The organism is Clostridium porci (genome assembly GCF_009696375.1).
Classification (GTDB): domain Bacteria; phylum Bacillota; class Clostridia; order Lachnospirales; family Lachnospiraceae; genus Enterocloster; species Enterocloster porci.
In genome coordinates this window covers 346,028-403,150 of record NZ_VUMD01000001.1, presented here as the reverse complement: position 1 = coordinate 403,150, position 57,123 = coordinate 346,028, and the positions used below count along the sequence as shown (strand labels likewise).

The window sequence follows — 57,123 nt, the reverse complement described above, 5'->3', positions numbered from 1 at the left end:
TTATCTCCCACTGCCTGCCGGATGGCCTGACCCAGCACAATGCCCGTATCCTCGATGGTATGATGGGTATCCACCTCCAGATCCCCGTTAACAGTGACAGACAGATCAAAAAAGCCATGGCGGGCGAAGCTGTTTAGCATATGATCAAAAAAGCCTATGCCTGTATGAATATCAGCCCTGCCGCTTCCATCCAGTTCCAGAGTCAGTTGGATGTTCGTTTCATTTGTGCTGCGGGTTATGGCTGCTGTCCGGTTCATTGTTTCTCCTCCTGACCCTCAAAACGTACTCTTATGGAATTGGCATGGGCCGTCAGATACTCCGACTCCGCAAACCGTTCAATATCCTGGTGGGCCTTCCCTAATGCCTCTCTGGAATAATAGATAATGCTGGATTTCTTAATAAAATCATCTACTCCCAGAGGGGAGAAAAATTTAGCCGTACCGTTGGTTGGAAGAATATGGTTAGGGCCTGCAAAGTAGTCTCCCAAAGGCTCGGAGCTGTACTCACCCATGAAAATGGCCCCTGCGTTTTGGATCTTTGTCATTACTTCGAAGGGATTTTCTGTGAGTATCTCCAAATGCTCAGGAGCAATGCTGTTGGCAGCCTCTATCGCCTTTTCCATGGAATCTACCACCAGAATATAGCCGTAACGCTCCAGTGACTTTTTCATAATCTCGCTTCTCGGAAGAACCTTTAAAAATTCCTCCACCTCCCTGGCCACTGTTTCAGCCAGCCGGCTGCTGGTTGTTACCAGAATTGCGCAAGCCAGCTCGTCATGCTCCGCCTGGCTTAACAAATCGGCCGCAGCATACCTTGGATTAGCTGTTTCATCTGCAATCACCAGAATTTCACTTGGTCCTGCGATGCTGTCAATACTCACATGACCGTACACAGCCTTCTTAGCCAGAGCTACAAAGATATTGCCCGGGCCTACGATTTTATTCACCTTCGGTATGGACTCTGTGCCAAAGGCCAGAGCAGCCACCGCCTGGGCTCCGCCTGCCTTGTAAACCTTCGTTGCACCTGCCAGGCATGCGGCGGCAAGGGTGACGGGGTTCACCCTGCCCTCCCTGTCAGGGGGCGTTACCATAACAATCTGGCGCACTCCCGCCACTTCCGCCGGAATAATGTTCATAAGCACAGAGGAAGGATAAGCGGCCTTTCCTCCAGGCACGTACACACCCACACGCTCCAGCGCCGTCACCTTCTGTCCTAAGATGGTTCCATCAGGCTTGGAATCAAACCAGCTGTTGCACCTTTGCTTCTCATGATACCGGCGGATATTATCCATGGACCTTTTCATAACCTCTAACAGCCCTGGCTCCACACCTTTGATTGCTTCGTGGATCTCATCCTGAGTTACCTGAATGCAGGAAGCATCCAGCTCTGCTCCGTCAAACCTTCTGGTGTATTCCAAAAGAGCCTCATCTCCGCGTTGTTTCACATCTGCTACAATTTTCTGCACTGTCTCCGAATATTCATCATAATGATTCGGATCCCGCTTCAGCATATCCGTCAGTATATGTTTCATGGACCTATCATCTAGTTTTATAATCCGCATTTTTCATCCTCCGTTCTCATATTTATGAACGCAGCTTCCTATCACCGCCTGCTAAAAAAGGCGCGTTTGTATGGCCCAAAAGGCGATTCAGCTGCGTGCCATCACCCGCCCGTTTCCTTTAAAAGCCCCTGAAAATCCTTGATAATCCTGGTAATTCGCTGATTCTCCGTTTTCATACTTACCTGGTTGACTACCATTCTGGCAGACAGGCCGCATACCTCTTCCAGAACCGTAAGTCCGTTTTCACGCAGGGTAGAACCCGTTTCCACAATATCCACGATTACCTCTGAAAGTCCAACAATAGGAGCCAGCTCGATCGATCCGTTCAGCTTGATGATCTCAACCGTCTGGTATTTTTGGTTATAAAAATAATCCTTTGCAATATTGGGATACTTGGTAGCCACCCGTATCAGCTCATGATGCTTCAGACGCTCTCTGGCTGTTTCCGGACCGCAGACGCACATCCTGCATTTTCCTATGGCCAGATCCATAACCTCATAGAGCTTGCGCCCTTCCTCCAGGATAGTATCTCTTCCCACAATTCCAATATCCGCTGCTCCGTACTCTACATAGGTAGGCACATCCGAGGCCTTTGCCAGAAAGAAGCGCATCCCCAGCTTTTCATTTACAAAAATCAGCTTTCTGGAATCCTCGTCCTTCATCTCATCGCAGAAAATGCCTATGGCCTCAAACATTTTCATTGCCTTTTTTGCCAGTCTTCCCTTAGCCAGGGCAACTGTTAAATATCTCATCGCTCCTGCCTCCTTGCTTATTCATAGGCAGAGATGGGAATTTCATCTGCACTGCCATTTACCATATCCATTGCCGTAACTATAAGGCCGTCTTCCTTAAGGTAAAGCAGATTCCTCATATTCCGTTCCACAGCCATATTCCGGTAAGAGTCCAGGGAAATCCCATCCTGCCGCCTCATGGACTGAACCGCTATTTTTCTCTCCCTGAAATACCTGCCAAGAAGAATGGCTCTGTCTCTTGCGGAAGTCTCGTAGAGAATCACTGTATTCACCAGAGACACCGGCGTGTCAATCTGCTGCCTTAACAGGGCCGCCATCAGCTGATCCACTACAATGACAAAGCCCACCGCCGGAGTATCCTTGCCAAACTGCACCAACAGCTTGTCATACCGTCCTCCTGTAACAATATAATCACCAGTACCATATGTATATGCCTTAAAAATGATCCCCGTATAATATTGGTACTTGCTCAGCATTCCCAAATCGTAGGAAACATAATCCGCCAGGCCATAGCTCTCTAAAATCCTGTGCACCTGCTTTAGACGCTCGATAGCAGCCAGGGCTTGGGGATTGCCAGTCAGCTTTCCGGCCTCTGTAATCCGATCCAGAGGCCCGAAGAATTCAGGAAGCTTTAAGAATACGTTCTTAAGCGCCTCATCCATTGATTGGCTTTTGAGAAGCTCCTCTACTCCAAAGTAGTTCTTATTCTCAATAAGCCGCTTTAGTTCTTCCTCCACAGACTCATCCAGCCCCGCCTCTGATAAAAGACTTCTGTAAAATGCCACCTGCCCCAGCTCCACCTGAAATTCTTTCAGCCCGGCAGCCCTTAAGCTGTCGATGACCATGGCGATCATCTCTGCATCTGCGTCCGCCGAGTCGTCCCCGATCAGCTCCGCCCCGGTTTCCGCCCGCTCCTTCAGCCTCCCCTGATAGCTGGTGTTGTTTTTGAAGGTACGCTCCAGATAGCAAAGTCTAAGAGGCATGACGTCATCTGCGAAATACTTTGCCACGCACCTGGCCACTGCAGGCGTCATATCTGGACGAAGCACCAATGTGCTGTTATCTCTGTCAAAAAATTTGAACATCTCCCGATCAGAAACGCTTCCCCTATCCTTACTGAAAATATCAAAATACTCAAAGCTGGGAGTCTGTATGTGCTCATAGCCATAAAGATACAGGGTATTCAAAATTTTATCCTGTACTGCCAGCTTCTTTCTGCATTCTCCATTGTAGCTGTCTTTCACTCCCTCCGGAGTATGAATCAAACGATTATTTCCCGTCATACGCAGTTCCATCCTAATCCTTTTTGCTTTCCTAAAGTAAAGTGATAATTCGTTAACGTAATGGTTTTATTATAGGGGAAAGAACAGGAATTGTCAATCAATTTTCCTTGCAGCATACGTTTATTTGCGAGTCCGGTCAACGGCAAGTTGCCAGAAGCAAAGCAATACTGTCAAAGCTTTGTCCAATCGGTTTCCATACAAAATGCCTGGACAGGAGCACCTACCCCGTCGGTCAGCCTCTCCTGTCCAGGTCTTTTTGTATGGCTTCCAGATAATGAACCAGCATATCCCTGTGAGCCCGGATTTTCCAGCCCTTATCCACCTCATCATAGGTGAAGCTTTTCCTTCCGCCCTCCTCCATCCGCTTCCAAAATCCTGCCAGCTGATCAAAGGGAAGATAATACATCTCATCCATCCCTGTAAAATACAGGATAATAAAGGCAATCCCTCCCTGCTCTTCAAATTCCCTCATAAACTGGATCTGATGAGGATGGATATTCTGGAGAGGAAAGGTTTTCATAGAACATTCCTTAGCGTCAAAGCACACTGGAATCCCCTGTACCGTTCCGATATAATCTACCGTACTTTTCTGGTCAAAATAGGCTAAAGTAATATGCCGGCTGCTCTTGTCAATCTCAATAGGAGTAATAGGAGTAGGAATCTTTTGAATCAGTCCCAGCTTTCTTTCCCGGTAGCTGTCATTGGTATGATTAATCAAATCCTCAAGGGTAGAGCCCCTCAGTCCTCTCGTATTCCAGGTTCCCATGCAATGCGTATTCCTTTCCTCTCTTTGTCTTGCCCCGTCTGCCAGGACACGTTTGAAGGAAGCCTTTCAAAATAGGTTTATGCAGATTCCGCATAATGAAACACGGCTCCAATCGCTAGAAAGGCCACTTGGAACCGTGTTTTTCTGTTTCAGGCAGCTGCTTTTTCTTCAACCTGCTATCCCATTTCTATTTGAGAACATTCCCCATACGTGATTTTCCGAAGGTCATACAGTACTCTGGCTAGGCTGCTCTTTAACCGGGAAATATATCTGTGTCACCCATTCCTCTGGAGGCAGCTTGTCAAATTGGGTTTTCAAATAGATTTCATAGGGCGCCCCGTCCAGTTTAAAGCCTCCTGCATTCATCCAGGCCATGACAGCGCCGTAGGCATCCGGAAGTCCAGAATAAGGGCCCTTGTGGATGGTGGTTGCGCATAGGCGCTCCGGCATTATGAAATCCGCCTTCTCCCTTTCTTCGATTCCAACTGCCAGTTCAATATCACTGCAGGCCGGGTCAAACTCCTGATCATGGTAGATAGCCATGGTTATACCGTTTGCCGTCAGATGCTCCCTTGAAATCCTCTCATATACCTTTCCATAATAGGTTCCGAACTCCTCCACGGACATCCTTGCCCTGACGGTGAGAAGAACCTGCTCTTCTCCTTTCTTAAGCGCTACCTCATAGTTTTTCTGATAACTTATAATATCACCTGTCCTTTCAAACTCCTCCAGATGGCGATCCATCTCACGGAGCGTTATGGATATATGTTCCATCTGCCGCTCCATGCGGAATTTCTGTTTGTAAAGCTGCCGCAGCAGCTCCTGGTTATCCTGTATACTCAGGAGCTTGTGAATCTCAGACAGGGAAAATCCATACCGTTTCAGTCTTCCAATGAGCAGCATCATACCGATCTGAGCGTCCTCATAGTACCGGTAGCCTGTGGCGCCGTCCGTTTTCCAGGGCTTAAAGAGACCGATTTTATCGTAATGATGCAGCGTTTTCACGCTAACCCCGCACACCTTTGACATTTGTCCTATCGTCAGCATGTCCCTTCCTCCATCTGTTTTTATTGTTCCGGAACTGCAGTCAGTATAATGCCTTACCTTAGGGCAGAGTCAAGGCTTTTTTATAGCTTTAGTTAAATAGCGCCTATTAATTTATCTGACCGGCTCTGAACCGTTCAGACTGCTCCGCAATTAATTCCTTATCCTCAAAATAGTTAATCTTCATTGCCCTCTTTATCTCTGTCAATGTCCGGGCCGCCTTTGCGCGAGCCTTTCTGCTTCCATCTTCCAGAATCTTATAAACAGAGGGGATATCCTCTGTAATCGCTTTGCGGCGCTCACGGATCGGGCGCAGCTCATCCTGAATGACAGAATTGAGGAAGCGTTTCACCTTCACATCTCCCAGGCCTCCTCTTGTATAATGCGCCTTCAGCTCATCCAGATTCTTATATTCCGGCAGGTATTGTTCAAAATGCTCATCCCTGCAAAATGCATCCAGATAAATAAACACAGGATTTCCCTCCACCTGTCCCGGCTCCTCCACTCGCAGGTGATTGGGGTCAGTAAACATTGACATAATTTTCTTCCTGATGTCCTCCTCGGAATCGGACAGGTAGATACAGTTACCCAGAGACTTGCTCATCTTAGCCTTTCCATCAATACCCGGAAGACGCAGACACGCCTTGTTGTCAGGAAGCAGGATGTCCGGCTCCACCAGAGTCTCCCCATATACAGAGTTAAACTTATGGACAATCTCTCTGGTCTGCTCAATCATAGGAGCCTGATCCTCTCCTACCGGAACAGTGGTTGCCATAAAAGCAGTAATATCCGCAGCCTGACTGATGGGGTAGGTAAAGAAGCCTACCGGAATGCTTGTCTCAAACTTTCTCATCTGGATTTCCGACTTAACCGTAGGATTCCTTTGAAGTCTGGACACTGTTACCAAATCCATATAATAGAAGGTCATCTCACATAGCTCAGGAATCTGAGACTGAATGAACAGGACTGATTTTTCAGGGTCCAGTCCGCAGGCCAGATAATCAAGGGCCACCTCGATAATGTTCTGGCGCACCTTCTCTGGGTTGTCCGCATTATCCGTCAGAGCCTGGGCGTCTGCTATCATAATATAAATCTCATCATATTCTCCCGAATTTTGAAGCTCCACTCTCCGTTTTAATGAGCCTACGTAATGTCCCACATGAAGCCGGCCCGTAGGACGGTCGCCGGTCAGTATAATTTTTCCCATTTGATTGTTCCCTCTCGTTTTTCAAGACTGGGCTGTCTAAACCCGAACGCATTTTTTGCTTTTAATAGCATAACCCAAAGATGAACTCCTGTCAAGAAGCCCCTGGACAGCGCCATAACAAGGCTGTCCTGGATTTATAAATTCTCACCCTGCATCACCCTGCGAAACAGTTCAGGCAGCGGGGCGGTAAACTCCCTTCCGCTAAGATGGGCAAGGGGAAGGGAAAGTCCCTCTGGCATTACCAGTTTCCAGGAGTGCAGCAGTTGGGAGCGAAGCCCGTATTTAACCTTCATCGCTTCATTCAGGCTTCTGCTTCCATACTTGCAATCCCCTAATATAGGATGGCCTATGGAAGCCAGATGGGCCCGAATCTGGTGGCTCCGTCCTGTAATCAGCGTCACCTGGAGCAGCGTACAGGTACCGTTCCCTGACAGAGGAAGATACTCAGTCATGATAGGCACGCTGTTTTCAGTCTCCAGGGGATAGACAGTTACTGTGTTGGCTGTTCCATCTTTTTTCAGGAACCCAGCTATAAGCTGCTTTTTCTCCACCTTGCCCGACACGATGCACTGATAATATTTGTGTATGCTTCTGTCCTTAAACACCTGGTTCATAACCTGCAATCCTGCCAGAGATTTTCCTGCCACCACCAGGCCGCTGGTGTTCCGATCCAGCCGGTTGCAGATGGAGGGCCGGAAGGTCCGAAGCTGGCTAACAGGAAGCCGGCCTGATTCAATGAGATAGTTCAATATGTGCTCATTGAGAGCTACATCCCTTTCTTTGGCCTTCTGGGACAGCATGCCGGAAGGCTTATTCACTACCAGAATATGAGAATCCTCATAAATAATATCAAACCTTTTTCTATCTGCACAATGGGAGATGCCAGTTACTGGCCTGCACTTAGCCGGAGCCCTGGTTTCAAAGGCAGGAGACGTTGGAACAGGACTGGAAAATATTTCTATGGTTTCATCTGAAAGAAAAAGCTGTATGGCATCGCCTATCACAAGCCGTTCGGAACCGTCGCACTTCCTTCCGTTCAGCGTAATATTCTTTTTCCTCATCATCTTGTAAAGAAAGCCCTTGCCTGCCTGATTTAAATATTTCGCAAGCAGCTTATCCATCCGTTGTCCGGCTTCATTAGGCGTTACGATTAATGTCTGCATATAAGGATTCTCCTTGTAATTGCCTGGATGTATAATGGTATGACGTTTGGCAAATCATTTGCCGCCGGCTGAGGACAACGCTTCAAACCGGCGGTCCCGAATTAAGCGTAGTGGAGCCGCGTCAAGGCTTGCCAGACTGTGCTGTAAAAACTTCAGATCCGCATATGGGCGGTGTGATTTGCGAATGGCGCCCTAGCTACACCTTTCCATCATTAACAAAAGCCACCTGTGGGGCAGCGCCTTGCACAGCAGCCGAAAGGCCTTCATCGTCACTCCATACACAGAAATATCCCTGCCTGCCACGCTGTCCCGAATAGCCTTTGCAACTACCCGCCTGGGATTTGCCATCACCAGCCGTTTGTAAAGAGGTATTTCCCCTGTGGTTTCCGCTATATCGAAAAACTCTGTTCTCACAGGACCAGGGCAGACTGCCGTTACATAGATATTCCTTCCCCTTAGCTCCTGGTTTAAGGCACGGCTGTAGTTCAGCACAAATGCTTTCGTTGCCGAATAAACGGCAAAGCCAGGCTGAGGAAGAAACGCCGCAGAGGAAGCAAACTGAATGATGCGGCTGTTACCGGTCATATAGGGAAGAACCATGCGGGTGACAGCGCAGAGTGCTTCACAGTTAAGCCTTACCATATCTGTTTCATCATACAGGCTTAGAGCCTCCACCTTTCCGATTTTTCCAAAGCCTGCTGCATTTACCAGAAACTTCACCTCCGGCTTTTCAAGCTCCAAGGCCCTCTCCAGAATCTGGCGGTCTCTGTCCAGGGTTAAATCCAGAGGAAATTTTCGCAAAACCACTCCCAGCTGGCAATCCAGCTGATCCATGCGCTCCCTTCTTCTGGCAATAATCCACATCTCATCAAATCCATCAAAATGCTCCCACAGCTGGATAATCATTTCCCTGCCCATTCCAGAGGAAGCTCCTGTTACTACGGCAATCTTCATATTAAAATTCACCCCTTCTTTTTGTGAACATTACGGATGGTGTTTTTGGGACGGGTGGATGTGGCTGCCGGGGATGGGGAGCCACTTTTTCCAATTCGGCTCCTGGCTGCCGTCCCGCCTCCTCCGGCCCTTTTCCCTGTATCGATCTCCGGTTTTGAGATCTTAAAGCCATGAGTGCCTCCTGGCCTCTTTGTGCCGCGCCTATCGGCCGGAGCCTTCATGCCATGCCCCAATGCTTCATTTTGTTTAGCTCCTCCCTGACGGTTTCCCCTGGGACGTATCAGGCACTTTCTATCATATCCAATCAAATCCATCCGTCCTGCAAGTTTCAGAGCCTCTGCCACCAGATCATAATTCTTCGGGCTGCGGTACTGGATCAGAGCTCTCTGCATCGCCTTCTCATGAGGGCTAACAGGAACGTAAACCTGTTCCATCGTGCGGCAGTCGTATCCTGTATAATACATGCAGGTGGAAATCGTAGAAGGCGTAGGATAGAAATCTTGAACCTGCTCCGGCATATAGCCCAGATCCCTGAGATATTCGGCCAGCTCCACCGCCTCCTTCATAGAGGAACCAGGATGGGAGGACATCAGATAGGGTACAAGGTACTGCTCCTTCCCCAGACGGTTATTCATCTCCTTATAGGCACGTACAAACTGTTGGTAAACCTGGTTCTTTGGCTTGCCCATCCGGGTCAGAACCTTGTTCGCCACATGCTCCGGCGCTACCTTCAGCTGTCCGCTGATATGGTGCTGGCATAGCTCCTTAAGAAATGTCCTGCTTGCGTCAGCCAGCACATAATCAAACCGGATACCGGAACGGATAAATACCTTTTTCACCCTGGGAATTGCTCTCAGTTTCCTTAACAGAGCAATATAATCGGAATGATCCGCCTTCAGGTTTTTACAGGGCTCAGGAAACAGGCACTGCTTATTGGGACAGGCGCCCTTTGTCATCTGCTTTTCACAGGCCGGAAACCGGAAATCTGCCGTTGGCCCTCCCACGTCATGAATATAGCCTTTGAAATCTGGGTCCTTTGTCAAGCCTGTTGCTTCTTCTATCAAGGATTCATGGCTTCTTGTCTGAATAATTCTTCCCTGATGAAAGGTCAGAGCACAAAAGCTGCAGGCTCCAAAACACCCCCGATTGCTGATTAAGCTGAACTTAATCTCCCGTATGGCCGGCACCCCTCCCAGATCTTCATAAGAAGGATGGTAGTTTCTCATATAGGGCAGATTGTAAACCCGATCCATCTCCTCCTGACTCAGAGGCTTTGCGGGCGGATTCTGCACCACATAAATCCGCTCCCCATATGGCTCTACCAGACGCTTTCCGGTAAATGGATCTGTATTGCTGTACTGGACGTAAAAGCTCGCTGCATAGCTCCTTTTGTCTGCCTGAAGCTCCCGAAAATCCGGCAGAAGCTTATAATCATGGACAGCCTCCAGGCTTTTTGTTTTATAAACGGTTCCGTCGATAAATGTAATGTCCTTTACATTAATTCCCCTTTTAAGGGCGTCAGCAATTTCCACAATGGATCGCTCTCCCATTCCATAGGAGATCAAATCCGCCTGAGCGTCCAGAAGAATGGAACGCTTCAGCCGATCAGACCAATAATCGTAATGAGCCAAACGCCGCAGGCTGGCCTCTATCCCTCCTGCAATCACAGGAACATCCTTATAAACGGATCGAATCAGGTTGCAGTAAACCACAACCGCGTAATCGGGACGTTTTCCCATTACGCCTCCCGGCGTATAGGAATCCTCCTTTCTGCGCTTTTTAGAAACAGAATAATGGTTCACCATAGAATCCATATTCCCCGCTGAAACCAGAAATCCCAGCCTGGGACGGCCCAGTACCTGAATGCTTTTCGGGTCTTTCCAGTCCGGCTGGGCGATAATACCCACCCTATAGCCATGAGCCTCCAGCATCCGGGAGATAATGGCAGTACCAAAGGATGGATGATCCACATAGGCGTCCCCGGAGATATAAACAAAATCACATTGCTTCCACCCCCGGATGCTCATATCACTCCGGTTCATAGGTAAATAATCATGCTTCATCCTGCTGCTCCATTTAGTAATTCAAAATAATCTCTGATATAGTAATCTGCCAGCTGCTTCTTTTCCTCCTTCATGTCCAGTGAAAAGGCATCCTCCACAGCAAACACAGTCATTCCCGCCCTTTTTCCTGCCTGAATACCTGCCGGGACATCCTCAAATACCACGCAGTCCTGCGGATCTACCTGAAGCCTGCCTGCCACATTCAGATAAATATCAGGCGCAGGCTTTCCGGCAGCTACCTCACAGGCTGTAGCTACCACCTGGAAGTACCGGCGTATGTCCAGAGAATCCAGAACCGCGTCTACCATCGCCCTGCCGTTGCTGGTCGCGATCCCCGCCGCCATTCCATGATCTTCAATATAATCTAAAAATGCTCTGGCGCCAGGCTTTAGGGGTACTTCCTTTTGATACTTTCCAAGGGCCATCTGGACCCAGTCTTCCTTGATCTCATCCAGAGAAGCCTCCAGCTTAAACCGAATCTTAAAATAAGCCGCTGTTTCCGTAAAGCTCATCCCTTCGATTTCCTTCTGTAAATTCTCCGGGCATTCCACGCCAAATCTGGCCAGATACTCCACATCAATGGCTCTCCACATCCACATGGAATCCACCAGCGTTCCATCCAGGTCAAATATTACCGCTTTTTTATGATTTAATCTCATTTTCTCCAAATCCCTCTTTTTTATAGAACTCCCTTTACTTAAGACGATTGATTGTTATGTGTTTTTTCAGGAGATTCGTTTATTTTCCTGACTCACCCTTCTGTAACGCCTGAAGCTCTGTCTCGCTTAAAGGCCGGTACTGTCCAGGAGCCAAATTCTCATCCAACGTAAGCGGCCCCATAGACAGACGCTTAAGATAAACTACCTGGCAGCCCAGAGCCTGAAACATCCGCTTTACCTGATGAAATTTCCCCTCATGGAGCGTCACCTCCGCCTCATACCGGCCAAGAATCCTTAAATGGGCCGGCAGCGTCCTTGTGCCGTCCTCCAGGAACATGCCCTCCTCAAACTTCTGCTGTGCATCAGACGGCATTTCTCCCTGAAACCGGACTCTGTAAACTTTATCTACATGCTTTTTCGGTGATAGAAGACGATGCGTTAAAGCTCCGTCATTCGTAATCAGAAGAAGGCCCTCTGTATCAATATCCAACCGCCCCACAGGAAACAGATCCTTGCGGAGCGCCGTATCAATCAACTGAACTACGGTAGTGTATCTTTCATCCTCTGTCGCGGACACAACACCCTGAGGCTTATTCAGCATATAATACTCCATTCCGGCATAGGCAACCGCCTCTCCGTCCAAACAGATCCTGTCAAACTCCGGATTCACCTTCCCCTCTGGAGATTTTACCACCCGGCCATTTACCTGGACATGCCCCTTTTGAATCAGCTCCTTCACCTGGCTGCGGCTGCCCTGTCCCATTTCCGCCAGAAATTTGTCAAGGCGCATTGCAAAAGCCTTGCTCCTTCCCTTTTCTGCCATTTTTCACTCTCCTGTCTCTTATTGCCATCTCCAGCCTGAATAATATTTATTCTTAAGGCTCATACCCATTCCCTTACACCATCCCAGAGGAAATTCATCCATCATAACCAGGCTCCAGCCCGTGAGAGGCCTCTCCTCCTTTGCAAGCGAAAGAGTCTCCCCCTTTAAATACCGCAGAATCCGTTGGTCTCCTTCCTTCAAACGCAGAACATTTGAATACTGATCTGCCTTTAAGGCCATAGCAAGAGCCTGGGAGGGTTCAAACCGCCCTTTCTTAAGCGCTCCCATCAAAAGTCCTGTGCGCAGAAACCGAAGGGGAAGATTCCGTTCCAATCCCTGAGGCAGATAATAGATCTGCTCCTGATGAATCACCACCCGGCTCATATCCAGCTCCATTCGTATATCAGATAGGAAATTCTGCAAATTCTTCTGCCCTTCACCTGTTTTGGAATACATGTCTTTGCCCGGAATTCCTGCTGAGAGTTTTCTTTGTGACACCTCTTTTTTACTACCATCGGCAGGAGAGCTTCCCCCTTTTCCCTTTCGTAAAAGAGCCAGAAAATGTCCCTCTCCCTTTAGGCGGTGGGGAAACAGTCTCATACACCCGGAAAGCCCCGCTCCGTCACAGGAGCCCGGAGCCTTAGACAAGTCCAGCTTTACCAGCTCAATCTCAGGATGCTTCTCCAGAACAGACAGAACCGTCTCTTCATTCTCATACCGTGAAAAGGTACAGGTAGAGTAAAGCAGAAGCCCCCCTGGTTTAAGCATCCCTACCGCTGCTTCCATAATCTTCCGCTGCAAAGGACCATAATAGGCTGGCCCCCTCTCTTCCCAGTCCCTTACCATAGAATCCTCCCGCCGGAACATTCCTTCTCCTGAGCAGGGTGCATCCACCAATATTTTATCAAAAAACTCCGGCCACACCTGGGCCAGCTGCTCCGGGCTCTCACTGGTGACGCAGATATTGGCAGCGCCTGCCAGCTCCAGATTCTTAAGCAAGGCTCTTGCTCTGGAATAGCTGATGTCATTCGCTACCAGCAGTCCCTCCCCCTGAAGCTTTGAGGCCAGCTCTGTACTCTTTCCCCCCGGCGCCCCACACAAATCCAGCACCTTATCTCCCGGAGTTACTGGCAGCATTGCCGCCGGAGCCATAGCGCTTGGCTCCTGAAGATAATAAAGCCCCCCATAATAAAAGGGATGCTTAGACGGCTTAGGCTCTGCCCCCTCATCATAATAAAATCCCTTCTCAGTCCAGGCTACCGGCTCCAGCTTCCAGGGAACCATTTCTTTAAGCCTCTCCGGCTGGAGTTTCAGCGTATTCACCCGAAGCCCCGGTTTCCACTCCTCCCGAAAGCTATCGATATATCTATCATACTCCACTCCCAGAAGCGTTTTCATCTCTGCCAGAAACGCTGCCGGAAGCTGGTTTATATCCATCATACAAATTACCTCGTCCGTTCGTATCATTACACCCTTAGCGGCCTGACTCCAGAGTCCCTGCCTCTATCCTAAGCGTACATTTTGATGCCAGCAACTCAATGGCCATGACAAATGGATACCTGTCCATAAAACTACTGCCGGGTTTAGCATCATAGGATCCCACTGTCCTTACCTGACTCTAAGGCTTCGCCAGGTGTTCCAAGTATATCATAATTCCCCATGCAGTGGAAGCAGGAAATCACATGATAATTTTAAGATCTCCTTCTCCTTCCCCGCAGCCTCTAATACGAAAACACCAGCTTCCTCTTTTCCAGATATCGGAGTATCCAATAAGGGTTTACGCTCATTTCCTCAAAATGATCCGTCCTTATGTAAATTCCAAGGTGTAAATGGACATCAAAATTACCTGTAGTACCTTCTGTCTTTCCATACCCTGTATCTCCCATATAGCCCAGAAGCTCCCCCGCCTTTACCCTGTCCCCCTCCTTCCATTCTCTGGCATAATTATACAAATGAGCATAATACACATAAGCGCCTCTCCTTGTCCGTATTCCAATGCGCCATCCCCCCATCTCCAGCCAACCAACCCGCTCCACCGTCCCATCGCTAATACTGACCACCGGATACGAGCCTCTCGGCAGCTTATCTCCCATAATATCGCACCCCTCATGCTTTCGTTCGCCCTGACCTTTTTCCTCTGTTTTCTGACTGTCCTTCACGTAGCTTCTCCCCTCCATCCATCCATTCTCAAACACCACCTTGGGAGTATCCCTGTTAGAAGAAGCGGGAACCGGAAAATAAACCAAATCCCCCATTACTGTCTCATAAGCATTTTTCAGCTTCCTGTAATCTGCCGGTCTTGCAGCAAGCAGGAGACGGTTGCTGTACCTTATATCCTCCGCCTTGGTCAGGTCATAATCATGCTCAATCATCAGGGTAGTAAGCTTGTCAAAATCCAGACTTTCCCATTTGCCAATCCCATCACCCAGCTTCATTGCCCGGAATTCGCCGCTCTCCCAGGTATAAGGCCCAAGCTGGTAATAATCAGGATTCATAACCAGATAATTGGTGATAGAATACTGGAACACAGCTAAAATCAGGATAAGAACCAAAGGCATAGCACATCATCCTCTGCAATATATTGTATATAAATGATTGTATTCAGGTGTCTATGAAAAAATCCATTCTTGGAACCCTGTCTGTCCTCTGTCTGCTTATGCTTCTGTTTAATCCCCAGTTAGCCCTTGAGGGAGCTAGACAAGGTCTGATTCTTTGGGGAAATATCGTCCTGCCAACCCTTCTGCCCTTTATGATATGCTCCGGCGTTATCGTAGCTATGGATGCCATCTGCATTCTCACAGGCCCCTTTAAGCCGATTCTGTCAGGACTTCTCAAACTGTCGGATCAGGGCAGCTATGTGCTTATGAGCGGACTTCTCTGCGGCTATCCAATGGGAGCTAAAAATGCCAGTGATTTTCTGGACAGCAGACGTATTTCCCCGGAGGAAGGCCGCTACCTCCTTGCCATCGCAAATCACCCAAGCCCCATGTTTGTTCTGGGCTATATAATGAGCCAGATATCCTTGATTCCAGATGTGGGAAAAGCCTGCTCTCTGTGGATCACAGCCGCCTCACTTTATCTTCCAATTCTTCCAATTTCTATTTTAGCCAGAGCCTGCTATCACTATAAAAGATTGGATGATCCAGAAGCCGGGAATCAGCTATATTCCAGTTCATCCTTTTCCTTCGATGAGCATATGATGAGCTCCTTTGAAACCATGACAAAAATAGGAGGCTATATCATGCTTTTTTCTATTCTGGCTCTTTACCTAACGGTTTTTCCCCTTCCCCTGCCGCCATTGATACGTCCCGCCCTTTTGGGAGCAGTTGAGATTACTACAGGAATACAGGCCATTGTCCAAAGTTCTTCCGGTCAGACAGGCGCACTTCTTGTGATCGGTTCTGCTGCCTTTGGAGGCTTCTCCGGCATCTTCCAGACAAAAAGCGTATTAAAAAATGCCGGACTGTCCATCCGGCACTATATATTTTGGAAGCTGCTTCATAGCGCGCTGTCCTGTATCTTGTTCTATGTATTCATGTGCCTGAAAGCCTGATATGCTGTCTTACGCAGTGTTAAGGCTTTGCTACATAAGCTCCGCCCCGCTATCCGTTCCCTTCGATGGCTCCTGCTCGCCACTTCTGACAATTCCGCCTGACAGCTCATTTCTGTTGGAGGAGACAATATCATAGCTGGATTGCATAGACGCCATAAACGAGTCAAAGCGTCCCCTGGCCCCTTCCATAGAGTGGGTGATAATCGTCTGAAGGCTGTTCAGCATATCATCCGTATACTGAATGGCGCTTTGGCGAATATCGTTGGCGTCGTTAACCGCGCTGTCAATCATAGCCTGCGCCTGCATATTGGCCTGTTCCATTACCTCATTGGCATGAGCATAGGCATGCTGCATAATCTCGTGCTCATTAATCATCTCCGTAGTCTGCTCGCTAGCCTGGGCTACCATGGAATCTGCCTGCTTTTTAGCATCCTCCAGCATGGCGTCTGCCTGGGCCTGGGCCTCGCTGAGGATCGTGTCCTGCTGGCTGATAATTTTCTGATATTTTTTAATCTCGTCAGGAATTCTAAGGCGCAGCTCCACAAGCAACTCTTCGATCTCTTCTTTATTTACAATAATTTTGCTGTTAGACAATGCCTGAAACTTACAACTATCTATATATTCTTCGATCTCACTGATTAACTGCTCGATTCTACTCATCATATGGCATCTTCTCCTTATCCTGATTTACCCCGGTTATTTAAGCCTGGCCTCTAAATTTAGCCTGAACCATTTCTGCAACGGATGGATGCAGGAATTCACTGATATTTCCCTTATTCTCCGCAATTTCTTTCACGATACTGGAGCTTAAATAGGAATATTTCAAATTCGTAGTCAAAAATATGGTATCAACCTCAGGGGCCATGACCCGGTTGGTCTGTGCCATCTGAAGCTCGTATTCAAAATCTGTAATAGCCCGCAGGCCTCTGACAATAATTCCGCCGCTGTTCTGGCGCACAAAATCGATTAATAACCCGTCAAAGGACTGAACCTCCACATTTGGAAGGTTAGCAGTCACCTCTTTTAACATATTAACACGTTCTTGAGCAGAAAACAATGGTGATTTCATCTTATTATTCAATACACCGATAATTACCCGGCCGAACATTTTCGCTGTCCGTTCAATAATATCGTAATGCCCTAAGGTAACGGGGTCAAAGCTCCCCGGATATATGGCTGTCTTCATTTATTCTCCCCTGCCTACAAATACATGCTTGTTGTTTTTATATTCCTTGCTTTTGATCAAATGGTAGCCGGAGTCTTCCAGCCACTGAAAATCTGTTTCCTTTGAAGCCTCTATCACAATCATCGTATCCTCTGTAATCAGGGTTGAGCATGCCAGATAGTCCAGTGCCATACGTTCATCCCCATGATTGTAGGGAGGGTCCATAAAAACGAGATCAAACTGGTATTTTTTCCCTTCCAGCTTTCTGAGCCCTGCAATTACGTCGCAATTCATAACCATCGCCCGATTCTCCAGCCTTGTCCGCTCCAGATTCTCCCTGATGCAGGCAACGGCCTTAGGCGCGTCCTCTATCATCACAGCCAGGCTGGCGCCACGGCTTAAAGCCTCTATTCCAATAGCCCCGCTTCCGGAATAGAGGTCTAAAAACTTGCAGTCCCCAATCCGGGGCTGAAGCATATTAAACAGTGTTTCCTTCGTTCTATCGGTGGTAGGTCTTGTATCCATTCCCTCCACAGTCTTTAAAAGCAGCCTTCTGGCGCTGCCCGCAATTACTCTCATTTATAGCTCCTGTATTATGGCTGTGTGGTTACAGCAATTCTCATTCCAGACAAGTATAATATGAAAGGCACAGATATACAAGGACTTTTTCAGGTTTTTCCTCTCTTTTCCCCTCCCCCGCTATTTGGAGGAAGGAATTCCCTGAGCGATTCTTCCTGTAAACTCTGCAATATTCATGGTCTGCATATAAATTTTACCAGGACCTGTAAGTTTCGTGAGAAACAATCCCTCTCCACCAAACAGCATATTTTTAATTCCCTTAATCGTTTCTATCTCATAGGAGACACTTGGCTCAAAAGCAAAAATATTTCCCGTATCTACCTTTATAACCTCACCCGGAGCAAGATTTTTTTCTATCACATCCCCGTCCACCTCCAGAAAGGCCAAGCCGCTTCCGCCAATTTTCTGAAGAATAAAACCTTCTCCACCGAAAAAGCCGGCAGAAAGCTTTTTTGTAAAAAGCGTGGTTAGCTCTACGGTAGACTGGGCGCAAAGGAATGCCCCCTTCTGGCATATTAACTGCATTTTCGACACATCCACCGGAAGGATCTTCCCAGGAACAGTAGAAGCAAAGGCAATCACGCAGTTAGGCTTAGAAGCTGTGTAGGTTGCCATAAACAGCGACTCACCTGTAAACATTCTTCCAAAGCCCTTCATCAGGCCTCCCTTTACATTAGAATCCAGGGTAAGTCCCTCGCTCATCCATGCCATACCCCCGGACTGTGTGTACATAGCCTCTCCCGGCTGAAGCCTTACCTCCACTGCCGGAAGCGTATCGCCTAACATTCTGTAATCCATAAATTTACCTCCTGCGTATAATCATATCTATGTAAAATTCACTTCAATCCTTACAATACGATAGCTGTTTTTTAATCCGCCTTCACGTGTCATCAAGCCAGCGCGGTATCATATCTGACCGCATAATACTATATATCCGGCTAGGGCTTCCTTCCGGGAGCTTCCTATCCATTGGTATACCACAAAGCATCAGGCCCAGTGAAGTTTTTTGTTTATGGAACTGTGGATAATATAGGCATACTTCGGTTAGTATACCATATGTTTACACAAATTGTTTTAATTATTTCTTAAATCAACTTCCTTCTTTTTCTCAAAAACCTACCTGCCAGGATGTTTCTTCTTTGATAAAAATGAAATAATTTCACATCCTAATATTTGACAAAAAACACAAAACCTTCTAGTGTATTATTTTTTTAATTCTCACATAATAGGATTGTAGCAAAAAACAAGCCGCGGATTTCTAATTGCTTCGCGGCAAATATATCACAAGGAGGCGTTTTATTATGTCTAACAATTCTAACAAAACAAATGTACCAGAAGCAAGAGAAGCAATGGACAGATTTAAAATGGAAGTTGCAAATGAGCTTGGAGTACCCTTAACCAACGGATACAACGGTAATCTGACTTCTGCTCAGAACGGTTCTGTAGGCGGATATATGGTTAAGAAGATGATCGAGGCTCAGGAGCGTCAGATGGCAGGTAAATAAAGGTCAGACTCTGAAGTAATTTCAGAAGTACGCTGATTTTATTGCCAAACCAGCAGAAAATCCCCGGTCTATGTATTAACACAGCCTGGGGATTTTCATTTGTTCTATAAACAAGATATGCCTCTATTATTCTACAATTACTACCTTCCCAATTCTTTCTTTCTCCTCTTTTTGGTCATCTGCATAGCCCAATGCGGCCATGCCGTAAACCACATGGTTTTCAGGTATGCCAAAGGATGTCAGCAGATCCCGGACGGCAGGGTCATCGCAGATGCCCTGAAGCTGGTTGATCCATACCGAGCCAATCCCCATGGAATGAGCGGCCAAAAGGATATTTTCCATAGCGCAGGCATCATCCTCCCTGCCGTAAGGACTCTCCCTGTCATTAGAAGGTATCAGAACCGCTTCCGGCTGGTACATATCATAGCCGGTTCTTCTCAGCGTTTTTTCAATGACTGCAGCCAAAGCTTGAATCTTCTCCCGGTTCTTAACCAGAGTAAACTGCCAGGTCTGCCTGCCCATTCCGCTGGGCGCGTGAAGGGCCGCCTGGATTATCTGGCGCAGCTCCTCCTCTGGGATAGGCTTGTTTAAAAATTTTCTTGTGCTTCTTCTTGTAAGGATGGTTTTTAATGTTTCATTCATAGTTTGTTCTCCCTTCATAAACAAATAGTTTCGCTTCCATGCATATTTGCAGCGATTACAGATATACCTCTGATACCAAATACTCCTCAATCCTGCGTTTCAGCTCCCTGTGCTCCTCTTTTTCTAATTCCGGGTCCTCCTCCAGCAAACGGTTTACTTCCTCCGAAACCGTTTTAAGGATATTTGCGTCTGTAAAAATATCCGCCAGCTTAAATTCCATATCCCCGCTCTGCCTCATTCCGAAAATATCCCCCGGTCCTCTCAGCTTCAGATCCTCAGAAGCAATATAAAAACCGTCGTTGGATCGGTTCAGAATATCCAGACGTTCTTCTGTGCCCTGATCCTGAGAGCAGTTTACCATGATGCAATAGGACTGTGCCCTGCCCCTGCCTACCCGCCCCCGGAGCTGATGGAGCTGGGCAAGTCCGAAACGCTCGGCATTCTCAATCATCATTACGGTAGCATTGGGTACATTTACCCCCACCTCAATTACCGTAGTGGATACAAGAACCTGAATGTCTCCTGCCGCGAAACGTTCCATGATTGCGTTCTTTTCCTTTCCCCTCATCTTGCCGTGAAGGTATTCCACTGTGATGGAGGAAGGCAGCTCCTTTTTCAGCATTCTTGTGTAATCTAGGACATTTTCCGCCTCGATCATCTCATTTTTCTCTACCATAGGACAGATAATATAGGCCTGATGGCCCTCCTCCACCTGCTTTTGAATAAATGCGTAGGCTTTGGGCCGGTAGCTTGTGTCCACCACGCAGTTTCGAATCACCTGGCGTCCTGCGGGAAGTTCGTCTATGACTGAGATGTCCAGATCGCCATACAGGATAATGGCCAGCGTTCTTGGAATAGGAGTAGCGCTCATAACCATTACATGGGGAGTGTGTCCCTTGCTGCTTAGAAGTTCCCTCTGGCCTACTCCAAACCGGTGCTGTTCATCGGTGATCACCAGAGCCAGCTTATCATAGACAACCTTTTCTTGTATCAAGGCATGGGTTCCGATGATAATATCGGCCTCATGGCTGGCAATGGCTTCATAGGCAAGCCGTTTCTCTCTTGCTGTCATGGAACCAGTTACCAGCACAGCTTTTTTTTCAATTCTCTGCTCCTCAAACAATGCAGTGATAGACTCATAATGCTGTCTTGCCAGCACCTCTGTGGGCGCCATCAATGCCCCCTGATACCCATTATACGCAGCCTGAAGCAGGGCCAGAATGGCAATTATAGTCTTTCCTGAACCAACATCTCCCTGTATCAGCCGGTTCATAACCAGTCCCTTTTCCATATCCTGGTATATCTCCTCCAGCGCTCGCTCCTGAGCGGCTGTAAGGCTGTAGGGAAGCGCTGCTTTTATGGCGTCTGTCTCCATTCTGCGCTTTATAAAATAGGGAGAGCTTCTGTCCGCTCTCTGCTCCCTGAGCCTGCGCACTCCCACAAGAAACATAAAAAACTCGTCAAATACCAGTCTTTTTCTCGCAAAAAGCAGCTCTGCCTTATCTGCCGGAAAATGGATATGCCGGATTGCATAATTAATTTCCGCCAGCTCATATCTGCGCCTCAGCTCAGCCGGCATGTATTCCCGCTCCATCTGACGAACCTCCAGGGCCTGAATTTGGGCCTTTACGATCGTCTTGTTAGCAAGGCCCCTAGTCTGCCCATAAATAGGCTGCATGGAATTTACCAATGCCTTGTAGTCCTCAGGCGTAAATACCTGTGGCTGTTCCATAATCAGACGCCCCCGCTTTCTCACCACCCGCCCCCGGAAGATATATAGTTCTCCTGACTTCAGGTTCGTCCGCATGTAAGGCATGTTATACCAGGAGATCTGCAATGAGCCTGTCAGATCCTTATGGCGGACTGAGACAATCTGCTTATGGTTCAGACGAAGAAGCTCCGGTGGGCTTTTAAGCGCTGCCTCCACCGCCATAACGGTCTGTTCCTTTAGCTGTCCGATAGCCACCGGAGCTTCATAAGTATCATAGGCTCTGGGATAATAGGCCAGAAGCTCTCCCACTGTTAGAATTCCCAATCTTTCAAACAGCTTGCCCGTCTTTTCGCCAATTCCTTTTAATGTATTCAAGGGCTGTCCGTTTAACATGCTTTCAAACTCCTTTTGGAACCAGAATGCCCTCCATTCTCCCTTTCAGGCATCCGGTTACAGTTTCATACATACAAATTCTCTGAGCATCTTTTAAGCGCTCAGAAGCATCCGATTCCTATGTGCCGTTTATCTTCCACTGATAGCCGTATCTCATTATCCAATTATAGACAATATTGCGATTGCTAGCAAGCTTGATTTTCTTTCTATATCACTTTATCAGCTTCCTTTCATGTGATATAATACAGTAATGCAGCAGGGCTTCAAGATTGCTCTGGAGTTTTTGTACTGCCGGATTCCTGAATATAAGGAAATTATTCGTATCAAAACCTTTGGTAAACTGCTTTTTCTGGCTGAATTGGGTTCTTTACCACAGGCAGCCAAGTGAATCAGCAGTCTGCCGGCACTGAAAAGGAGGATGAAAACATGGTTTTAAAGCAGACTTATATACTGCCGGAGAGAGCGCAGGAAATCTATTTTGCAGGCGGCTGCTTCTGGGGAATGGAAAAGCTTTATCAGTCGATAAGCGGAGTCTTGTATGTGGAAAGCGGCTATGCCAACGGCAAGAAGGATATTGTTCCAGATTATAACTCTGTGGTTTTCGGCGATACCGGCTACCGTGAGACGGTCCGTGTGGTTTACGAGCCTTGGCAGGTTTCGCTGGAGCAGCTGCTGACGGCTTTCTTCTACGTCATTGACCCAACAGTCGAAAAGCAGCAGGGAAACGATACCGGCGATCAGTATCAAACAGGAATATATTATCCAGACGAAGGCTCAGGAAGGATTGTAAAAGCTTTTGCAGAGAAGGAAAAGAAAAAGCACCATAAATTCGCAGTGGAAATAGAACCGCTTACGAGCTATTTTACGGCAGAGGAATACCACCAGGACTATCTGATTAAAAATCCTGGCGGGTACTGCCATATCGCCCAGTCTGCATTTGAGAAAATAAACGAGGTAATTGGCACAAAACCCATTGGGTACGCAAAGCCCGGTGCCCAAACGCTTCGGGATAAGCTTACGGATTTGCAGTATAACGTCACACAAAAGGGAGATACAGAGCGAGCCTTTACCGGAGAATACTGGGATTTTTATGAAAAGGGCATCTATGTAGATATTGTCACCGGAGAGCCTCTGTTTTCTTCCTTAGATAAATACAAAAGCAGCTGTGGATGGCCCAGCTTTTTTGCCCCAATCAGTTATAAGAGTGTTATTTTTAAAGAGGACAGCTCCCACGGCATGAATCGAACCGAGGTAAAAAGCAGGTCGGGGGACTCTCATTTAGGACATATTTTCTATGGTGAACCAGAAAGCCCTAATGGAGTCAGATACTGCATCAACAGCGCCTCTCTGGAATTTATCCCCTACGATCATATGGAGGAACGGGGATATGGAGAGTGGATAAAGCTATTTAATTAACTCTCTTTGAGCGCCTGCGGACGGATTCCATAGAGGAAGCAGGATGACTTTTATTCCCCGCTCCTGCCTGTGCCAACTAACAGTAACTATGATTTCTTCTTACCCAAAATTCTTAAAATATACAGAAACAGGTTAATGAAGTCCAGATACAGCTGCAAAGCGGAAAAGATGGATGCCCTGGCTGCCATCTCTGGCATCTGGCCGTAATACATGTGATATGCCTGAATCTTCTTAACATCATAGGCAGTAAGAAGCAGAAATACGAAAATTCCAACTGCGCACACGGCGGTTTCAAAGGCGCTCAGGTCAATAAACATTGAAAAAATCCAAAAGAAGAACAGGAATACCAGACCTCCCATCAGAAAGGGACGCAGCCTGGCAAAATTAATATTCCCAAACCAGCCCACTGCCGCCATAATTCCGAAAAATACGGAGGTAACACCGAATACCATCCAAAGAATGGTCATATCAAAAATATACAGATAGGCAGAGAAAAAAATTCCATTTAACACTGCATACAGAAAGAACATGATCCTAGCCATGCCTACAGACATCTTTTCTATTCTTGCAGACAGGAACACCACGACTCCAAGCTCTGCAATTACCAGAGCATAATACCAATAGGGAATATAATTCAGATAAAATATAGCTCCTGTAACATACCCTCCCACTGCAACTGCAAAGGTCACCAAGAGCCCCATAAACATCCAGCCAAAGGTCTTAGCTGTGTAACGCTCCAGAGAATCCCCCTCTACTTGAACTTCATAAGAACGGTTCATCATTTCTTGATCCATATTTGTTTCTCTCCTTTCATTCATTTATCCAGCCAACTTTGTAATCGTTGAAATAGCAAAAAATATATTTAATAATCAAACCTCAATGAGTTTCTCAATTACCTGATGTTATTCATTCCGCGGAAATGAGATAGTAATATATAGGCTGGCCGCCGTACTGAAGCTCAATCTCCTTATCAGGGAACAACTGCTTTGCCTTACTTGCCAAAGCCTGGGCTTCATCATCCGTTACGCCGCTGCCATAATAAACCGTTATCAACTCTGAGCCGCCATCCAGCATAGACTTCAAAGCCTCAAGAGCCGTGTCCTCCGTCTCCTTTCCAACCGCCAGAATCCCCTGATCTCCGATAGCCATGATATCCCCCTCTTCTATATCAATGCCATCTATATTCGTGGTTCTCACAGCATATGTGACCTGAACCGTTTTTACATTCCCCATCTCAGACTTCATGTTTTCCAAATTATCCTCCGGCGACAAATCAGGCATGAAATTTATCAGAGCCGTAATTCCCTGGGGAATGGTTCTGGAAGGAATCACGATAATATGTTTGTCCTCTGTCAAATCCCCGGCCTGCTGTGCGGCCATGATAATATTCTTATTGTTGGGAAGGATAAAAATATTGTCTGCGTTCACCTTGTCAATGGCTTTTAGCATATCCTCTGTGCTGGGATTCATCGTCTGACCTCCCTCGATCAGATAGTCAGCGCCGATTCCTGTAAATATGTCGCTTAATCCCTCTCCGCTGGAAACCGCAATAAACCCGTAATCCTTGCGCTTAGGAGACTGTTCTGAAGTCTCTAAAAGAGCTTTCTTATCAGCCTGCTCCCTGGCAATCCGCTGGGCATCCTGAATCACACGTTCCTGATGCTCCTCTCTCATGTTGTCAACCTTCATACGGGATAAGGAGCCAAATGTCAAAGCCTTCTCGAAGGCCAGGCCCGGATGGTTCGTATGGACATGCACCTTTACCAGCTCATCATCCGATACCACTACCAGAGAATCACCGATAGATTCCAGATACGCCTTAAATTCCCGCTCCTTTTCCTCTGAAAATTTCTGGTCTAAATTGATAATAAACTCCGTACAATACCCGAACTTTATATCTGCTGTATCAATATCCGTCCTCGACGCCCCTGCGATGCTCCTAGAACCCCCTCCCGATTCAGATAGCCCTTCCACAGAAACAACTCCGACTTTGCCTGTAAGGCTATCAAAAGCTCCTTTTATCACCTGCATCAGTCCCTGGCCGCCAGAATCCACAACCCCTGCCTGCTTTAATACAGGAAGCATCTCCGGCGTTTGGTTCAGCACATAATCTCCATGCCGGACGACCTCTGCCGCAAACACCTCAATATCATCGGTACGTGAGGCCATCTCCAATGCTTTATCCGCCATCCCCTTGGCTACAGTCAGGATCGTACCCTCCTTTGGCTTCATAACAGCCTTGTAGGCCGTCTCCGTGCCTCTGACCATCGCATTGGCAAGTATGGTAGTGGTTAGCACGTCATTCCCCTTAATCTCCTTTGTAAAGCCTCTAAGAAGCTGTGACAGGATGACTCCGGAATTTCCCCTTGCCCCCCTCAGGGACCCGGATGAAATAGCTCTTGCCAGCTCTGCCATAGTAGGCGCCTCAAGCTCTGCCACTTCCCTAGCCGCAGCCATGATTGTCAATGTCATATTCGTTCCTGTATCTCCATCCGGTACAGGGAATACGTTGAGTTCATTAATCCAGTCCTTCTTGGCCTCCAGGGCCTTAGCTCCTGCCAGAAATGCATTTTTTACCATCCCGGCGTTAATTGTATTCATACCCACAGGTAAGCTCCTCCTAATCAATCACTCTTACACCTTCCACATAGATGTTGATCTTCTCAACCTCTATTCCGGTGAATTCTTCCACCTTGTATTTCACGCTTTCGATTAGGTTATCAGATACTGCGGATATACTGACACCATAGGATACGATTACATGAAAATCAATGGATATTTTGTTGTCAATAATATCCACATTAATGCCATGAGTCAGACTTTCTCTCTTCAAAAGCTTAACCAGCCCGTCTTTCATGCTCACTGCCGCCATGCCGACAATACCAAAGCACTCCACCGCGATGGTTCCTGCATATAAAGCAATCACATCCGGGTTAATCTGGATTTCACCCATCTTATTGCTGATTCGTCCCTTCATGCATATGCCTCCAATCTTCATACATGAAAACAGTATACACTATTTTCTGAAAAAAAGAAATAAAATTTTGCTTTTTTGCTTGCAAATTTTATCGCTTTCTGGTATCATACATTTGTTGTGGATTTTGTTAGCATAAAAATCCAAGTAACGTGTTAAGGAGGTGCAATAGTATGGCTAAGTGTGCAATCTGTGAAAAGGCAGCTCATTTTGGCAATAAAGTGAGCCATTCCCATAGAAGATCCAACAAGATGTGGAAAGCGAATGTAAAGTCCGTTAAGGTTAAAGTAAACGGAGGAAGCCGGAAGATGTACGTATGTACTTCCTGCTTACGTTCCGGCCTTGTAGAAAGAGCGTAGCGAAACAGCACATTGGTTCCTTAAGAAGGCATTGCCCTGATTATCAGTTGGCAATGCCTTCTCTTTGTGATTTTTCAATTTAATAATCCGGCTTCTTGAGCCCTGATGAAACTCCTTCCCAATCCGTTATATCAACAACAGAACAAATTATACCCAAATACTAAGCAGCCGATAATGAACAGGAAGGTAAAGATTGTTTCAGGAATAAACAAAAGCACCGCCATGCCGAAGCCAAAGCAAAACAGCATAAGCCCGCATATTCTTCTCATATCCTAATTATCTCCCCCATTCTGCAACAAGCTATACTCTATCATATGCAGAAATGCGGCTTTCATTACCATTCATTCGCCGAAGCTGCCTGCGGCGCCGCTCTTTAAAGGCTATTTAACATCCATGTGCTCCGTCTTTCCCCTGTCATAAGCGGCTGCCGTATCCTTGGCTGCCTGCACTGCCTCCTCTGATACCGCCGGCTTTCCTCCCAGAAATTTGTTGATAAAATCAGGCGCCATATCGATAGCTTTAGTAATCGCGTCCTGATTCTTTACATTAACCAGCTTAGTGACTCCGTTCTGTATCACCAAAACTGCGCTTGGGCTCATCTTAGCGCTCATGCCTCCCCCACCCTTCTGCTTTTGCTTGCCGCCCTCCGCAAATGCTCCGGCTGCCATTCCGCAGGTTACGTCAATAAGAGGAACAATAATAGTTTCTCCTACATGCACCGGCTCTCCTACTACTGTTTTAGTTGTGACAAAGTGATCCATCCCCTTAAATAACGTATCTATTGTAGATGTAAATTGGTTCTCTGCCATAGTATGTGCCTCTTTTCTTTTATTTTATAAAGCTTTGTATCAGCTTCCTCGTATGTCTGTCAAAATAAATCTGAACTGCCAGCCACAAAAGAAAGCCCAGCCTGACTCTCCCCGTGAAGCTTCCCTCCCCCTCCAATATCTTCTCATCAAATACGGGCTGAATGGACAGCTGCCTGTGGCAGAAGGGGTAAATCAAACTGACTCCCTGAAGAACACGGCCTGTAGTATAGGGGTCCTCAAATCCGAAGCTGATGGTTCCCTGGCCCTTAATGGGCCTCAAATGAGCCAGAGCACGGCCTGCCTGCTTCCACAGGAAGCGCAGAGAAGCCTGATTCTTTTCATTTTCCAGCCACTCTCTTTGTTCCTGGATAAACTGACAGCCTCCCTTTAGCTTATCATAGATTCGACGAAAAGAAAATAAAAGATTTTTCAAAGCTTTCCTAGCGCCTCTTTTGCATCCATCTGAAGACTTCTTTTCAAAAGCCTCATCCATCTCCTGCACTTTCTTGGCTGATTTCCGGTATCTCTGCTCCTCCCGCTCCAAATTCTGTGTCAGAGAATCCCCCCCGTCATCCATCAGGTGTTCTATGCTGTCCCCTGCTTCCTTTACCGGTTCCTCCTTATCAGAGCTCCACACAGGGATGCCAAATACGCGAAGTTTCATCAAAAGTCCGCTCTTCTGGTCATAAACCGCACGAAAGGACAGAAGGCGGAGAAACCAGTGAACCCTGGCCTGAGCCTTTGCCTCCCCCATCCATTCTCCACTTACATGATAGCGAAGAGGTACCAGCAGCAGGGTCAGCCCCAGAAGCAGCAGGAGCCCCAGAAGCGCCAGCAGGATAATGCCGGTTATTTTCAATATCAGAAGTACAATATGCATCATTCAAGATACCTCATGTAGCCATTCCAGTCAAATTCACCTGTCTTTTTGTACATATCATCCACCATGATACGCACCAGCTCCCTGGCTTCCTCCATCCCTGAGGCCACGCCCAGAATCAGGGGCCCCTGTCCTTCCCGCTCCTCCTTAGTGAAAAGAAGGACAGGACGGATATCAAGTATATGATTCCCACTCTCAGGGAGTGTAATCACATAGGTATCGGGCATCATCCGTTTTTCACGGATTCCCCGAAGAACCTCCGCTCGTTTTTCCCCGGCATGCTCGCCCATGTATAGATGCTTCCACCAGCGCATACGTTCTCTCCCTGTCCTTAAAGCTATACTTCCAGCCGCCCTTTAAGATCCGGATGCAGTCCAGGCTATTTGCAGTACAGGCCTAGCCTCCGCCTTCTTCCTGCGTCCTACAAAACTGCTAAAGGTCAGCTGTGCTCCAACACACACAGACGAACCAGATCCAGGGCTTTCATCATAGACTGCTCTCGTATCTTATCTCTGTTTCCTTTAAAATGATACTCTCGTATCTCCGTCCTTCCTTTAAGGCAGCACGCCATAAACACCAATCCCACAGGCTTCTTATCCGTTCCGCCTCCCGGCCCGGCAAGTCCCGTAATGGCCACGCAAATATCGGAGCCGCTCATTTTTACGCCTCCCTCGGCCATCTCCTGAGCTGTTTCACGACTCACCGCTCCAAAGGTCTCTAAGGTTTCCTGCCTAACCCCAAGAAGGCGCATCTTAGCCTCGTTTGAGTAAGTGACCACACCCTCCATAAATACATTGGAGGCGCCAGGGACATTAACCAGCTTCGCCGCCGTCATACCGCCGGTGCAGGACTCAGCCGTAGAAATAGTGAGTCCTTTCTTCTTCAGAAGCTCTACCACTGCCATCTCCAGCGTCACATACTCGTCGGTTGTAAAGACGGCATTTCCCAAACGCTTCATGATCTCATGGAGCACCGGGGCAATCAGAGCCTCCGCCTCCTTCTCGTCCTCCCCCCTTGCCGTAAGGCGGAGATCCACCTGAGCTGTTTTCGCATAGGTTGCAATGGTGGGATTTGTCTGTTTGTCAATTAAATCCAGAAGCATATCCTCCACCTGGCTCTCCCCATAACCACATATCTTCACCATTCTGGACACCAGCGCCTGCTGCTGGCGTTTCTGAAGATAAGGCAGCACCTGTTGGCGAAACATAGGGTAAAGCTCTCCCGGAGGTCCCGGAAGCAGAATGGCAGTCTTACCTTCCTTCTCCAAAATCAGTCCTGGCGCCATGCCGTTTCCATTGTCCAGCACAAAAGCCCCCTCTGGCACCACCGCCATCTTCCAATTGTTCTCCGGTATTTCCTTATAAATGTTATTCTCAAAAAAGCTTTTCAGATGTTCTCTGGTATGAGTATCCTCCACCAGCTTCATACCCATGGCTTCCGCGCATACCTCTTTCGTCAAATCATCCTCCGTAGGCCCCAGCCCCCCTGTAAGAATCACAATATCGGAACGTTCCAAAGCCGTCTCAATCACCGCTTTCATACGACCGTAATTATCCCCTACTGTCACCTGATAATACATGCCAAAGCCCAGGGCCGCACATTGCTCTGCCAAAAACTGCGCGTTTCCGTTTACAATATTCCCCATTAAAAGCTCCGTGCCTACAGAAATCAGTTCTGCCGTCATTCTACATGCCTCCCTCAGTTAGTATCCTATAATTTTTTGCGATGTAATCTGCCAATGAAATGAGAGTCAGCGCCAGGGCTGCCCAAAGGGTAATATCTGCCGCCAGGCTCAATGCTGGAAAATTCGCAATCAAAAGCGCCACCGCAATCATCTGAAAGGTGGTTTTGAATTTTCCCCAGTAGCTGGCTGCTATCACCACGCCGTTGTCTGCGGCAACCAGGCGAAAGCCGCTGATTATAAACTCACGGCTGATAATCACAATCACCATCCAGGCAGGCGCCTGTCCCAGCTCAACCAGACAGATCAGCGCAGAACAAACCAACAGCTTATCGGCCAGAGGATCCATAAATTTGCCGAAATTCGTGACAAGATTATATCTGCGGGCAAGCTTACCATCAAGCAAATCCGTAAGGCTGGCTAATATAAAAAGTATATCCGCCACAATCCGCATGGTCTTGCTTCCGCCTCCGTCATATAAAAGAGCAGCGACAAAAAACGGAATTAATACCACTCTTGCAATGGTCAGTTTATTAGGCAGATTCATCGTACACCTCTCCTATCAAATCATACTCAGCAGCTCCTGTCACCTTAACCCGTACAAAGTCGCCGGACATCAGCTCCACATCCCCATTTACAAATATAAGGCCGTCCACATTGGGCGCGTCCATATAGGTCCTTCCCACATAGGCGGGTTCATCCGCTACCTTTCCCTCAATCATTACAGTCAGGATACGCCCAACCATATTTTCACAATGCTCAAAGGCAATATCCTGCTGAAGCTCCATAAGCTCATCCCTGCGCTCCTCCTTTATCATCTGAGGAACCTGATCCGGATAAGAAAAAGCCGGTGTATCCTCCTCAGCTGAATAGGCAAACACTCCCAGGCGCTCAAATTCCATCTCATTAACAAACTCCATCAGCTCCTCGTGATCTGTCTTTGTTTCGCCAGGGAAGCCGGATATGAGGGTCGTCCTGAGAGCAATATCAGGGATCGCCTCCCGTAGCTTTCTTATGCGTTCCTTAAGCTCCTCCTTGTGGGTCTTTCTTCCCATGCGTCTAAGAATCCTGTCGCTGGCATGCTGAATGGGGATATCCAGATAATTGCAAACCTTATCCTCTGTTCGGATGGTTTCTATAAGCTCATCTGTAATTTCCTCAGGATAGCAGTACTGAATCCGTATCCAATAAATCCCCGGAACCTTTGCCAGCTCCCTCAGCAGCTTTGGAAGGGATTTTTCTCCATAGAGATCCGTACCGTAAAGAGTCGTCTCCTGGGCCACAAGAATAAGCTCCTTTGCACCAGACTCCGCCAGCTCCTTTGCCTCCTTTATGAGCCGCTCCATTGGAACGCTCCGGTATGGCCCCCGTAAGGAAGGAATAATGCAGTAGGTGCACCGCTTATTACAGCCCTCTGCAATCTTTAAAAACGCATAGTGGCCTCCGGTAGTCACCACCCGCCTCTCATCCCCCTCAGGCAGACGGCTCAGATCGCTGAAGCAGGAAATACGGCTGTCTCCGGTTCCTTTGAGAGCCTTATCCAGTACCTGGGCTATCTCCTGGTAGGAGGTTGTGCCGATAATAGCGTCCACCTCTCCGATCTCATCCAAAATCTCCTGCTTATAACGCTGAGCCAGACACCCCGCTACAATCAGAACCTTGCAGACTCCCTCCGTCTTATAACGGGCCATCTCAAGTATGGTATTGATGCTTTCTTCCTTTGCGTCCCCGATAAAGCAGCAGGTATTAACCAGGATTACATCCGCCTCTGACTCATCATCTGTATACATAAGTCCCCTGCTGTTAAGCAGTCCCAGCATTTTTTCCGTATCCACCAAATTTTTATCACATCCTAAGGAAACGCAAAATAATTTGAGCTTTTCCATAATATCTTATCAACTCCTGAATCTATTACTGTATGTTTCAAAGGGCTCCAAAGAACATAAGCCATCTCTGCCTTTGCAGGAGACGGCTTACGATGGCTTTAAGCGTTCTCTTCTTCCTCTTCCGTCATTTCTTCCTCCGGAAGGATTTTCACCTTCTGATGATACAGCTCGTCAATGGCAATGGATAAAGGCTTTTTGCCTGCAAGCTGTGATACCATAGGGCCCTCTCCGCTGATAATCTGCCGTGCACGTCTGGAGGCTGCAATTACAATGGAATAACGGCTCTGTACCACCGGCTGCTCTCCCGGCTCAATATCGCTGTTAACTGCCTCAATTAAATCTGTGTATGATGGATGCAACATTTTATATTCCCCTTTCAAAATGATTATTTATTTGAATTCATCCTATACCTTCCGCCTTCTATCTGTCATCCAGATGGCAAAGCTCCTCCCGCATCCGGCTTAAAAACTCCAGATGATAGCCAGTCTTATTATGCTGAAGCTGAATTAACTGATGCATCTGCTCTACACAGGTGTCAATTTCATCATTGATCAGCAGATAATCATATGCCTCCATGCCGGAAGCCTCCTCTGCCGCCCGGCGGAGTCTGGCGTTAATGACCTCAATGGTTTCCGTCCCCCGGCCCACCAGACGGCGGCGCAGCTCCTGAGCGTCAGGAGGCGTGACAAAAATAAGAAGGGCATCAGGAAATCGCTTCTTTACCTTCAACGCACCCTGAACCTCAATCTCCAGAATCACGTCTTTTCCTTCTTTCATTCTCTGCTCCACATACGCTCTGGGCGTACCGTAATAGTGATTTACATATTGGGCATACTCTACCAGCCTCTTTTCTTCTATCATCTGCTGAAATTGTTCCCTTGTAACGAAGAAATAATCCTTCCCTCCTATTTCCCCTTCTCGTGGCTGCCGTGTGGTAGCAGACACCGACAATGCGTAATTATCATACCGCCGAAGCAGCTCCTTCATAAGCGTCCCCTTGCCTGCCCCGGAAAATCCCGATACAACCACTAAAATTCCCTGCTGGTTCATATTTCTCTCCCTGATTTTTCAATACTCCGGTATTTGTGATCTACTCGATATTTTGTATTTGCTCTCTGACCTTTTCGATCTCCGTCTTAAGGGCAATGGCCTTATGGGAGACAGACAAATCTGATGCCTTGGAAAGGATAGTATTCGCCTCCCGGTTCATCTCCTGAGCGATAAAATCCAGCTTGCGTCCTACGCACTCGCCGCTCATAAGCTCCCTTCTGGTATTTTCAATATGGCTTTTTAAGCGGACCGTTTCCTCGTCCACGCAGACCTTATCTGCATACAAAGTGACCTCTGCGGCAATCCGGCTCTCGTCGATGGCAGTGCCTTCCAGCAGCTCCTTCACCTTATCCTCCAGCCTGGCGCGGTACTCTGCAAGGATCTGTGGGGAACGCGCTTCTACAAAATCCACTAGCTCCGTCATATAATCCAGTTTTCCAAGAAGATCCTTCTTCAAGTTCTCTCCTTCCAGCTCCCTGGATTCCACCAGCTTCACAGCAGCCTCCTCCAAAGCGCAGGAAAGTATCTCCCATAAATGCTCCTCGTCGTCCGGCGTCTGCTCCATGGTCAAAACTTCAGGAAACTTGGCCAGAGCCGACACCTTCACATCATTCTGTATGTTAAATTCCTCCGCCATCCTTTCAAAGTATCCCATATATTCGGCAGCCAGAGCCTGATTATATTTCAGGCACAGGTTGCTCTCCGTATAATCCTCGTAGTTTATAAACAGATCGACCTTTCCTCTCTGGATGTATTTCTTAAGAAGCGTTCTGATGGATGTTTCAAAATAATTAAACCTTTTAGGCATCTTAATATTTAAATCCAGGTATCTGTGATTTACGGCCTTCATCTCGACAGAAAGCTTATACTCGTCCGTAACGTTCTCGCACCTGCCGAAACCAGTCATGCTTTTTAACATAAGGAATGCCTCTCTTTCGTATCCATAGTTAGATAGTATTATAATTCATCTGAAAGGCCAAGTCAACCATTTGCCCTTTCCTATTTCCGAAACTTATGGTATTCTAATACTGCTGCGGCTCTGCTGCAAAATCCACCTGATGGGAGTGAAAAAAATGGCATTTGACGGAATTACCATAGCAAACCTGGTACATGAGTTTCGAGAAACCTTAGAAGGCGGGCGCATTTCTAAAATTGCGCAGCCGGAAAAAGACGAGCTGCTCATTACCATTAAAAATAAAAAGGAAACTTACAGGCTTCAGATGTCAGCCAGCGCAAGCCTGCCTCTGATCTATCTCACAGAGAAGCAAAAACCCAGCCCTATGACAGCCCCAAACTTTTGTATGCTGCTGAGAAAGCACATTGGCAGCGCGAGGCTCCTTTCAGTGAGCCAGCCAGGTTTGGAACGCATCATTGAATTTGAGCTGGAGCATCTGGACGAGCTGGGGGATCTGTGCCGCAAAAAGCTGATTGTGGAAATTATGGGCAAACACAGCAATATTATATTCTGCAAATCAAACGGCGTCATCATTGACAGCATTAAGCACGTTCCTTCCCATGTGAGTTCCGTCCGGGAAGTGCTTCCGGGAAGAGATTATTTCATCCCCCGAACAGCTGCCAAGGAAAATCCTCTTACTGTCTCGGAAGAGGTCTTCCGGCAAATGATAGCAGTGTCCCCTATGCCCGTACAGAAAGCCCTGTACAATCATCTTACAGGCATCAGTCCCATCATTGCTGAGGAGCTCTGCCACCTGGCTTCCATTGATTCCCAGCTTCCAGCCAGCCAGCTCACCGAGCCTGAAATAACCCACCTCTATCATACCCTGTCCAGAATGATGGAGGACGTGGCGCTAGGTCATTTCTCTCCTGTGATCATTTACGATCATGCTGGGCCTGTGGAATACGCGTCTGTACCTCTCACCTGCTACGAAGGAGGCGGCTGCCACGCCCAGCCTCAGTCCTCCATCAGCGCACTTTTGGAGCAGTACTATTTCATGCGGGATACAGTAACAAGAATCCGTCAGAAATCCTCTGATCTCAGAAGGATTGTCCAGACAGCTCTGGAGAGAAACTATAAAAAATATGACCTTCAGCAAAAACAGCTTAAAGATACGGATAAAAGGGAAAAATACCGCATATACGGCGAGCTTTTAAACACCTACGGTTATGAGCTAAAAGGAGGCGAGACATCCTTCCAATGCCTCAACTACTATACCGGAAAGGAAATTACCATCCCTCTGGATCCGCAGCTCTCTGCCACAGACAATGCCAAAAAGCATTTTAATAAATACAATAAGCTGAAACGGACCTATGAGGCTCTGGTTGATCTGATCCAGGAAACCAAATCAGAGATAGAGCATTTGGAGTCCATCAGCTCTGCTCTGGATATTGCGCTGGCAGAAAACGACCTGATACAGATAAAAGAGGAAATGATGGAGTACGGCTATATCAAAAAACGGCGCGCTGGGGATAAGAAGCCAAATATAACCAGCCGCCCCTTCCACTATCTGTCCTCTGATGGTTATCACATCTATGTAGGAAAAAATAATTACCAAAACGATGAACTCACCTTTAAGATAGCCTCTGGAAATGACTGGTGGTTCCACGCTAAGGGAATCCCCGGCTCCCATGTGATCGTTAAAACGCAGGACCAAAAGAGCCTTCCGGATCGGCTTTTTGAGGAGGCGGGAGCCCTGGCAGCTTACTATTCCAAGGGCCGGGATAATGACAAGGTGGAGATCGACTATATTCAGAGAAAAAACATCAAACGGGTTGCAGGAGGAGCTCCTGGATTCGTGATCTACCATACCAATTACTCCTTAATCGCAGCTCCCTCCTGTAATTTAAAGAAGCTGGATTAAAATTCCCCTGCACGATCCATTCCCTCTGCAGGGATAGATTCCTCAGATTCATACATCTCCTGTGCCTGTTTGAGAATGATCTGCGTCTTCCAGAAAAGCGCGGCAAAGCCATGAATGAACAAACCGTAAATGAAAGCTCCACAAAAAATCCACTCATGCCTTTGCCGTGTATGGAAAGGAGCCGGAGCTATGCACAAAAAACAGCCGATTACTGTAATCCCTTACAGCAATCGGCTGTTTTTAAAGTTAAAACTCATCAATTAATCTTAAAAATTAATTGTACTTGCGCTTACGAGCGGCTTCAGACTTTTTCTTACGTCTTACGCTTGGCTTCTCGTAATGCTCTCTTTTACGAATCTCCTGCTGAATACCAGCCTTTGCACAGTTTCTTTTGAATCTGCGTAAAGCGCTGTCCAAACTCTCGTTATCTTTAACAATTACGTTCGACATAGCTCACACCTAACCTCCCTCCAGTTGTGTAATTGTGCATAATACAACTGTTTGGGTATTTTTAGCACTGCTATGATTATAGCATAAAAATACCATACGTCAAGAAAAAAAATGTTTTTCTTATGATTATTTTGCACTTTTTACAGAGCAAAAGCTATTTCGTCTGCTCTCCCGCTACCTCCACCGCTTTCTTAAGGGCCTCATCTATTCCCGCTGGGTTCCTGCCTCCAGCCTGAGCCATATTGGGCCGGCCGCCTCCCCCGCCTCCTACAAGGCCGGCAATAGCCTTGATCAGATTTCCCGCATGGGCGCCCTGCTTCTGAGCCGTCTCCGTAACGGTTGCCATCAGGTTCACCTTTCCGTCCTGCTCGGAAGCGATGACCACAATTCCTTCTCCCAGCTTTTCCTTCATCTGATCCCCCAGGCTGCGGAGACCATTCATATCAACGTTTGCCACCCTGATAGCCAGAACCTTCAGTCCGTTAACCTCCTGCACCTGACTCAAAACATCTCCTACCGAGTCATTGGCCAGCTTGCTCTTAAGCTTCTCATTCTCAGAATTCAGAGTCTTAATTTCCTCCAGAAGAGACTCAATTCTGGAAGATAGGGAGGCAGGCGTCGTCTTAGCTGTCTTAGCCGCCTTAACCAGCTGGGCTTCAACCTCCTCATAATGCTTCATCAATCCCTGAGAGGTCAGGGCTTCAATACGCCTAACCCCGGCCGCGATGCCAGTTTCGGAAATGATCTTAAAAGAGGCGATAGTCCCTGTATTCGCAACGTGAGTTCCTCCACAAAGCTCAGTAGAAAAATCACCCATCTGAACCACACGAACCATTTCTCCGTATTTTTCTCCAAATAGCGCCATGGCCCCCGTCTTTTTGGCCTCGTCCAGATTCATAAGCTTTGTCTCCACACTAAGCCCTTTCTGGATCTCCCCATTAACCAAAGCCTCAACCTTCTGAATCTCCTCAGCAGTCATAGCTGAGTAATGGGTAAAATCAAAACGAAGCCGGCCTGCGTCCACATAGGAGCCGGCCTGCTCCACATGGCTTCCTAAAACCATGCGCAGCGCCTTATGAAGCAAATGAGTTGCGCTGTGGTTCTTACAGGTCAGGGAACGGTTTTCCCCGCATACAGAAAGGGTAACATTCTCTCCGGACTGGAGCATCCCTCTTGTCATCATACCTACATGGCCTACCTTGCCTCCCTGAAGATGGATGGTTTCTTCTACCTTAAATTCACCGTCTTCACCGGTAATCACACCCACGTCACCCTGCTGGCCGCCCATAGTGCCGTAAAATGGAGTCTGCTCCACAATAATTGTGCCCTTCTGCCCGTCGGTAAGGGCCTCCACCAGCTCCTCCTCTGTGGTCAGAACCATAATTCTAGAATCAGCCTCCAGCCTGTCATAGCCCACAAATTCTGTGGTGACAGCCGGATCAATGGACTGATACACAGTTACATCAGCACCCATATAGTTGGTGATTTTGCGGGCGTTCCTGGCCTTATCCTTCTGCTCCTTCATGGCAGAGGCAAAGCCATCCTCATCTACTTCCCAGCCCTTTTCCTCCAGAATCTCTCTAGTCAAATCCAATGGAAAGCCATAGGTATCATATAGCTTAAAGGCATCAGCTCCAGATAACACAGTTTCCTTTGCCCTTCGCATCTCATCCTCCAGCTCGCCCAGGATGGCCAGTCCCTGATCAATGGTTTTATTGAATTTCTCCTCCTCCTCGGAGAGCACCTTAAAAATCATGGCCTGCTTCTCTTCCAGCTCTGGATAACCATCCTTGGAAAGTTCAATGACCGTCCCTGACAGCTCCGCCAGGAACTTGCCCTCTATTCCAAGCTTTCTTCCGTGGAGGGCGGCGCGGCGCAGCAAACGGCGCAGCACATAGCCTCTTCCCTCGTTGGAAGGCATAATACCATCGGATATCATAAAGGTACAGGACTTTACGTGATCAGTCACAATCCGAAGGGAAACGTCGGTTTCAGAATCTTGCTGGTACTGGGTGCGGGCCAGACCGCATACCCGATCTAAAAGGGCTTTATTGGTATCTACGGTAAAGAGAGAATCCGCTCCCTGAACAACAACGGCCAGCCGCTCCAATCCCATACCCGTATCGATATTTTTTTGTTCCAGCTCTGTATAATGACCTTGTCCGTCATTGTCAAACTGGGTAAATACGTTGTTCCATACCTCGATATAGCGGTCACATTCGCAGCCTACGGTACATCCTGGTTCACCGCAGCCATAGGCCTCTCCTCTGTCGTAGTAAACCTCGGAGCAGGGGCCGCAGGGACCTGAGCCATGCTCCCAGAAATTATCTTCTTTGCCAAACTTAAAGATGCGCTGAGCAGGGATTCCTATTTCCTTATTCCAGATATCAAAGGCTTCGTCGTCTTCCAGATACACGCTGGGGTACAGGCGCTCCGGATCAAGGCCGGCTACTTCTGTGAGAAACTCCCATGTCCATCCAATCGCCTCATGTTTAAAGTAATCTCCAAAAGAGAAATTTCCCAGCATTTCAAAAAAGGTGCCATGTCTTGCTGTTTTGCCTATATTCTCAATATCGCCGGTACGTATGCACTTCTGGCAGGTAGTAACCCGCTTGCTGGGCGGAATCTCCTGTCCGGTAAAATACGGCTTTAAAGGAGCCATACCGGAATTAATTAGCAACAAGCTGTTATCATTATGAGGCACCAAAGAAAAGCTTTTCATGGCAAGATGTCCCTTACTCTCAAAAAATTCAAGGAACATCCGGCGCAGCTCGTTCACGCCGCGGTACTGTGGTTCTTTCAATGTCATTTCCTCCATCTTATCACAACATAAAAACGTAATATTTCACATAACCGTCATTTTACCATACCACTCTGTAATTATCAAGACTGACTTAAGAAAAATAAAAGCGAAGGAGGCAGGAAAACCATAACCTTTCATGGGTTCTCCCGCCTGCATGATGTACTGTCTTTTAAAGCTCATAGGACTGCTTCCAGCTTCTCTTAAGGCTCAGCCGAAGTCTCCTCTTCCTCCCTTTCCACCACAATTCCGTTCGCCTCTTCATATTTGCCGGCCAATTCGTAGGCCCTCTCTCTCGTTAGGCTTACCAGAGTAGCCGCATACCCAAGACCTTCCACTGAGCTGTCGGTTTTGGAGGTACACTCAGCCGCTTTTAAATCCCGTTTTTTCAGCCATTCCTGCTGCTCTGCTGCCAGCGCCGCCGCATCCTCCCGGGAAAGCATCTCCAAAAGCGCATTATATATCGAGTTCAGCTCTCCCTCCCAAAGCTTTAGCTCTGTCTGTGCAGAGGTTTTTATGGAGTACACATTAGAAGAGCTGTCTGTCCTGTCCTCCTTCCGCATCTTCTGGATCTGATTATCCAAATCCTTCAGCCGCTGCCTGTAGTCAGTTACAAGGGCTGTCTTTTCATCTCTGGGTCTGACGCCTGTGAGAGGTGAAATAGGAACCGGCGCTGCCGCTGCTCCATCCTCTGCCACCGCCGCCGCTTCGTCTGCCAAAAGCCCGTCCTCTGCCATCACCGCTGTCTCTGCCACAGCAGGGCCCTGTTCCGAAGGCCCGGCCGCCTCCTCTGCCATCCTTCCGTTCGGTTCCAAAGCCTCTCCTGCCGGAAGGCTGCCGGGGGTTCTGCCTCCAATGCCTGCCGAAGTATCTGAAAGCATATCGTTCTCCGCTGACGGGGCAGCTTCTGATATTGGGCTGTCCTTTTCTGAGGTAGTGGCAGCCCCTTCCCGAATACTTATATCCCCTGACTGGCCGCCCGCTCCAGGATTCCACCAATCAGATCCCGCCCGGGAAATCATCTGACCGCCGCTTACCTGGCTTCTAACATAGGAATTCGTGTAGAAGGTAACACCGCTTCCTATAACCAGAATACAACCAATTACAATCCAAACCCGTTTATCTGTCATATTCATCATCCCTACTTACTGTAGTCTTGTCATAACCTTATCACAAAATAAACGCAAATGGAATACAATACCTAAAGGAGTAATAGATTGTAAGAGATACGTAAGAAACTACGGCTTTAGCCCATCATCTGTCATAAGCTGGTCTCCGTCTGCCGCAGTGGTTGCCAGCATATCGCAGCGTTCATTCTGAGGATGTCCGGCATGTCCCTTCACCCAGATAAAGGTTACCTGGTGAGGCTCCTTGGCCTTTAAAAGCCGCTTCCATAAATCAATATTTTTCACAGGACCGCTTTTCCCCCGGTTCCAGCCCTTGGCAATCCAGCTATCTATCCACTTCTGGTTAAAGGCATCCGTCAGATATTTAGAATCGGAATACAGCTCCACTGAACAGGGGCGGTTTAATGCCTCCAGCCCCCGTATGGCAGCCATAAGCTCCATACGGTTGTTGGTAGTACGCACATAGCCTCCAGAAATTACCTTTTCATGCAGCTGCCCCTGGCTGTCCGTAAATTGAAGCACCGTGCCAAATCCCCCCGGACCATCGGGGTTTCCTCTGGCCGAACCGTCCGTAAAGATTAATACCTTGCTCATTTGCCTCTCTCCTGTCCGTCTTTTTCTCACCTGGTCCATTTCTGGCATAAAGCCAATATTTGTTCCGTGAATTGATTCAGATCCTGATTTGCCCCACCTTCATTCTGGTTAATCACATCCATAAGCTGCCTTCCAGCATCCACTAGACGGGTATATACACCCGACGCCTTCCGTCTGGCAGCTGTCTCCTTATCCACGGGGACGCCCTCTGTTTCCTTGATCCAGCAGCCCTTTATAAGGTCGAACTGGGAGCCAGAGAAGGGAGCCTTAGCCGTAAGGTTCCGTTTGTGATTCAACGTATCAGTAAAGGCTGTGCAGGAAGCCTCATCTCCATGAACTACAAACACGTACTCAGGCCCCTTCTCAAAGGAGGAGATCCAGGTAATAAGCCCGTCCACATCTGCATGTCCACTGATACCATCCATCGTCTCAATGTGTGCCCTCACATCAATTTCCTCTCCGAATATCTTTACTCCATGGACCCCATCCTGCAACATCCGGCCCAGGGTTCCCTCTGCCTGGTAGCCGGCAAAAACAATGGAACATTCCGGCCTCCACAGATTGTGTTTCAAATGGTGGCGTATCCGGCCCGCGTCACACATACCGGCCGCTGAGATAATCACCTTTGGAGTCATATCAAAATTAATGTTCTTTGATTCCTCGCTTGTGACGGAAAGCTTCAGCCCTGGAAAATCAATGGGATTGATTCCCCGCTCAACCAAGGCTTTCGTCTCTTGGTCATAGCACTCCAGAAGGTTTTCCTTAAATACATGAGTTGCCTCCACAGCCAGAGGACTGTCCACATAAACCTCAAAGCCGTCGTGGCCTGTAACCAGCTTTTCCTCTTTAATATGGCGTATCAGATACAAAAGCTCCTGGGTACGGCCTACTGCAAAGGCAGGAATTACCACATTGCCCGCCCGGTCAAGGGTCTCCTGAATAATTTTCGCCAGGCTGTCTGCGTGATTCACGCCTTTCTTATGACGGCGGTTTCCATAGGTGGATTCCATTACTACATAATCGGCCTCAGAAACATATTCCGGATCCCGGATCAAAGGCTTATTCTTATTGCCAATATCTCCTGAAAAAACGATCTTTTTCTCCGCTCCATTCTCCGAAGCCCAGATTTCAATGGAGGCTGAGCCTAACAGATGACCTACATCTGTAAACCTAAGGGTCAAATTATCATTCAGCTTAAACTCCTGCCCATAGGCAACCCCCTCAAAGTGGGCGAGGACTCCCTCCGCATCCTTCATAGTATAAAGAGCCTCTACCTCCCTTCGGCCTGCACGGCGGGCCTTCCGGTTCTTCCACTCTGCCTCCATCTCCTGAATATGCGCACTGTCCTTCAACATTATGCTGCACAAATCCACCGTTGCGTAAGTGGCAATGACCTTACCCTTAAACCCTCTGGCATAGATCCAGGGCAGCATACCAGCATGGTCTATATGGGCATGAGTGAGGAACACGTAATCAATTTCACTGTAGCTCACCGGCAGCTCTGCATTCTTATATACGTTATTCCCCTGCTCCATACCGCAGTCAATCAGCACCTTTGAATCTCCTACCTCCAGTAAGTGACAGCTTCCTGTAACCTCATGATCCGCTCCAATAAATGTTAGTCTCATCTGCATTCTCCCCTCTGAACAAAAGCGTTCTTTTTTATAGTACTGTCAATTATGCCTATAGGATACCATCCTCCAGCTATGACATCTCTCCGGGGGTTTTACCTGATTGGGTTTAGTGGTCTGACCCGCCTTCGCCTGTCGCCAAACCAGCGCGGTATCATATCTGGCGATATTATACCATAGCCTCCGGCTATGGTATCCCTCCAGGGGATGCACATGGTTCGGTTTGGTGTTTTGTCACACCTTCGCCTGTCGCCGAACCAGCGCAGTATCATATCTGACGATATTATACCATGACACAGAGCGAACATGCAAATAGTAAGATTGACTTCCTATCATTTTTCTAAAATTATATTCGGTTTAGCAGCCTTGCCCTCTGCTGCCTAAATAATAATACATATCATGCCTCCGTTGCTGTCATTGATAATTTTTTGAAGAGTATCCTGAAGCTTCATCTGGCAGTCCTCCGTCATCTGTGACACCTTTGCCTGGATTCCGTCCTCCACAATCTGCTCAATGGACTTTCCAAAAATATTGGTATTCCAGATACCCTCGTCACTGTCCCTAGCGTTCTCTCTGATATAGGCAATCAGATCCTGAGCCTGCTGCTCGCTTCCGACAATAGGGGCAATCTCCGTCTCAATGTGCGCTTTAATCAGGTTGATCGACGGAGCCTCCGCCTTCATTTTTACACCATACTTATTCCCATGTTTAATAACCTGGGGCTCATCCAGAACAATCTCGGAACGCTCCGGCGTAACCACTCCATAGCCTTTTAATCGTACCTGTGCCAATGCGTTCTGAACCTTCTCGTACTCCCTCTGCATATTCGCAAGGCTGCTTAAGGTCTGCATCAGCTGGTACTCTCCCTCAATGGGAAGGCCCACATAGTCGCTGAGGATCTGATAGTAATAGCTGTCCTCCAAATCCATCTGTACGGCTACCCGTCCGTCTGCCATCTGCATATTGCGTATCCCCATTGCCTTGATGGTGTCCGTCTGCTGTCCCTCTAATTTATTTGCCACGTCCTTCATATGGCTTACCTCCTGGATCACAGCCCTGGCAGCCTGTATTACCTGAGCTTTCAGCCAGTGGTTTGAAGGAAGAATCTCCAGCCACTTGGGGATATAGAAATCCATCTCAGTAACCGGAAACTCCTTTAGTATCTTCTCAAGTATATGAAAAATATCATCCTTTTTAAGCTGTTCGCAGTTCACAGGCAGCACTGCCACCCCATATGTATCCGACATATCCTTAGACAGCTTAACGGTCTCGTCGGAATAAGGCTTAACGGAATTGAGAAGGACAATAAAAGGCTTCCCCAATTTTTTCAGCTCGTCAATGGTCTGACGCTCTGCCTCCAGATAGCCGGGGCGCTTAATTTCCCCAATGGTCCCGTCTGTGGTAACTACAATTCCTATGGTAGAATGATCATTTATTACCTTCCTCGTTCCTATTTCAGCAGCCTGAGTAAAGGGAATGTCATAGTCATACCACGGGGTCTTTACAAGCCGTTCCTCTCCGTTTTCCACATGCCCAGCCGCGCCCTCCACCATAAAGCCCACACAGTCAATCAGGCGAACGTTAGCTTCAATTCCGTCCGCAAGAGTAATCGCTGCGGCCTCCTTTGGGATAAACTTCGGCTCTGTAGTCATAATGGTTTTGCCTGCGGCGCTTTGGGGCAGCTCATCGCGGCTTAGATTTCTTAAATTATCATCTTCCATAGACGGAAGCACTAAAAGCTCCATGAACCGCTTGATAAAGGTAGATTTACCCGTGCGAACCGGGCCAACAACACCTATGTATATTTCGCCTCCGGTTCTTGCTTGAATATCCTTATATACATTAAAATTGTCCATAAATATACCCCCTTGCTATGCTTTTATAATATATGCAAGGAGGTACAGCTGTTATGATTTATTTTACAGCCTACTCACTTAAGTAGGCCTTCTTTACCTGATCATTATTCATCAATTCCCTAGCGTCTCCACGCAGAACAATCCTTCCCGTTTCCAGAACATAAGCCTTATGCGCGATAGACAGCGCCTTCTTGGCATTCTGCTCCACCAAAAGCACCGTAGTCCCATCTTCGTTAATTTTCTGAATAATATCAAAAATCTCATTCACATAGATAGGAGAAAGGCCCATAGAGGGCTCATCCATCACAACCATCTTAGGATGGCTCATCAACGCCCGCCCCATGGCAAGCATCTGCTGCTCGCCTCCTGACAGAGTGCCCGCCAGCTGGTTTTTACGCTCCTCCAGCCTGGGAAACCGCTGATAAATCATCTTGAGAGTAGCTTCCATCTCCGCCTTGTCTTTCCTGGTATAAGCACCCATTCTCAAATTTTGAAGAACGGTCAGTGTAGAGAAGACCCTCCGCCCTTCAGGCACATGAGCAACTCCCATGCTAACCAGCTTATATCCCGGAATTTTAGTCACATCCCTGCCTTCATACAGAATCTTACCTGCTTTCGCATTGATAAGTCCTGTAATTGTATGAAGGGTCGTAGTCTTTCCTGCTCCGTTGGCTCCAATCAGAGCAACAATCTCTCCTTGTTCCACATCAAAGGAGATTCCCTTTATGGCCTGGATTACACCATAGTATACCTCCAGATCCCTGACTTCCAGCATAGCCATACGATTCCTCCCCTCCTATTCACCAAGATACGCCTTAATTACCTCTGGATTATGAAGCACGCTGCCGGTATCTCCCTGACACAGTACCTGGCCGAAATTAAGAACTGTAAGTTTCTCACAGATTCCACTGACCAGTTTCATATCATGCTCAATCAGAAGAATGGTCATATCGAACTGATCCCGGACAAACCGGATGGTCTCCATCAGCTCCGCTGTCTCATTGGGATTCATGCCTGCAGCCGGCTCGTCCAGAAGAAGAAGCTTTGGCTCCGTAGCCAAAGCCCTGGCTATCTCCAGCTTCCTCTGCTTACCATATGGAAGATTGGACGCCCTGTAGTCACATTCCTCGTCCAGTCCAAATACCTTTAAAAGCTCCATGGCCTTCTTATCCATCTCCTTCTCAACCTTAAAATACCTTGGCAGGCGGAAAATTCCCTCAAGGGTGGAGTAGCTGTAATGATTATGAAGGCCTGCTTTTACATTGTCCAGCACAGACAGTTCCTTAAACAGACGAATATTCTGAAAGGTTCTTGCAGCGCCGGCCTTATTGATTTCAATGGTGCTCCTGCCTGTTACGTTCACACCGTTCAGCTCAACGCTTCCGGCATTGGGCTTGTATACACCTGTCAGAAGGTTAAACACCGTGGTCTTTCCAGCTCCGTTAGGGCCTATAAGGCCATAAAGCTGCCCCTTCTCAATCCCAATATTAAAATTGTCAACTGCCTTTAGGCCGCCAAAGGAAATACTCAAATTCTTAACTTCCAGTAATGCCATCTTATATTGCCTCCTTTGCCGGATTGTCTTTGTGTTTTAGCTTCCCGGCAACACGCTGGCGGAAAGCCACAAGCTGGGGCGCGGAGTTAAAAAGCATAGCCAGAATCAGTACAATCGCATACATTAGCATACGGTAATTGCTAAGGCCCCTTAACAACTCCGGAAGGAGGTAGAGAATCACCGTAGCAATAATGGAGCCTCGTATGCTTCCAATCCCTCCCAGTACCACATACACCAGGATCATAATGGACATATTATATCCAAAGTTCTTTGGAAGGGCTGTCAGCGTGGTAAGATTGTGAGCATAGAGAACACCTGCGACACCTGCCAATCCTGCCGATACGGAAAATGCCAACAGCTTGTATTTTGTAATGTTAATTCCTATGGACTCTGCCGCAATCCGGTTGTCGCGAATAGCCATAATAGCGCGGCCAGTCCGGGAGTTTATCAAATTCATAACGATAAACAGTGTTATCAGCACCAAGATCACACCAATGGTAAAGGTAGCGGCCTGAGGCGTCCCGGTTATGCCCTGAGCCCCCTTAATCAGCACCTCCCCTCCTTCCTCCAGCTTCAAAGACATGGAATCCTTAAAAGAAAGCTTAAACCCGGAAGCGTCACGGCCAAGATAAACGGCATTCACCAGATTCTTGATAATTTCTCCAAAGGCCAGGGTAACAATCGCCAGATAATCGCCTCTGAGGCGCAGTACGGGAATTCCGATCAGAATGCCGAAAAGGGCAGCTGCCACAGCGCCGATTAAGATCGCAATCACCATTCCCAGGGTAGGGTCAATAACACCCTTCATACACTTTGAAAACAGAGCTCCCGCAAATGCTCCCACACACATAAAACCTGCATGTCCCAGGCTCAGCTCTCCAAGGATACCCACCGTCAGATTCAGGGAAACTGCCATAATCACATAAATGCAGAAGGGAACCAAAAGCCCTTTCATAAGGCTGGAAACCTGCCCTGCCCCAATGAGAGCCTGCATAATAATATAGGCAGCGATAACCACTCCATATGTAATCATATTGTTGATAAATAGTTTGCGTTTCGCTTTACTTTTCATTCCCGCACCTACACTTTCTCATTCAACTTCTTGCCCAAAATACCGGTGGGCTTAACAAGGAGCACTATAATCAGCACAGAAAACACGATAGCATCGGACATCTGTGACGAAATATAGGCCTTAGCCAAAATCTCAATGATACCTAAAAGGATTCCACCAATAAACGCGCCGGGAATGGAGCCTATGCCTCCGAATACGGCTGCAACGAAGGCCTTGATACCAGGCATGGAGCCTGTGTAAGGAGTCAGAGACGGATAAGCCGAGCAAAGCAGCACGCCCGCCACGGCTGCCAGGGCAGAGCCAATGGCAAAGGTAAGAGCGATGGTGCCGTTTACATTGATCCCCATAAGGGTAGCCGCTCCCCTGTCCTCCGATACAGCCAGCATAGCCTGTCCTGCCTTGGACTTATTAATAAAGGCAGTGAGACCGGCCATGATAATAATACAGGAGAGAATCGTCACAATGGTTTCTCCTGTAATGATCATCTCTCCCCCTGCCAGCTTTACAGCGGGAATCGTTACTACGGAGGTAAAGGACTTGGTATCCGCACCGAAAATAAGCAGGGCGATATTCTGCAGCAAATAGCTGACGCCGATTGCAGTAATCAGCACCGCAAGAGGAGATGCGCCGCGTAAAGGCTTGTATGCTATGCGCTCAATGGTCACACCCAGCAGCGTACACGCCAAAACCGATATAAGTACGCTCACAATGGTTGGAAGCCCCATAGTGCTAACTCCCACAAATACCAGGTAGCTGCCAATCATAATCACATCGCCATGAGCAAAATTCAGCATTTTGGCGATACCATAAACCATCGTATAGCCAAGAGCGATAATGGCATATACGCTGCCCAGGCTGACGCCGTTGATTAAATAGTTAAGAAAGCCCATACATACACCTCTTTGTCTGAAGTCTTTTTGATTGTCGCCATGAAGCGACAGATTTCTAAATTATATCACAGAACCTTAGTATAAACAAGAGAGGGTTGTCACATTGACAACCCTCTGTTGGGTTTTATCACGTTTTATCTAAAGCTGCTAAAATCACCTTACATAGCTGTATAAGCACCGTCAACCACCTTAACTGCTTTGGGAGCCTTATGAGGCTCACCGTCCTCAGTCCAGGTCATCCCCTCGCCTGTAAGGCCGTCCAGCTTAATATTCAGCATAGAAGCCTTTAATATATCGCAAATGGCACTTGCATCCATATCAGCCGTTATGTTACCGTCCTCAGCAGCCAGCTTAACTGCGTAAACCGCGTCGTAAGCATCAGCCGCGAACTGTATAGGAGTTTCCTTATACTTCTCCTGATAGTTTTTTACAAAGCTGACCGTTAATTCATCTTCAGCGTCAGCCGCAAATGGGGTTAAGAGCATCAGGCCCTCAGCCAGCTTGGTATCAAAGTTCTGAACCTGAAGGATACCGTCCATGCCGTCACAGCCAAAGAACATCGGCGCAAAGCCCATGGTATTGGCCTGCTGTAAAATCAGGGACGCTTCTGTATAGTAGATTGGCAGGAATACCAGCTCCGCACCTGCATCCTTAGCCTTCTGAAGCTGCGTAGAGAAGTCCTTATTGCTGTCAGCAGTAAATGCCTCGGCAGCCACAATCTCCAGGCCCTGGGCCTCTGCCTCCTGAGCAAACTTTTCATAGATACCGCTGGAGTATACGTCAGAGCTGTCATAAATGACAGCAATCTTAGCAGCCAGCTTGTTCTCGCCGATATAGACAGCGGAAGCCGCGCCTTGATCCGGATCAGAGAAGCATACCCGGAATACATTTGGGTTAGCCGCGCACTCTACAGCAGAACCGGAAGGCGTAATCTGAAATATATTGTCAGCTGCCGATTTGTCGGCAACAGCGATACAGGGAGCGGAGGTCGTAGTTCCCACCAGGGCCTGCATGCCCCAATCCTTTAGTGTATTGTAAGCATTTACAGCCTTTTCCGCATCATGCTCATCATCCTGGAACTGAAACTCAATCCTCATACCGTTAATACCGCCTGCCGCATTGATCTCATCAACTGCCAGCTGTGCGCCGTTTTGAACCGCAATTCCATATACGGCCGCGCCTCCGGTGATAGGACCAATACCGCCAATCTTAATAACTCCGCCTGCCGCGTCTACCTTCTCTGTGGAATCTGCAGCTCCTTCTGCTGAGGACGCCCCCGCATCTGAACCGCCGCACGCAGTTAAGGATACTGCCATCAAAGCCGCAAGTCCAAGACTTAATAATCTCTTCTTCATAATTCTTTCCTCCTCTTACTCTTTGGTAGTGTAAAGCATTTGGCTGCTCAATCCCGGTAAAATCAAGAATAAACATGCATTTCAGCCTCGAAAAGCCGCTGCCTCCTCTTTTATGCTCTTAGTGACCAGCTATTTTTCGAAATCTCAGGCCCAACCTGAAACCACGCTACATTCAGGCTTTTAAGTTTTTTGAGAAGCATAGTCTAATAGTGCTAAGAAACCCGAAAAAGGCTCGATCTTTTCATGAATCACTTTCCACTATCTGCTCTTTCAATTATAAAGCTTTCTATATTATAGGTAGTACCATTCCAAATGTCAACCTTTTCCGCAACATAACAAGGAATTTTTAGGGACTTACTGAAAGTTCAGCAGAAATTTTGCTGCAAACCTTCTAAAAGGAATAAAAAATTAAGGAAAAGACACCATTTAATGGTTCTTCCCCTTAATTTCTATCCCCAGCTTCCCGGCTGCAGGCAGATCCTCTATCTGTTACGCTTCTTCCCACTCTAAGCCGGAATTCTCAATCTTCTTATCTCTAAGCATCAATTCCGATACCGCTTCCTTGGCAGATCTTCCATTGAAAAGGATCTCATTTACCTGCTCCACAATGGGCATAGAAACATGGTGTTTTCTGGAAAGAGCAAGGGCAGCCTTCGCTGAATACACACCCTCTACCACCATCTTAACCTCTGCCATAGCTTCCTCCATGGCACAGCCCCGGCCTATGAGTATGCCTGCCCGCCGGTTACGGCTGTGCATGCTGGCGCAGGTTACGATCAAATCGCCAATTCCAGTAAGTCCCGCAAAGGTTTCCAGCTTTCCTCCCATTTCCATTCCAAGGCGGGAAATCTCAGCAATGCCTCTGGTAATCAGAGCTGCCTTTGTATTATCCCCATAGCCCAGTCCGTCCGCCATACCGGCTGCCAGAGCAATTACATTTTTAAGGGCGCCTCCCAGCTCAATGCCCAGAACATCCGGGCTTGTATAAACACGAAAGGTCTGGTTCATGAAAATACTTTGTACAAACTCAGCTACATGCCTCTTTCTGGCCCCTGCCACACAGGTGGTGGGAAGACCCTTACTCACCTCCTCCGCATGGCTTGGGCCGGACAGAACCGTAATCTCCGCTCCAGGAAGCTCCTCCTCAATGAGCTGGGATAGAGTCATCAGGGTGCTCTCCTCAATCCCTTTCGCTACATTAGTTATAATTTGTCCCTTCTTCAGATAGCTTCTCATTTTGCGGGCCGTCTCCCGGACAAAAACCGAGGGAACCGCCAGAACCAGCAGGTCTTTGTCTTTCATCACCTCTCCTAGCTCTGCTGTAACACCGATTTCATCAGGAATCCTCAGCTCCGGCAGATTCGGATGAATACGGGCAGAACTTAAGCCTTCCACCTCCTTTCGAATCGCCGACCATATCTCTGTCTGATGTCCTTTGCCATGTAACAGTACTGCTAGGGCTGTTCCCCATGTGCCTGCTCCGATCACTCCGATTGACGCCATTATTTCACCATCCTATTTATGTTTTATGAATGTCTTTTATTCTTGCCTGTCCCTACCTTATTCTCTCTGCCCTGAATCAGCCTTACAATATTAGCCCTGTGCCGCCAGAAGGCCATGGCTGCAATCACAAGGGACACGAAACAGAATTCCACTTTCCCATTCTGGGAAAGCCCGTAAGCTCCCATATTTCCAAAGACTACATCCCACACTAAAAAAAGCGCCGATACAACCAAAGAGCCCAAAGACACATACCTGGTAACTGCCACAATCAGTACAAAGGCTGCCAGGCAAAGGAAGGTTAGCCTTAAGTCCAGGGAAAATATAATTCCGGCTGTAGCCGCAATTCCTTTTCCTCCCTTAAATTTCAGGTAAAATGGGAAATTATGTCCCAAAATTACGCCAAAGCCTGTATAAAGAATCAGTATATAAATAAAATCCGGCTGGTTTTTAAAAAATATCCGTACCAGAAAACAGGGAATTACCGTTTTCAGAAAATCACCCATGAATACCATAGCGCCAGCCTTCACTCCCATGACGCGCAAGGCGTTGGTGCTGCCAGAGTTGCCGCTTCCATGCTGGCGTATATCGATTCCATGCAGCCTGCCGTAAATATAGCCCGTCTGGAACAGCCCAAAAGCATATCCCAGTATTATACATATAATTCTCTCCATCCCTTAATCCCCCTTGGTATTCACGTTGCTATCACACCAAACCCATAAATGAACAAACTGTAACTGAACCGGCTGTCCCAAAATCTATATGTGCTTTACTGATTATATTCATATCCACAAAACATTCACTCATGGGCTTGTCATGCTATTACTGCTCTTTGGCCTTGCGTTCACGGATAATAAATTTTAAGGACGTTCCCCGGAATCCAAAGGCATTTCTGATCTGATTTTCCAGATATCTTGTATAGGAAAAATGCATCAGCTCTTTGTCATTTACAAAAACCACAAAGGTAGGAGGCTTTACTGATACCTGGGTCATATAATAGATTTTCAGACGCTTCCCCTTATCGGACGGAGGCTGCTGCATAGCCACTGCCTCTGTCATGATTTCGTTAAGGACGCCGGTGGCTACCCGCATATTCTGATTTTCCCTGACTGCGTCAATCATATCGAAGAGCCTTGGCAGGCGCTGTCCTGTCGCGGCTGAGATAAAAATAAACTCTGCATATGGCATAAAGGACAGGGTATCCTTTATCTTCCGGGTATATTCATAAATGGTCTTATCCGTTTTCTCGATGGCGTCCCATTTGTTTACCGCCACAATAATCCCCTTTCCCCTCTCATGGGCAATCCCTGCAATCTTGGCATCCTGCTCCGTAACGCCTTCCACCGCGTCTATGACGATAACAACCACGTCTGCCCGCTCCACCGCTGTAACCGTACGGATAATGCTATAGCGCTCCAAGTCTTCTTTTATCTTGCTCTTGCGCCGGAGTCCCGCTGTATCGATAAATACGTATGAAGCGCCGTTATGAACAATCTCCGTATCCACCGCGTCCCTGGTGGTACCTGCTATGTTGGAAACAATCACCCGGTTCTCCCCTAACAGCTTATTGATGATCGAGGATTTTCCTACATTCGGTTTTCCTACCACAGCAATTCTTGGGCGGTCGTCCTCTTCCTCCACTTCCGGATCTCTGTCAAAATGCTTGACCACTTCGTCCAGCAAATCGCCGATCCCCAATCGGGAGGCCGCAGACACAGGCTGAGGATCGCCGATCCCCAGATGATAAAACTCGTAGATGTCGTTGCCAAACTTAGCTATGCTGTCCACCTTATTCACTGCCAGCACCACCGGCTTGCGGGATTTGCGGAGCATGTCCGCCACCTTGGAGTCAGAATCCACCAATCCCTGGCGCACATCCACAATAAATATAATTACATCTGCTGTAGCAATGGCTATCTCCGCCTGCTCGCGCATCTGGGACAGGATCACATCATTGACATCCGGCTCAATACCGCCAGTGTCAATCAGGGTAAAATTGATATCCAGCCAATTACAGTCCGCGTAGATTCTGTCTCTGGTTACGCCGGGCGTATCCTTCACAATGGAAATGGTATCTCCAGCAATTACATTAAACAGCGTAGACTTTCCTACATTGGGCCTGCCTACGATGGCTACGATTGGTTTGCTCATTGATTTACCTCCGTGGATTGGTCTATACCGCAGCATTCACAGCTGCTAACTTTTTTCTTTCCAGATCTCATTTGACTCCTGTTCCTCATATCTACTTGAAGCAAGCATATCTTCAGGAAGCTGTGCCATAGGCTCACGACATAAGCAAAGGAACGTCTGCTTAAACCCTATATCCGCTTGATTTTACTATACACACTCCTGGTTGTAAAGCATTTTCTGGCTCTGACTCTATCCTTTGCATTTATTATGATACCAATATTACCTATGTTTGTAAATGCCAAGTTCTTTTATAGGAATTCTTTTGTTTTTTTTCACGAAATATTCCCAACCTCTTGACCATAGTAATAGGAAATGGTATAAATCATATGTGATATTCTGGGCAAGTTAAAATTTTTCACTTTACTTACGTTGATAAAGGAGCAAACCGAATCATGGCGAACAATTTTGTATTCAAGGATTCCCTTCCTGTGGCACCCTTAAAAATCGCGGCTTTGGACAGCTGCAAAAACCTGGCGTCTAAGGTAAACGATCATATCGTGCAGTTCAGACGCAATGATATGGAGGAGCTGAGCCGTCAGCAGGATTTGCACTACCGCGGATATGATATGGATTCCTATCTTTTACAATGCAGCTGCCCAAGGTTTGGAACAGGGGAGGCGAAAGCAGTTGTCAAAGAATCGGTCCGGGGCACCGACTTGTTTGCTATGGTGGATGTAATGAATTACAGCATATTTTATACCGTAAGCGGCTATACAAACCACATGTCTCCCGACGATCATTTTCAGGACTTAAAGCGTATTGTGGGAGCCTGCATATCCACTGCCCACAGGGTGAATGTAATCATGCCCTTCTTATATGAAAGCCGTCAGCATAAGCGCAGCAAGCGCGAATCCCTGGACTGTGCCATGGGGCTGGAGGAGCTGGCTGCCATGGGAGTGGAGAACATTATCACCTTTGACGCCCACGACCCCAGGGTACAGAATGCCATTCCGCTGATTGGCTTTGACAATTTCATGCCTACCTATCAGTTTGTAAAGGCCCTGTTCCAGCATGATTCCGGCATCCGTATCGACAAAGAGCATCTGATGATTATAAGCCCCGATGAAGGGGCCATGAACCGGGCCGTTTACCTTGCCAATAACCTGGGGGTGGATATGGGCATGTTCTACAAACGCCGGGATTATTCCAAGGTTATAGGCGGCAGGAATCCCATTGTCGCCCATGAGTTCCTGGGCTCCTCTGTCGAGGGCAAAACGGTGCTGATTATCGACGATATGATTTCCTCCGGGGAGAGCATGCTGGATACCTGCAAGGAGCTTAAGGAGCGCAAGGCCGAAAAGGTGATCGTATGCTGTACCTTTGGTCTCTTTACCAACGGCCTTGAAAAATTTGACGAATTCTACCACCAGGGCTATCTGGACTATGTAATTACCACCAATCTGAACTACCGTACGCCTGAACTTCTGAACCGCTCCTGGTATCTGGAAGCAGATATGAGCAAATATCTGGCTGCCATTATCAACACTCTGAACCATGACCGCTCCATCAGCGCTACTCTGACTCCTACCGAAAAGATTCAAAAGCTGGTAAAGAGGCGTCAGAACGGCGGATACGAGTATTTTCAAAAGCTGGTATAGCAAGCATTCTCTTTGATTACCTGTTTAATTTATCGATGATTAGCGGGGCAGCCGGACACAGGCGCCTCGCTTTTTTCTTCTCTCTTACCGGATGCATAAGAAGGCAGCCAGATTTCCCCGCTCCTCTCCCACCCTTCTATGGGAGAAAAGATAATCGCTGTTGCACATCGTGCAGATATTTGTGGTGTGAATCCTCTCTGGCTGTACCCCAGCCTCCTGCAAGATAATCTGATTGGCCTTCCACAGATCCAGATGGTATTTGCCAGGCCTGCCGTTGGGACGAATCAGTTCCTTATGGTACTTACAGTCAAAGACGGCTTCAAACTCCCTGACTACCTCCTCCCCCACCTCAAAACAGTCCTTGCAGATGCTGGGGCCAATGGCTGCGATTACATCCTCCGGCTTCGTTGTGAAGGCCTCTTTCATGGCCTCCAAAGTCACCTGCCCCATCTTCTTAACTGTACCTCTCCAGCCGGAATGGGAAAGGCCGATGGCCCGGTGCACCGGATCTACCAGATACAGGGGTACGCAATCTGCATAGAAGGTCACTAAGGTAAGCCCCGGCACATCTGTAATCAGACCGTCCACATCCTTATAATCTCTCGGACGAATAACCCCCTTACCCTCATCAGCTGTTGTCACCCTGCGGACATTTACAGTGTGGGTCTGATAGGAGACTACCATGCGGTCACGTTCCACCTTTAAAGCCTTCGCCATTCTGGTAAAATTTTCCAGCACATCCTCCGGATCATCCTTTCGGCTGTAGGAAAAATTCATGGTTGCGAATTTGCCCTTGCTGACTCCTCCTAGGCGGGTTGAGAAACCATTCATCACCATTCCTATGTCATCCAGCCCTTTAAAGGATAAATAGGGTACTCCGTCACCCTCTCTTGTTTCAAAGATATGTTCCTGATTCTTGTACTTCCATTTGATTTCCATCCTGTGTCATACCTCCTTCTAAACAGAGTTCTCACGCAGAAAGCGCCAGCCCTTCTTGCGCAATGGCGCCTGGTCTAAAAGGCATTCTGTATTACCTTTATATCTTCCCCCAAAATACTTACCACATCAAAACGGCAGGGTGTATCCTCCGGTAATTTAAACGTGTACATATAAAATGCGGCTACCTTGCGTATACGCTCCTGTTTTCTCCAATTCACCGCTTCCTCTGGGGTTCCCATGGACAGGCCAAAGCGGTACTTCACCTCTACAAACACCAGGTAGCCGCCCTGACGGCAGATCAGATCCACCTCCCCCTGGCTGCATCGGTAATTTGCGCGTATAATCTCATATCCCTGACGGCTTAAATAATCTGCGGCCGCCTTTTCATAGCGGCCGCCTGTCTCCCTCTTATTCATACTTTTTCCCCGGTAAACTTTTTGATAAAGCTTCTTCTATGTATCGGACAGGGACCCAGCCGTCGGATGGCCTGAATATGCGCAGCTGTTCCATAGCCCTTATGCCTGTCAAAGCCGTAGCCCGGAAACAGCTTCTCATATTCAGACATCATATGATCCCTTGTGACCTTGGCCAGAATGCTGGCTGCCGCAATGGACAGGCTTTGGGCGTCTCCCTTAATAATGGGAACCTGAATTCCTTCTACTCCCGGTATGGTCACAGCATCATTTAAAAGCACCTCCGGCTTTATGGACAGTCCCCTGATCGCTTCCCTCATGGCCTCATAGGTAGCCTGCAAAATATTAATCTGGTCAATCCGTTCCGGTGAGGAAAGCCCCACACTCCAGGCGACCGCCTTTTCCTTTATCTCTAGAGACAGCTCCTCCCTGCGCTTTTCAGAAAGCTTTTTGGAATCGTTCAGATATAAAATCCGGCAGTCCTCAGGCAAAATCACCGCTCCGGCTGCCACCGGCCCTGCCAGCGGCCCCCTTCCGGCCTCATCAATGCCGCAGACAATCCCTATACGCCCATATTCTTTTTCGAATGCAGTCATCTGCTCCAGCCTGGCCAGCTCCTGCTCCAGCTTTTCTCCTGTTAAAATTCTTCCTGCCATCCTACTGCTCCTTTGGCTCCTCCAATGTAATCCTCCCCAGCTTACCAGCCCTGAAATCATCCAGAAGCAACGCTGCGGCCCTTGACACGTCCAGCTCTCCTCCTTTCATCAGGCAGGCTCTGGCCCTGGCAATCTCCTCCAGAATATGCTCTGGCTGACCTTTTCCATCCTCCAGGCTGAACCGCTCAGAAAGGGCCTGGGGATAATAGCTGTTGAGAAAACGTATTAATTCACAGGCCAGCTCATCCTTATTAAGGATCTGATCGTTTATAGAACCTATCATTGCCAGCTTAACGCCTACCTGCTGATCCTCAAATTTGGGCCACAGAATGCCGGGGGTGTCAAGAAGCTCCAGCGTTTTATTCAGACGAATCCATTGATTGCCCTTTGTAACACCTGGCTTGTCTCCCGTCCTGGCGCAGGCCTTTCCCGCGAAGGAATTAATAAAGGTAGATTTTCCCACATTAGGTATCCCCACTACCATCGCACGGACGGGGCGGTTTAAAATTCCCCGTCTCCTGTCCCGCTCAAGCTTTTCCTTACATGCCTCCTGAACGACAGACTGAATCTGCTTTAAGGTTCCCCTGTTTCTGGCGTCTATTTTCACTGTATGGATCTTTTGAGCCTCAAACCAGGAAGCCCACCTCCCGTTCAGTCTTTCATCGGCCAGATCTGATTTATTCAGAAGAACCATTCTGGCCTTTCCAGCCCCCAGCTGGTCGATATCCGGGTTGCGGCTGGAAACGGGAACCCTTGCGTCCACCAGCTCAATCACCAGATCAATCAGCTTCATATCCTCC

General features: G+C 47.8%; 57 protein-coding genes (2 of these 57 only partly in view). 6 read left to right on the top strand and 51 right to left on the bottom strand.

Annotation, left to right across the window (positions count from 1 at the left end):
• The 14 genes from hisB to FYJ39_RS01755 form a co-directional block, all read right to left on the bottom strand.
• Positions 1–257: the 5' portion of an imidazoleglycerol-phosphate dehydratase HisB gene (hisB, locus tag FYJ39_RS01820; protein ID WP_154470752.1), read on the bottom strand. It extends 331 nt beyond the left edge of the window; only the first 257 of its 588 coding nucleotides appear in the window; it begins with the start codon at positions 255–257; its stop codon lies beyond the left edge, outside the window.
• Complete coding sequence (gene hisD / locus FYJ39_RS01815) at positions 254–1,561, bottom strand: histidinol dehydrogenase (RefSeq protein WP_154470751.1); 1,308 nt, start codon at positions 1,559–1,561, stop codon at positions 254–256. The genes hisB and hisD overlap by 4 nt, the downstream gene beginning before the upstream one ends.
• A 101-nt stretch (positions 1,562–1,662) precedes the next feature.
• Positions 1,663–2,313 carry an ATP phosphoribosyltransferase gene (gene hisG, locus FYJ39_RS01810; RefSeq protein ID WP_154470750.1) on the bottom strand — a complete coding sequence of 217 codons (651 nt, stop codon included), beginning with the start codon at positions 2,311–2,313 and terminating at the stop codon, positions 1,663–1,665.
• A 17-nt stretch (positions 2,314–2,330) separates the two neighbouring features.
• The gene (gene hisZ, locus FYJ39_RS01805; RefSeq protein ID WP_154470749.1) at positions 2,331–3,596 is read right to left on the bottom strand and encodes an ATP phosphoribosyltransferase regulatory subunit; all 1,266 of its coding nucleotides are present in this window, start codon (positions 3,594–3,596) and stop codon (positions 2,331–2,333) included.
• A gap of 232 nt (positions 3,597–3,828) precedes the next feature.
• The gene (locus FYJ39_RS01800) at positions 3,829–4,362 is read right to left on the bottom strand and encodes a Holliday junction resolvase RecU (protein WP_154470748.1); all 534 of its coding nucleotides are present in this window, start codon (positions 4,360–4,362) and stop codon (positions 3,829–3,831) included.
• 225 nt (positions 4,363–4,587) lie between these two features.
• Positions 4,588–5,409, bottom strand: coding sequence for a MerR family transcriptional regulator (locus FYJ39_RS01795; RefSeq protein ID WP_154470747.1), 822 nt, complete (start codon positions 5,407–5,409; stop codon positions 4,588–4,590).
• Between the two features lie 106 nt (positions 5,410–5,515).
• The gene (trpS, locus tag FYJ39_RS01790; protein WP_154470746.1) at positions 5,516–6,613 is read right to left on the bottom strand and encodes a tryptophan--tRNA ligase; all 1,098 of its coding nucleotides are present in this window, start codon (positions 6,611–6,613) and stop codon (positions 5,516–5,518) included.
• Positions 6,614–6,747: 134 nt separating this feature from the next.
• Positions 6,748–7,776, bottom strand: coding sequence for an RluA family pseudouridine synthase (locus tag FYJ39_RS01785; RefSeq protein ID WP_154470745.1), 1,029 nt, complete (start codon positions 7,774–7,776; stop codon positions 6,748–6,750).
• A 192-nt stretch (positions 7,777–7,968) separates the two neighbouring features.
• Entirely contained in the window at positions 7,969–8,730 is a 762-nt protein-coding gene (locus FYJ39_RS01780; RefSeq protein WP_154470744.1) for an SDR family NAD(P)-dependent oxidoreductase, read from the bottom strand.
• Positions 8,731–8,738: 8 nt separating this feature from the next.
• On the bottom strand, positions 8,739–10,793 hold the full coding sequence (locus FYJ39_RS01775; RefSeq protein WP_154470743.1) for a YgiQ family radical SAM protein: 2,055 nt from the start codon (positions 10,791–10,793) through the stop codon (positions 8,739–8,741).
• The gene (locus FYJ39_RS01770; RefSeq protein WP_154470742.1) at positions 10,790–11,452 is read right to left on the bottom strand and encodes an HAD family hydrolase; all 663 of its coding nucleotides are present in this window, start codon (positions 11,450–11,452) and stop codon (positions 10,790–10,792) included. The genes FYJ39_RS01775 and FYJ39_RS01770 overlap by 4 nt, the downstream gene beginning before the upstream one ends.
• Before the next feature lie 79 nt (positions 11,453–11,531).
• Complete coding sequence (locus FYJ39_RS01765) at positions 11,532–12,275, bottom strand: pseudouridine synthase (RefSeq protein WP_154470741.1); 744 nt, start codon at positions 12,273–12,275, stop codon at positions 11,532–11,534.
• 18 nt (positions 12,276–12,293) lie between these two features.
• Positions 12,294–13,715 (bottom strand): RsmF rRNA methyltransferase first C-terminal domain-containing protein, encoded by a 1,422-nt coding sequence (locus FYJ39_RS01760; protein ID WP_154470740.1) that lies wholly within the window; start codon positions 13,713–13,715, stop codon positions 12,294–12,296.
• Between the two features lie 281 nt (positions 13,716–13,996).
• Entirely contained in the window at positions 13,997–14,833 is an 837-nt protein-coding gene (locus FYJ39_RS01755; RefSeq protein ID WP_154470739.1) for a M23 family metallopeptidase, read from the bottom strand.
• 53 nt (positions 14,834–14,886) lie between these two features.
• On the opposite strand from FYJ39_RS01755, the gene FYJ39_RS01750 reads away from it, so the two are divergent.
• On the top strand, positions 14,887–15,828 hold the full coding sequence (locus FYJ39_RS01750) for a nucleoside recognition protein (RefSeq protein ID WP_154470738.1): 942 nt from the start codon (positions 14,887–14,889) through the stop codon (positions 15,826–15,828).
• A 30-nt stretch (positions 15,829–15,858) separates the two neighbouring features.
• Here FYJ39_RS01750 and FYJ39_RS01745 read toward each other — a convergent pair whose 3' ends face one another.
• From FYJ39_RS01745 to FYJ39_RS01730, 4 genes are all read right to left on the bottom strand, one after another.
• On the bottom strand, positions 15,859–16,491 hold the full coding sequence (locus tag FYJ39_RS01745; RefSeq protein ID WP_154470737.1) for an ATP synthase subunit B family protein: 633 nt from the start codon (positions 16,489–16,491) through the stop codon (positions 15,859–15,861).
• A 37-nt stretch (positions 16,492–16,528) separates the two neighbouring features.
• Entirely contained in the window at positions 16,529–17,014 is a 486-nt protein-coding gene (gene coaD / locus FYJ39_RS01740) for a pantetheine-phosphate adenylyltransferase (RefSeq protein WP_154470736.1), read from the bottom strand.
• Positions 17,015–17,572, bottom strand: coding sequence for a 16S rRNA (guanine(966)-N(2))-methyltransferase RsmD (gene rsmD, locus FYJ39_RS01735; protein WP_154470735.1), 558 nt, complete (start codon positions 17,570–17,572; stop codon positions 17,015–17,017). It abuts the gene before it with no gap.
• 120 nt (positions 17,573–17,692) lie between these two features.
• Positions 17,693–18,370 (bottom strand): TIGR00266 family protein, encoded by a 678-nt coding sequence (locus tag FYJ39_RS01730; RefSeq protein ID WP_154470734.1) that lies wholly within the window; start codon positions 18,368–18,370, stop codon positions 17,693–17,695.
• 503 nt (positions 18,371–18,873) lie between these two features.
• On the opposite strand from FYJ39_RS01730, the gene FYJ39_RS01725 reads away from it, so the two are divergent.
• On the top strand, positions 18,874–19,077 hold the full coding sequence (locus FYJ39_RS01725) for an alpha/beta-type small acid-soluble spore protein (RefSeq protein WP_054346044.1): 204 nt from the start codon (positions 18,874–18,876) through the stop codon (positions 19,075–19,077).
• 126 nt (positions 19,078–19,203) lie between these two features.
• Here the strand turns inward: FYJ39_RS01725 and FYJ39_RS01720 are convergent, their stop codons facing one another.
• Positions 19,204–19,719: a nitroreductase family protein gene (locus tag FYJ39_RS01720; protein WP_154470733.1), complete on the bottom strand. Its 516-nt coding sequence runs from the start codon at positions 19,717–19,719 to the stop codon at positions 19,204–19,206.
• Between the two features lie 55 nt (positions 19,720–19,774).
• Positions 19,775–21,823 carry an ATP-dependent DNA helicase RecG gene (recG, locus tag FYJ39_RS01715; protein WP_154470732.1) on the bottom strand — a complete coding sequence of 683 codons (2,049 nt, stop codon included), beginning with the start codon at positions 21,821–21,823 and terminating at the stop codon, positions 19,775–19,777.
• 426 nt (positions 21,824–22,249) lie between these two features.
• Between recG and msrB the strand changes: the two genes are divergently transcribed.
• Entirely contained in the window at positions 22,250–23,239 is a 990-nt protein-coding gene (gene msrB, locus FYJ39_RS01710; protein ID WP_154470731.1) for a peptide-methionine (R)-S-oxide reductase MsrB, read from the top strand.
• A gap of 86 nt (positions 23,240–23,325) precedes the next feature.
• Here the strand turns inward: msrB and FYJ39_RS01705 are convergent, their stop codons facing one another.
• From FYJ39_RS01705 to FYJ39_RS01695, 3 genes are all read right to left on the bottom strand, one after another.
• On the bottom strand, positions 23,326–24,033 hold the full coding sequence (locus FYJ39_RS01705) for a Bax inhibitor-1/YccA family protein (RefSeq protein WP_154470730.1): 708 nt from the start codon (positions 24,031–24,033) through the stop codon (positions 23,326–23,328).
• A 112-nt stretch (positions 24,034–24,145) separates the two neighbouring features.
• On the bottom strand, positions 24,146–25,846 hold the full coding sequence (locus FYJ39_RS01700; protein ID WP_287847507.1) for a DAK2 domain-containing protein: 1,701 nt from the start codon (positions 25,844–25,846) through the stop codon (positions 24,146–24,148).
• 13 nt (positions 25,847–25,859) lie between these two features.
• Entirely contained in the window at positions 25,860–26,216 is a 357-nt protein-coding gene (locus FYJ39_RS01695) for an Asp23/Gls24 family envelope stress response protein (protein WP_154470729.1), read from the bottom strand.
• Positions 26,217–26,386: 170 nt separating this feature from the next.
• Between FYJ39_RS01695 and rpmB the strand changes: the two genes are divergently transcribed.
• Positions 26,387–26,572 carry a 50S ribosomal protein L28 gene (gene rpmB / locus FYJ39_RS01690; RefSeq protein WP_154470728.1) on the top strand — a complete coding sequence of 62 codons (186 nt, stop codon included), beginning with the start codon at positions 26,387–26,389 and terminating at the stop codon, positions 26,570–26,572.
• 131 nt (positions 26,573–26,703) lie between these two features.
• Here the strand turns inward: rpmB and FYJ39_RS20405 are convergent, their stop codons facing one another.
• The 10 genes from FYJ39_RS20405 to FYJ39_RS01645 form a co-directional block, all read right to left on the bottom strand.
• A complete protein-coding gene (locus FYJ39_RS20405; protein WP_195840351.1) occupies positions 26,704–26,841 on the bottom strand; it encodes a hypothetical protein in 138 nt (45 codons plus the stop codon).
• Positions 26,842–26,952: 111 nt separating this feature from the next.
• Positions 26,953–27,381, bottom strand: a complete 429-nt coding sequence (locus FYJ39_RS01685) for a GerW family sporulation protein (protein ID WP_154470727.1) — start codon at positions 27,379–27,381, stop codon at positions 26,953–26,955.
• A gap of 19 nt (positions 27,382–27,400) precedes the next feature.
• Positions 27,401–28,264, bottom strand: coding sequence for a DUF2953 domain-containing protein (locus tag FYJ39_RS01680; RefSeq protein ID WP_154470726.1), 864 nt, complete (start codon positions 28,262–28,264; stop codon positions 27,401–27,403).
• Positions 28,261–28,575: a hypothetical protein gene (locus FYJ39_RS01675; protein WP_353847279.1), complete on the bottom strand. Its 315-nt coding sequence runs from the start codon at positions 28,573–28,575 to the stop codon at positions 28,261–28,263. Before FYJ39_RS01675 ends, FYJ39_RS01680 begins: the two co-directional genes overlap by 4 nt.
• A gap of 125 nt (positions 28,576–28,700) precedes the next feature.
• Entirely contained in the window at positions 28,701–29,945 is a 1,245-nt protein-coding gene (locus FYJ39_RS01670) for a competence/damage-inducible protein A (RefSeq protein ID WP_154470725.1), read from the bottom strand.
• A gap of 1 nt (position 29,946) precedes the next feature.
• Positions 29,947–30,489, bottom strand: a complete 543-nt coding sequence (gene pgsA / locus FYJ39_RS01665; RefSeq protein WP_154470724.1) for a CDP-diacylglycerol--glycerol-3-phosphate 3-phosphatidyltransferase — start codon at positions 30,487–30,489, stop codon at positions 29,947–29,949.
• Positions 30,476–31,828, bottom strand: coding sequence for a 30S ribosomal protein S12 methylthiotransferase RimO (gene rimO, locus FYJ39_RS01660; protein WP_154470723.1), 1,353 nt, complete (start codon positions 31,826–31,828; stop codon positions 30,476–30,478). Before rimO ends, pgsA begins: the two co-directional genes overlap by 14 nt.
• Positions 31,829–31,926: 98 nt before the next feature.
• Positions 31,927–32,190, bottom strand: coding sequence for a DNA-directed RNA polymerase subunit omega (rpoZ, locus tag FYJ39_RS01655; protein WP_154470722.1), 264 nt, complete (start codon positions 32,188–32,190; stop codon positions 31,927–31,929).
• Between the two features lie 58 nt (positions 32,191–32,248).
• On the bottom strand, positions 32,249–32,878 hold the full coding sequence (gmk, locus tag FYJ39_RS01650) for a guanylate kinase (RefSeq protein WP_154470721.1): 630 nt from the start codon (positions 32,876–32,878) through the stop codon (positions 32,249–32,251).
• Positions 32,879–32,918: 40 nt separating this feature from the next.
• A complete protein-coding gene (locus FYJ39_RS01645) occupies positions 32,919–33,797 on the bottom strand; it encodes a YicC/YloC family endoribonuclease (protein ID WP_154470720.1) in 879 nt (292 codons plus the stop codon).
• A 154-nt stretch (positions 33,798–33,951) separates the two neighbouring features.
• On the opposite strand from FYJ39_RS01645, the gene FYJ39_RS01640 reads away from it, so the two are divergent.
• Positions 33,952–35,697, top strand: a complete 1,746-nt coding sequence (locus FYJ39_RS01640; protein ID WP_154470719.1) for an Rqc2 family fibronectin-binding protein — start codon at positions 33,952–33,954, stop codon at positions 35,695–35,697.
• A 273-nt stretch (positions 35,698–35,970) separates the two neighbouring features.
• On the opposite strand, the gene rpsU is transcribed toward FYJ39_RS01640, so the two are convergent.
• From rpsU to der, 14 genes are all read right to left on the bottom strand, one after another.
• Complete coding sequence (rpsU, locus tag FYJ39_RS01635; protein WP_003504099.1) at positions 35,971–36,147, bottom strand: 30S ribosomal protein S21; 177 nt, start codon at positions 36,145–36,147, stop codon at positions 35,971–35,973.
• A 154-nt stretch (positions 36,148–36,301) separates the two neighbouring features.
• Positions 36,302–38,956: an alanine--tRNA ligase gene (alaS, locus tag FYJ39_RS01630; RefSeq protein ID WP_456236675.1), complete on the bottom strand. Its 2,655-nt coding sequence runs from the start codon at positions 38,954–38,956 to the stop codon at positions 36,302–36,304.
• 194 nt (positions 38,957–39,150) lie between these two features.
• Positions 39,151–40,077 carry a lysozyme inhibitor LprI family protein gene (locus FYJ39_RS01625; RefSeq protein ID WP_154470717.1) on the bottom strand — a complete coding sequence of 309 codons (927 nt, stop codon included), beginning with the start codon at positions 40,075–40,077 and terminating at the stop codon, positions 39,151–39,153.
• A 108-nt stretch (positions 40,078–40,185) separates the two neighbouring features.
• A complete protein-coding gene (gene rnhA, locus FYJ39_RS01620) occupies positions 40,186–40,668 on the bottom strand; it encodes a ribonuclease HI (protein WP_154470716.1) in 483 nt (160 codons plus the stop codon).
• Positions 40,669–40,694: 26 nt separating this feature from the next.
• Positions 40,695–42,296, bottom strand: a complete 1,602-nt coding sequence (locus FYJ39_RS01615; RefSeq protein WP_353954575.1) for an MBL fold metallo-hydrolase — start codon at positions 42,294–42,296, stop codon at positions 40,695–40,697.
• A gap of 383 nt (positions 42,297–42,679) precedes the next feature.
• Positions 42,680–44,155 carry a stage IV sporulation protein A gene (spoIVA, locus tag FYJ39_RS01610; protein ID WP_154470714.1) on the bottom strand — a complete coding sequence of 492 codons (1,476 nt, stop codon included), beginning with the start codon at positions 44,153–44,155 and terminating at the stop codon, positions 42,680–42,682.
• A gap of 70 nt (positions 44,156–44,225) precedes the next feature.
• Positions 44,226–44,936: an ABC transporter ATP-binding protein gene (locus FYJ39_RS01605; RefSeq protein WP_154470713.1), complete on the bottom strand. Its 711-nt coding sequence runs from the start codon at positions 44,934–44,936 to the stop codon at positions 44,226–44,228.
• A gap of 15 nt (positions 44,937–44,951) precedes the next feature.
• On the bottom strand, positions 44,952–45,710 hold the full coding sequence (locus tag FYJ39_RS01600) for an ABC transporter ATP-binding protein (protein ID WP_154470712.1): 759 nt from the start codon (positions 45,708–45,710) through the stop codon (positions 44,952–44,954).
• Position 45,711: 1 nt separating this feature from the next.
• Entirely contained in the window at positions 45,712–46,782 is a 1,071-nt protein-coding gene (locus FYJ39_RS01595) for a branched-chain amino acid ABC transporter permease (protein ID WP_154470711.1), read from the bottom strand.
• Positions 46,783–46,790: 8 nt separating this feature from the next.
• Complete coding sequence (locus FYJ39_RS01590; protein WP_154470710.1) at positions 46,791–47,672, bottom strand: branched-chain amino acid ABC transporter permease; 882 nt, start codon at positions 47,670–47,672, stop codon at positions 46,791–46,793.
• 158 nt (positions 47,673–47,830) lie between these two features.
• Entirely contained in the window at positions 47,831–49,027 is a 1,197-nt protein-coding gene (locus FYJ39_RS01585; protein ID WP_154470709.1) for an ABC transporter substrate-binding protein, read from the bottom strand.
• A gap of 489 nt (positions 49,028–49,516) precedes the next feature.
• The gene (locus tag FYJ39_RS01580) at positions 49,517–50,530 is read right to left on the bottom strand and encodes an NAD(P)H-dependent glycerol-3-phosphate dehydrogenase (RefSeq protein WP_154470708.1); all 1,014 of its coding nucleotides are present in this window, start codon (positions 50,528–50,530) and stop codon (positions 49,517–49,519) included.
• A gap of 23 nt (positions 50,531–50,553) precedes the next feature.
• Positions 50,554–51,201, bottom strand: coding sequence for a glycerol-3-phosphate 1-O-acyltransferase PlsY (gene plsY, locus FYJ39_RS01575; protein ID WP_154470707.1), 648 nt, complete (start codon positions 51,199–51,201; stop codon positions 50,554–50,556).
• 148 nt (positions 51,202–51,349) lie between these two features.
• Positions 51,350–52,678 (bottom strand): ribosome biogenesis GTPase Der, encoded by a 1,329-nt coding sequence (gene der / locus FYJ39_RS01570; protein WP_154470706.1) that lies wholly within the window; start codon positions 52,676–52,678, stop codon positions 51,350–51,352.
• Positions 52,679–53,109: 431 nt separating this feature from the next.
• On the opposite strand from der, the gene FYJ39_RS01565 reads away from it, so the two are divergent.
• On the top strand, positions 53,110–54,315 hold the full coding sequence (locus FYJ39_RS01565; RefSeq protein ID WP_154470705.1) for a ribose-phosphate pyrophosphokinase: 1,206 nt from the start codon (positions 53,110–53,112) through the stop codon (positions 54,313–54,315).
• Between the two features lie 84 nt (positions 54,316–54,399).
• Here the strand turns inward: FYJ39_RS01565 and pgeF are convergent, their stop codons facing one another.
• From pgeF to ylqF, 4 genes are all read right to left on the bottom strand, one after another.
• A complete protein-coding gene (gene pgeF / locus FYJ39_RS01560; protein WP_154470704.1) occupies positions 54,400–55,254 on the bottom strand; it encodes a peptidoglycan editing factor PgeF in 855 nt (284 codons plus the stop codon).
• A gap of 74 nt (positions 55,255–55,328) precedes the next feature.
• Positions 55,329–55,670, bottom strand: a complete 342-nt coding sequence (locus FYJ39_RS01555) for a YraN family protein (protein ID WP_154470703.1) — start codon at positions 55,668–55,670, stop codon at positions 55,329–55,331.
• Positions 55,667–56,323 (bottom strand): ribonuclease HII, encoded by a 657-nt coding sequence (locus tag FYJ39_RS01550; RefSeq protein WP_154470702.1) that lies wholly within the window; start codon positions 56,321–56,323, stop codon positions 55,667–55,669. Before FYJ39_RS01550 ends, FYJ39_RS01555 begins: the two co-directional genes overlap by 4 nt.
• A 1-nt stretch (position 56,324) precedes the next feature.
• Positions 56,325–57,123, bottom strand: the 3' portion of a protein-coding gene (gene ylqF, locus FYJ39_RS01545; RefSeq protein WP_154470701.1) for a ribosome biogenesis GTPase YlqF. Its footprint extends 53 nt past the window's final position; the window shows 799 of its 852 coding nt (coding positions 54–852); the start codon falls outside the window, past its right edge — the gene reads right to left on this strand; the stop codon is at positions 56,325–56,327.

Excerpts from the sequence above, each read along its gene's own strand:
- FYJ39_RS01565 (WP_154470705.1), top strand. The coding sequence starts at position 53,110 with ATGGCGAACAATTTTGTATTCAAGGATTCCCTTCCTGTGGCACCCTTA.
- coaD (WP_154470736.1), bottom strand. The coding sequence starts at position 17,014 with ATGAAGACAGCCATATATCCGGGGAGCTTTGACCCCGTTACCTTAGGG.
- FYJ39_RS01785 (WP_154470745.1), bottom strand. The coding sequence starts at position 7,776 with ATGCAGACATTAATCGTAACGCCTAATGAAGCCGGACAACGGATGGAT.
- der (WP_154470706.1), bottom strand. The coding sequence starts at position 52,678 with ATGAGCAAACCAATCGTAGCCATCGTAGGCAGGCCCAATGTAGGAAAG.
- rimO (WP_154470723.1), bottom strand. The coding sequence starts at position 31,828 with ATGGAAAAGCTCAAATTATTTTGCGTTTCCTTAGGATGTGATAAAAAT.
- hisD (WP_154470751.1), bottom strand. The coding sequence starts at position 1,561 with ATGCGGATTATAAAACTAGATGATAGGTCCATGAAACATATACTGACG.
- hisZ (WP_154470749.1), bottom strand. The coding sequence starts at position 3,596 with ATGACGGGAAATAATCGTTTGATTCATACTCCGGAGGGAGTGAAAGAC.
- rpsU (WP_003504099.1), bottom strand. The coding sequence starts at position 36,147 with ATGTCGAACGTAATTGTTAAAGATAACGAGAGTTTGGACAGCGCTTTA.
- FYJ39_RS01800 (WP_154470748.1), bottom strand. The coding sequence starts at position 4,362 with ATGGGAACCTGGAATACGAGAGGACTGAGGGGCTCTACCCTTGAGGAT.
- FYJ39_RS01775 (WP_154470743.1), bottom strand. The coding sequence starts at position 10,793 with ATGAAGCATGATTATTTACCTATGAACCGGAGTGATATGAGCATCCGG.
- FYJ39_RS01605 (WP_154470713.1), bottom strand. The coding sequence starts at position 44,936 with ATGGCTATGCTGGAAGTCAGGGATCTGGAGGTATACTATGGTGTAATC.
- FYJ39_RS01750 (WP_154470738.1), top strand. The coding sequence starts at position 14,887 with ATGAAAAAATCCATTCTTGGAACCCTGTCTGTCCTCTGTCTGCTTATG.
- FYJ39_RS01755 (WP_154470739.1), bottom strand. The coding sequence starts at position 14,833 with ATGCCTTTGGTTCTTATCCTGATTTTAGCTGTGTTCCAGTATTCTATC.
- FYJ39_RS01555 (WP_154470703.1), bottom strand. The coding sequence starts at position 55,670 with ATGAATAAGAGGGAGACAGGCGGCCGCTATGAAAAGGCGGCCGCAGAT.
- FYJ39_RS01745 (WP_154470737.1), bottom strand. The coding sequence starts at position 16,491 with ATGATGAGTAGAATCGAGCAGTTAATCAGTGAGATCGAAGAATATATA.
- FYJ39_RS01795 (WP_154470747.1), bottom strand. The coding sequence starts at position 5,409 with ATGCTGACGATAGGACAAATGTCAAAGGTGTGCGGGGTTAGCGTGAAA.
- FYJ39_RS01550 (WP_154470702.1), bottom strand. The coding sequence starts at position 56,323 with ATGGCAGGAAGAATTTTAACAGGAGAAAAGCTGGAGCAGGAGCTGGCC.
- recG (WP_154470732.1), bottom strand. The coding sequence starts at position 21,823 with ATGTTAAACGGACAGCCCTTGAATACATTAAAAGGAATTGGCGAAAAG.
- FYJ39_RS01705 (WP_154470730.1), bottom strand. The coding sequence starts at position 24,033 with ATGGATCAAGAAATGATGAACCGTTCTTATGAAGTTCAAGTAGAGGGG.
- FYJ39_RS01780 (WP_154470744.1), bottom strand. The coding sequence starts at position 8,730 with ATGAAGATTGCCGTAGTAACAGGAGCTTCCTCTGGAATGGGCAGGGAA.
- FYJ39_RS01625 (WP_154470717.1), bottom strand. The coding sequence starts at position 40,077 with ATGACAGATAAACGGGTTTGGATTGTAATTGGTTGTATTCTGGTTATA.
- FYJ39_RS01595 (WP_154470711.1), bottom strand. The coding sequence starts at position 46,782 with ATGAAAAGTAAAGCGAAACGCAAACTATTTATCAACAATATGATTACA.
- rpmB (WP_154470728.1), top strand. The coding sequence starts at position 26,387 with ATGGCTAAGTGTGCAATCTGTGAAAAGGCAGCTCATTTTGGCAATAAA.
- FYJ39_RS01685 (WP_154470727.1), bottom strand. The coding sequence starts at position 27,381 with ATGGCAGAGAACCAATTTACATCTACAATAGATACGTTATTTAAGGGG.
- FYJ39_RS01670 (WP_154470725.1), bottom strand. The coding sequence starts at position 29,945 with ATGACGGCAGAACTGATTTCTGTAGGCACGGAGCTTTTAATGGGGAAT.
- gmk (WP_154470721.1), bottom strand. The coding sequence starts at position 32,878 with ATGAACCAGCAGGGAATTTTAGTGGTTGTATCGGGATTTTCCGGGGCA.
- msrB (WP_154470731.1), top strand. The coding sequence starts at position 22,250 with ATGGTTTTAAAGCAGACTTATATACTGCCGGAGAGAGCGCAGGAAATC.
- FYJ39_RS01615 (WP_353954575.1), bottom strand. The coding sequence starts at position 42,296 with ATGAGACTAACATTTATTGGAGCGGATCATGAGGTTACAGGAAGCTGT.
- FYJ39_RS01675 (WP_353847279.1), bottom strand. The coding sequence starts at position 28,575 with ATGCGCTGGTGGAAGCATCTATACATGGGCGAGCATGCCGGGGAAAAA.
- rpoZ (WP_154470722.1), bottom strand. The coding sequence starts at position 32,190 with ATGTTGCATCCATCATACACAGATTTAATTGAGGCAGTTAACAGCGAT.
- plsY (WP_154470707.1), bottom strand. The coding sequence starts at position 51,201 with ATGGAGAGAATTATATGTATAATACTGGGATATGCTTTTGGGCTGTTC.
- rsmD (WP_154470735.1), bottom strand. The coding sequence starts at position 17,572 with ATGAGAGTAATTGCGGGCAGCGCCAGAAGGCTGCTTTTAAAGACTGTG.
- trpS (WP_154470746.1), bottom strand. The coding sequence starts at position 6,613 with ATGGGAAAAATTATACTGACCGGCGACCGTCCTACGGGCCGGCTTCAT.
- FYJ39_RS01760 (WP_154470740.1), bottom strand. The coding sequence starts at position 13,715 with ATGATGGATATAAACCAGCTTCCGGCAGCGTTTCTGGCAGAGATGAAA.
- FYJ39_RS20405 (WP_195840351.1), bottom strand. The coding sequence starts at position 26,841 with ATGAGAAGAATATGCGGGCTTATGCTGTTTTGCTTTGGCTTCGGCATG.
- FYJ39_RS01590 (WP_154470710.1), bottom strand. The coding sequence starts at position 47,672 with ATGGGCTTTCTTAACTATTTAATCAACGGCGTCAGCCTGGGCAGCGTA.
- FYJ39_RS01645 (WP_154470720.1), bottom strand. The coding sequence starts at position 33,797 with ATGTTAAAAAGCATGACTGGTTTCGGCAGGTGCGAGAACGTTACGGAC.
- rnhA (WP_154470716.1), bottom strand. The coding sequence starts at position 40,668 with ATGAGCAAGGTATTAATCTTTACGGACGGTTCGGCCAGAGGAAACCCC.
- spoIVA (WP_154470714.1), bottom strand. The coding sequence starts at position 44,155 with ATGGACAATTTTAATGTATATAAGGATATTCAAGCAAGAACCGGAGGC.
- FYJ39_RS01680 (WP_154470726.1), bottom strand. The coding sequence starts at position 28,264 with ATGATGCATATTGTACTTCTGATATTGAAAATAACCGGCATTATCCTG.
- pgsA (WP_154470724.1), bottom strand. The coding sequence starts at position 30,489 with ATGAATCTGCCTAATAAACTGACCATTGCAAGAGTGGTATTAATTCCG.
- FYJ39_RS01640 (WP_154470719.1), top strand. The coding sequence starts at position 33,952 with ATGGCATTTGACGGAATTACCATAGCAAACCTGGTACATGAGTTTCGA.
- FYJ39_RS01585 (WP_154470709.1), bottom strand. The coding sequence starts at position 49,027 with ATGAAGAAGAGATTATTAAGTCTTGGACTTGCGGCTTTGATGGCAGTA.
- FYJ39_RS01725 (WP_054346044.1), top strand. The coding sequence starts at position 18,874 with ATGTCTAACAATTCTAACAAAACAAATGTACCAGAAGCAAGAGAAGCA.
- FYJ39_RS01695 (WP_154470729.1), bottom strand. The coding sequence starts at position 26,216 with ATGAAGGGACGAATCAGCAATAAGATGGGTGAAATCCAGATTAACCCG.
- hisG (WP_154470750.1), bottom strand. The coding sequence starts at position 2,313 with ATGAGATATTTAACAGTTGCCCTGGCTAAGGGAAGACTGGCAAAAAAG.
- FYJ39_RS01580 (WP_154470708.1), bottom strand. The coding sequence starts at position 50,530 with ATGGCGTCAATCGGAGTGATCGGAGCAGGCACATGGGGAACAGCCCTA.
- pgeF (WP_154470704.1), bottom strand. The coding sequence starts at position 55,254 with ATGGAAATCAAATGGAAGTACAAGAATCAGGAACATATCTTTGAAACA.
- FYJ39_RS01730 (WP_154470734.1), bottom strand. The coding sequence starts at position 18,370 with ATGGATTACAGAATGTTAGGCGATACGCTTCCGGCAGTGGAGGTAAGG.
- FYJ39_RS01770 (WP_154470742.1), bottom strand. The coding sequence starts at position 11,452 with ATGAGATTAAATCATAAAAAAGCGGTAATATTTGACCTGGATGGAACG.
- FYJ39_RS01720 (WP_154470733.1), bottom strand. The coding sequence starts at position 19,719 with ATGAATGAAACATTAAAAACCATCCTTACAAGAAGAAGCACAAGAAAA.
- FYJ39_RS01600 (WP_154470712.1), bottom strand. The coding sequence starts at position 45,710 with ATGGCATTACTGGAAGTTAAGAATTTGAGTATTTCCTTTGGCGGCCTA.
- FYJ39_RS01765 (WP_154470741.1), bottom strand. The coding sequence starts at position 12,275 with ATGGCAGAAAAGGGAAGGAGCAAGGCTTTTGCAATGCGCCTTGACAAA.
- alaS (WP_456236675.1), bottom strand. The coding sequence starts at position 38,956 with ATGACATTGAAAGAACCACAGTACCGCGGCGTGAACGAGCTGCGCCGG.